We start from the raw sequence: 42,082 nt of genomic DNA, 5'->3' as shown, positions 1-42,082 counted from the left end.
CTCGTGTACCCCGAAGGGCCTTACCGCTCGACTTGCATGTGTTAAGCACGCCGCCAGCGTTCGTCCTGAGCCAGGATCAAACTCTCCGTTGAAGACTCTAGATTGGCCGGCAGAACCGGCAATCAGTCATAGACATCGAGTCAAATCACTAGCAAAAAAACTCAAACTAGCTTAATCAAACACTGACCCCCATCCGACGGAAGAAGGAAGGGAAGCCAGCAAAATACCCACACCACACACACCCCGAAACCCGAAGGCCCCGAAAGCAATTCGTGATGCGGAGTACCAAAAACATTTGGCACTGACATTCATCGACACACTGTTGAGTTCTCAAAGAACACGCGCACACCATCACCACCGAAGTATCAACTTCGGCCGCTCCGGGGCAACCGTTCCATCTTATCCTACCAGCCTCACCGGCGCAAGCCGTGACGCTGATCAAGATCAAACCGGGGTTGAAGCACCACCATACACGGCGGTGAACTTCCGATTTACCAGGCGCCTGCGTCCAACCTCGTGTCCCCCGCCTTCCGGCCGGGGTCGGTGTCCGTGTCGCTCTGACCTGGAATAAGTTACGCGAAGGGAAACAAGAACACCAAATCGCCAGGTCAACGTCGCTAAACCCCGATTCAGGGCACCCAGTACTTGGCCGCCAGCTGCTCGATCACCAGATCGCCCTCCGATGCCTGTTCCAACGCCGCGAGGTCGGAGTCGATGGAAACCAATCGTGGATCGTCCCCCTCCGCCTCCTGGACCGGGTGCCCCCCGTCCTCGGCCAGCTGACGCAACAGCTTCTCGCGCACCCGGTCCTTCAGCGAATCGCTCATATCGAAATCATGGTCGTGCGGCGATGGGTTGTCGAGAGCGCAACGCACTCACTCCTCGGTCTCGTCCGGCGCCTTCACGTTGTCGCTCTTGCCGAAGACTCGCAGCGCGGTCGGAATGAGGACGATCAGCGCGCCCAGGATCGCGATCAGCGAAAAGACCTGCATTGCCATCTGTGAACCGACTCTCTGTTTCGTGCCCGCGGCGACCAGGTGTCAGGCCGGCGCGAGCCAGCTTCCCCAAGATGTGTTCCTGGTGACGGTAAACGCCGCAAGGAGAATGAGCACACCCACTGTCACTCGCGGTCCCACCACGAAGATGGGATCGCGTCGTCCTTGCCAGCGCCGACGTGCCCATCCGATCCACGCGAAAATCATCACCGCGATGAACGGGACGATCAGGACATTGCCGGCGACGGCCGCGCCGAGGTCGAGGTTGGTCAGGTCATGCACCGCCCGCAGCCCGCCACAGGCCGGGCACCACCACCCGGTCAGTGCGTAGACGGGACAGAAACCGTACGAACCCTGCTGATGCGGATCCCGGAAGTGGAGGATGGCGGTCGCGACCACGGCGCCGGCGGCGACAGCGGCAGGTGCTCCGAGTGCGCGCAGACCGCCCGCCCGCGTCGCCGGAGTTCCACTCTGGGTGTCCACCCGTCCAGTCTTCCCGATCTCTCCGGTCTCCGGTGGATCGGACCCGGAGACGACTCTGGCCCTTCCCGACTGATCGGGAAGGGCCAGAGGACCGCTGAGCTGCCTGAGAGAATCGAACTCTCGACCTTTTCATTACGAGTGAAATGCTCTACCGACTGAGCTAAGGCAGCGGTGCCTTTCGGCGGTGGCGAGTCTAGCGCCTCAACCCCGAGTATGCGAAAACGGCTCCCTGAACGCGTCGCCGAGACTGGCCACCATGGCGTCGACAGCCCACTGCGGTTTGACGTTGACGGTGATCGCCTCGCGGCACTCCAGGACGGCTTCGATGCACTTCAGAAGGCCTTCCGGGGTGGTTCGCGACGCGAGATCGGCGGCCCGATCGGCCATGTCCGGGTGGTTCGCGGCGGCGTTCGACTTCCACGCGACGGCGAGCGCGTCGCGGTAGAGACCGGCCAGATCGATCAGTGCGCGGTCGAGTGCGTCGCGGCCCGTGCGGGTGGCCCGGGACTTCTGCCGCTTCTCGAGATCTTTCAGCACACCTGCCGAGCCGCGGAGCGCCCCGGCCGCACCCTTACCGGTACCGCCTGCACCCAGTGCGGTGCGCAACTCTTCGGTCTCCTGCTCGTCCCGAGCGGCGCTCATCTCCTTCGCCTCCGCGTCGGCGGAACGCACCAGTTCTTCCGCAGCGGCGAACGCGGTGGCGGGCCGCAGCGCCGCGACCGCCAGGTCCAGCGCGTCCCTCCGACGCACCTTGGCGTTCAGATCCGTCGCGAGACGCCGCGCCCGCCCGACGTGGCCGCCGCTGATCGAGGCAGCCAATTGCGCATCTTCGGGGTCCAGGCCGTCCCGCTCGCGCAGGACCTTGGCGATGGAGTCGGCCGACGGCGTCACGAGATGGATGTGCCGGCAGCGCGACCGCAGCGTCACGGAGATGTCCTGCGGGTCGACGGACGGCGCGCACAGCAGGAACACGGTGCGGTCCGGTGGCTCCTCCACCACTTTCAGGAGCGCGTTGGCGGCGCCCTCGGTGAGCCGGTCCGCATCCTCGACGACCACGATCTGCCAGCGCCCGGTACTCGGCCGGCGGGCGGCGGTCTGCACGATGGCGCGCATCTCCTTGACGCTGATGCTCAGGCCCTCGGGGACGACCTGCCGGACGTCGCCGTGGGTGCCGGCCATCGCGGTGGTGCAGGCATGGCAGACGCCGCAGCCGGGAATGCCGTCGCTCGTGCACTGCAGGGCGGCGGCGAAACACTGCGCGGCCACCGACCTACCCGAGCCGGGCGGGCCGGTGAACAACCACGAGTGCGTCATCGAGGAGCCCATCTCGCCGACTCCACGACGGGCGGCCGTCGCCGCGGCCGTCAGCTCGGACTCGACGTCCTCCTGGCCCACCAACCGGTCGAATACCGTCACCGCGTCAGCCTAACCGGCACGTGCGACATCCCTACCGGCCCGAGATACCGGCTCACGCCTTCTTGTCCGCGGCCTTCTTCGAGGCAGCCTTCTTCGCCGGCGCCTTCTTGGCGGCAGTCTTCTTGGCCGCCTTCTTGGCTGGTGCCTTCTTCGCAGCGGCCTTCTTCTTGACGGGGCCGCGGGCACGCCGATCCGCGAGCAGTTCCGAAGCGCGGGCGTCGGTGATGGACTCCACCTCGTCGCCCTTGCGGAGGCTGGCGTTGGTTTCACCGTCCGTGACGTACGGACCGAACCGGCCGTCCTTGATCACCATCGGCTTCTCGCTGACCGAGTCGACACCCAGCTCCCGCAGCGGCGGGGTGGCGGCGGCCTGACGTCCGCGGCGTTTGGGCTCCGCGTAGATCTTCAGCGCCTCGTCGAGGGTCACCGTGAACATCTGGTCCTCGGTGGCGAGCGACCGCGAGTCCGTGCCCTTCTTCAGATACGGGCCGTAGCGGCCGTTCTGCGCGGTGATCTCTTCCTTCGACTCCGGATCGATACCCACCACACGCGGCAGCGACAACAGCTTGAGAGCGTCGTCGAGGGTTACCGTCGCCAGGTCCATCGACTTGAGCAGCGAGCCCGTCCGTGGCTTCGGGCCGGTGGCCTTCTTCGCCGCCTTCTTCGCGGGCGCCTTCTTGGCGGCAGCCGTCTTCGTCTTGGTCGTCCCGTCGGCCGATTCGTCGGTCACCGGCACCACGGCCGGTTCGGGCTCCGGTTCCGGCCCGGGCAGGATCTCGGTGACGTACGGACCGAAGCGGCCCTCCTTCGCGACGATCTCGTGCCCGGTCAGCGGGTCGACGCCCAGCTTGCGACCCTCCTGCGGCGTCGAAAACAGCTTCTCCGCGTACTCCGGCGTCAGCTCGTCCGGCGGGAGGTCGTCGGGCAGGTTGGCACGCTGCGAGATGAGGTCGCCCTCGGGATCGTCCGGGTTCTGGACCATCCGTTCGAGATACGGACCGAACCGTCCGACGCGGACGTGCACTTCCCGTCCCTCGGCATCGTCGAAGAGCCTGATCGAGTTGACCTCGCGGGCGTCGATCTCCTCGAGGTTGACGCCGACCATCTTCTTCAGGCCGCCCTCACGGGCCACCGAACCCTCGGCTCCGTGGTCGCCGCCGAAGTAGAAACTGCTGAGCCAGTTGCCGCGCTGTTCGCGGCCACCGGCGATCGCGTCGAGGTCGTCTTCCATGCCGGCGGTGAAGTCGAAGTCGACCAACCGTCCGAAGTGCATCTCGAGAAGGCCGATGACGGCGAACGCCACCCAGGACGGGACCAGCGCGCTACCGCGTTTGTAGACGTATCCGCGATCGAGGATGGTCTTGATGATCGACGAATACGTGGACGGACGGCCGATGCCCAGCTCTTCCAGGGTCTTGATCAGGCTCGCTTCGGTGTACCGGGCGGGCGGGTTGGTGGTGTGGCCGTCGGGGTCGAGTTTGGTGGCGGTGACCGCCTGGCCCTCGACGAGCACCGGCAGACGGGACTCGGCGTCGTCGGACTGGCCGCCCGCCTCCTCGTCGACGCTCTCCACATAGGCCTTCAGGAAGCCCGCGAAAGTGATGGTGCGGCCCGACGACGAGAAGGTGCACTCCTCGCCGGTGCCCGCCGTTCCGGTGATCCGCAGGGTCAGCGTCGTGCCCCGCGCGTCGGCCATCTGCGACGCGACGGTGCGCTGCCAGATCAGCTCGTACAGACGAAACTCGTCGGTGTCGAGACGTGAATGCAGCTGACCGGGGGTCTGGAACACGTCGCCGGCGGGGCGGATCGCCTCGTGCGCCTCCTGCGCGTTCTTGACTTTGCGGGTGTACTGCCGCGGAGTGTCGTGCACGTACTCGGCGCCGTACAACTCGGTGGCCTGCGCCCGGGCGGCAGCGATCGCCGACGACGACAGCGTCGTCGAGTCGGTACGCATGTAGGTGATGTAGCCGTTCTCGTACAGCCGCTGCGCGATGCGCATGGTCCGCTCGGACGTGAACCGCAGCTTGCGGCCCGCCTCCTGCTGCAGCGTCGACGTCATGAACGGCGCGTACGGCTTGCGGGTGTACGGCTTGCTCTCCGCGGAGGAGACGGTGAGATCGACACCCGCGAGGGACTCGGCCAGACGCTGCGCCCGCGCCTCGTCCAGCACCGTCACGGTGCTCGTCTTCAACTGGCCGTCCGAACCGAAGTCGCGGCCGGACGCCACCCGGGACCCGTCGACGGTCACCAGACGCGCCCCGAAACTGCGGGGGCTGGCTTCCGCGCCGGCATCGAGAGTGGCGGAGATGTCCCAGTAGGAGGCCGAGCGGAACGCCATCCGCTCGCGTTCCCGCTGCACGATGACGCGGGTGGCGACGGACTGCACGCGGCCTGCCGACAACCTCGGCATGACCTTCTTCCACAGCACGGGGCTGACCTCGTAGCCGTACAGACGGTCGAGGATGCGGCGGGTCTCCTGCGCGTCGACCAGGTCGTTGTCGAGCTCGCGGGTGTCCTCGGCCGCGGCGCGGATGGCCGGCTCGGTGATCTCGTGGAAGACCATCCGGCGAACCGGGATCTTCGGCTTGAGCGTTTCGAGGAGGTGCCAGGCGATCGCTTCGCCCTCGCGGTCGGGGTCGGTGGCGAGGAAGAGTTCATCGGCGTCCTTGAGGAGGCTCTTCAGCTCCGTGACCTTGGACTTCTTCTCCGGGCTGACCACGTAGAGCGGTTCGAAGTCCTGGTCGACGTTGACGCCGAGCCGCGCCCACGGCTCACCCTTGTACTTGGCCGGGACGTCGGCGGCTCCTCGCGGAAGGTCGCGGATGTGGCCGACCGACGCCTCGACGACATAGTTCTTCCCGAGGTACGGGGCGATCTTGCGGGCCTTGGTCGGCGACTCGACGATCACGAGGCGGCGAGGCTGGCCGGACGCTCCCGCCGCACCCTGTGCACTGCCGTTGTCCCCTTTAGCCACCTGAAGCCCGAGCCTTCCTGAAGTCGATCGCTGCCACTCGACAGTTGTGCAGACAAACCCTTTTATACCCGGTTCGCCTATTACTAGAGTGACATACCCGGAACCCATCCTCGCAGATCAGTACCGTCTACACGGCCCTACACGTGGGGCCAACCGGTACGGTCGTCCACATTTCCGGGAGCCTCGCCGATGCTCTCGACGAGTCTGCCGAGCCTACGCCGACCCGAGATCCGGAGCCCCGGACCGGACCCACGGGTGCCGATCAGCGTCGGCGCGATGCCCGCCCGCATCAACGCCTGGGCCAACGGCGCGTGGGTATCCGGGGCGTGCGGATCGAGTCCGAGGACGAACCGTTCACCCTCCGCTTCACCCCTGCCCGACGCCAGCGCCCACACCCTCAGCTGACGCCCCGACGGCACCCAGCCGGAGGGCACCGCCTTGACCGCTCCCCTCGTCCACTGGTCCGCGAGAGGCCGCAGGTCGACGACGGACGCGGTGCGGACCAGGGGGCTGCCCTCGTCGCTGCGCGTGATCTCGACCTCGAGTCCGGCCTGCCCGATCAGCTCCGCGATCGCCTCCGCCCGCCACTGCGCGTCGACCACGATCGAGATGCGCGCCCGCCCGCCGGACGTGACCACCTGGCCCGTCGCCGCGAGAAGACCGCACAGATCGGTGACAGCCGGCGGCATCGCCTCCGCGGAGAAGAAGGAGAGCTGACTCACGGAAGTACCCCCTTTTGCCACGGCACCGTTGCCGTGAAAACGACTCGTCCCCCACCGCCTCAGGCGATGGGGGACGAATCAGACGCGGCCACGAGGACCCCGCCTATCTGATTTACGTGTTCACGAACGTGAACGGCAGAATCAGACTGCGCGAACGCCGGTTGCCTGGGGACCCTTGGTGCCCTGGCCGACCTCGAACTCCACGCGCTGGTTCTCCTCGAGGGTGCGGAAGCCGCTGCCCTGGATCTCGGAGTAGTGAACGAAGACGTCAGCGGAGCCGTCTTCGGGTGCGATGAAGCCGAAGCCCTTTTCCGCGTTGAACCACTTCACAGTGCCCTGTGCCATGCTTTTCCTTCTCTTTCTAACCACCGGATTCGGCGGACAGCACATACAGTCCGCCGGGCCGGTTCCGACCGCTGTACTTCTAGATTTCCCCCTCAGGAAAAGCAGAGCACCGCGTTCGCAACATCGATCCTGCGAACGTTCACTCTTTCAAGCCTACGAACACAGAAGCTGCGACCAGTTGTAGTCAACCATGAACTCCGGGAACGCAACAGTCGAAATCCGAACAATTCACACAAAAAGTTGATCTTGTAGCGAACAGGCCCGGAACTGAACATTGGCGACGGACTCGCGACACCCCGGGCGACAGGCCGTCCGAGGCACTCGTTATCATCAAATGCGCAGGTCGTGGCGGTGTGGAAGCTACTCGCCCGTCCCTACGACAGCCCGGAGACTTCAGTGAGCACACCGTTTTCACCCCGTGACGACAGTGGAAATACGGGCGAAACATACGGCCGAACACTGCTGAACCGAGTGCTCGAGGGCGTTCCCCGGGACGAAAACCCGCTCACTTTCGCCGCAGAAATGCCTGCGCGGACTTCTCAACTGTCGGAATGGCCCGCCTGGGCGCACCCCAGCGTCGTCCGGGCCATGCAGGAGAACGGGATCGCCCGTCCCTGGACTCATCAGGCCGCCGCCGCCGACCTGGCGCATCACGGGACGAACGTCGTGGTGTCCACCGGAACCGCGTCGGGCAAATCCCTCGCCTACCAGCTTCCGGTACTCACCACTCTGGCAACGGATCCGCGGGCGACCGCCCTCTACCTCTCGCCGACCAAGGCGCTGGGAGCGGACCAGCTCCGGGCGGTGACGGCACTCATCGACTCCGATGTCATGGACGCCGGGGACGACCTGCGGAGCGCGTGCCCATGTGTGTTCGACGGCGACACCCCACTCGAGGTGCGGCACTGGGCCCGGGAGAACTCGCGGTGGCTCTTCACGAACCCCGACATGCTGCACATCTCGCTCCTGCGGACCCACCAGCGATGGGCGCACTTCTTCCGCAATCTGGCGTACGTGGTGATCGACGAATGCCACTCCTACCGTGGCGTCTTCGGCTCGAATGTCGCGCTCGTGCTGCGGCGGCTCCGGCGCATCGCGGCGCGGTACGGCGCCGACCCCGTCTTCGTCCTCGCGTCCGCCACCACCGCAGACCCCGGGGCGGCGGCGTCGAGGTTGATCGGGGCGCCCTGTGCCGAGATCGTGGAAGACGGTTCGCCGCACGGTCCCCGGACCGTCGCGCTGTGGGAACCCCCGCTCATGCGGGAGGTCACCGGGGAGAACGGAAGCCCCGTCCGGCGGCCCGCCGGGTCCGAGGCCGCACGCATCATGGCCTCTCTGATGGTCGAAGGCGCCCGCACGCTGACCTTCGTGCGCTCCCGCCGGGGCGCCGAACTGACCGCGATGGCGACCAAACGCCTACTCGGGGAGATCGATCCCGAACTCGCGTCGCGCGTCGCGTCGTACCGGGCCGGCTACCTCGCCGAGGACCGGCGTGAACTCGAAACTGCCCTCGCCGATGGCACCCTGCTCGGGGCGGCAACGACGAATGCGCTGGAACTGGGCGTCGACATCGCCGGCCTCGACGCCGTCGTCGTCGCCGGGTTCCCCGGCACGGTGGCGTCGTTCTGGCAGCAGGGCGGCCGGTCCGGCAGGCGCGGCGAAGGTTCGCTCGTGGTGCTGGTCGCGCGGGACGACCCGCTCGACACCTACCTCGTCCACCATCCGTCCGCGCTGCTCGACAAACCCGTCGAGGCCACCGTCACCGACCCGAGCAATCCGTACGTCCTCGGCCCGCAGTTGCTCTGCGCGGCAATGGAACTACCACTGTCCGACGCGGAGGCCGAAGCGTTCGGGGCGGTCGACGTGCTCGGGAAGCTGTCGGAACAGGGCCTGATCCGCCGGCGCGCACACGGCTGGTTCGTCACCGCCGGCACAAATCCTCATGGGGCAGTGGATATCCGGGGTGGAATCGGAACCCAGGTGGCGATTGTCGTGTCGGAATCCGGACGCATGCTCGGAACGGTCGACACCGGCCGCGCTCCCGCCACGGCGCACCCCGGCGCCGTCCACATCCATCAGGGTGAGTCGTACGTCGTCGACGAACTCGACCTCGACCAGGGCCTCGCCCTGGTGCACGCGGAGGACCCCGACTGGACGACGTCGGCCCGCGAAACCACCGAGATCACCGTCACCTCGGTACTCGAGCAGAAGCAGTTCGGCGACGTCGAGGTCGCGCTCGTCGAGGTCGAGGTGACCCATCAGGTGATCGGGTACCTGCGGCGACTGCCGTCCGGCGAGATCCTCGACGCCGTCGAACTGGACATGCCGAAACACACCCTCCCCACCCGCGCGGTGATGTACACGATCACCCCGGAACTTCTGCTGCAGGCCGGTGTTCCGGCGGAACGCGTGCCCGGGGCACTCCACGCCGCGGAACACGCGGCGATCGGGCTCCTACCCCTCGTCGCGGTGTGCGATCGAGGCGACATCGGCGGCGTCTCGACGGCGTTGCACGCCGACACCGGGCTGCCCACCGTGTTCGTCTACGACGGTCACGCCGGCGGCGCCGGATTCGCCGACCGGGGGCACGCCGAACTCACCCGCTGGCTCGGCGCGACCCGCGAAGCGATCCGATCGTGCGACTGCACGTCCGGGTGCCCGTCCTGCGTGTACTCGCCGAAGTGTGGAAACGGCAACGATCCCCTCGACAAGGACGGGGCGATCCGGATCCTCTCCGCGGTGCTCGACTCGCTCGGCTGAGATACCGGCGTTCCGATCAGCGCAGATATAACCGCACCGTGTCGATCACGTCGCGGAGCAGGTGAATCTCCTCGCCGGTCGGCGGCGCGGTGACCGTGACATCGTCCGCGACCTTCAATTCCCAGCCGGTCTGCGCCCGCACGTCGTCGACGGTGACCCCCTCGTGCACGCTGACCAACTCGAGTTCGTCGAACGGCCCCTGCCGCGACAGCACGCCGAGGTTCGTGAACACCTTCGTCACCCCGCGGCCACGAGGGGCGATCCCGTCGCCCGCCGCCCGGGCCCGGACCGGGCTCGGCGACGTGCAGAAGTCGAGTTCCGCGGGGAAGGCGCTCGGATCGTGGCGCCGCATCACCACGAAGATCTCGCCGGCGTTGGGCATGATTTCCGCGGCACCACCGGCTCCGGGCAACCGGACCGTCGGCTTGTCCCAGTCGCCGATGATGCTGGTGTTGAGACTGCCGTACCTGTCGATCTGGGCCGCGCCGAGGAACCCGACGTCCACGTTGCCGCCCTGCAGCACGTACCCGAACAACGCCTGCATCGACACCACCGACTCCGCGCCCGACACGACCACCGAGTCGGCGATGCCCTCGGCCATCGCGCTGGGATGGGCGCCGCACACACCCGATTCGTAGATCAGTTCGACGTCCGGGTTGCTGGTCCGCTTCGCCAGGTCGACGGCGAGCGTCGGCAGGCCGACCCCGGCGAAGACACGCCTCTTGCCGGCGAGTTCGCGGGCGGCGACGGACACGATGACCTCGGTCGCCGAGATCCCTCCGACTCGTGCTGTGGTCATTTTCTGCTCCCGTAGTCGACCGGTTCGGAGAATCGCGGCGCGACGGCGAGGTCGTCCCAGTAGTCGCCGCCGAGTTTGTCCAGGTATTCCTCGTGATTCGCGGTGCCGTGCACCCATTCCTTCAGCCACGCCTGCAGGAGTCCCGAGTCCTTGCTGATCGCGGTCCAGCGTCGGTAGAACGCGCAGTCCCGGTCGTAATAGCCCTGCACATACGAAGGATGCGCCCCGCGCGGACAGACGACGACGGCATCGACCGCATGGGACGGGATCAGCGTGCGGTTGGGATCGGAGCGGACGACGTCGTCGTCGACGATCTCCTCGACGACCACGATCGCCTTCCCCGCGGCATACACCGCCTCCTGCTGAACCCCGGAGATCCCCCAGATCTGCACATTGCCGTGACGGTCGGCGCGCTGCGCGTGAACGATGGTCACGTCCGGGTTCAGCGGCGGCACGACGTAGACAGTGCCCTCCCCGTAGGGGTCGTCGACCAGGCGAATTCTGGGGTTGAGCCGCGGAAGGTCGCTTCCGGCGTACGACCGCAGCGGAAAGAACGGCAACCCGGCGGCGCCCGCCTGATAGCGGCAGACCATTCCGTAGTGGCTGTACTCCTCGACCTCGAGCGGCGCCGGATCGTGACGCTCGATGCGACGGCGCAACTCGTGCAGGGACCCGGCCGAGCCGCTCGCAAAGAATGAGGCCACGAGCTTGGTGACACAACCGGCGGCCACGAGTTGATCCGACACGATGTCCGGCGTCATCCGGCACAGCGTCAGATTCTGGCGCTGCTGCCGGATGATCTCGTGCGCAGCCGCGAACGAGATGAGATGCGAGAAACCCTCGAGACACACGGTCATGCCGTCTTCGACGTACGTCTCGATGGCCTCCGCCATGCTGACCACTTTGCTCATTGCCATGCCCTTCTCCGGAACCGCCGGGAGCCGCTTCTGGACCCTTCCCACCGGATTACCGCCGTCTCGCTCAATAGTGTTGACAGGTCTATTGCTCGAACTGCAATAGTTCTGGTGTGGAGATTTCTCAGATCACTGCCTTTCTCGCCGTCGCCGAGGAGTTGCATTTCGGCCGGGCCGCACAACGCCTGCACTCGGCTCAGCCGCCGCTGAGCAGAACCATTCGGCAACTGGAGAAACAACTCGGGGCAACCCTGTTCGACCGGAACACCCGGAACGTCCGCCTCACCTCCGCCGGCGAGGCACTGCTCGGCCCGGCGCGCGAGATCCTGGACGCCTGCCGGCTCGCGGAGATCGCCGTCGCCGCCGCCGGGCGCGGCCAGGTCGGCCGGGTGCGCATCGGCTTCTCCGGCGTCTCGTCCCATCTGCTCATCGGACGGTGGGCGAAACTCGTCCGGCACACTCATCCGGGAATCGAATTCGTTTTGAACAGTTCCGCTTTCGCGAGCGAGGCACTGAACAAGCTCCTCGACGGAACCCTCGACATCGGCCTGGGCCGGTGGATCTTCACCCCACCGGGCATCGCGTCCCGCGTCATCCTCAACGAGGACTTCGTGGTGGCCGTGACCGTCGACCACCCGCTCGCGGGCAGGGACGGCGTCCGGATCGAGGAGTTGGCGACCGAGCCCTGGGTGGCGCTGCCCGCCGATCCCGGATCGGCGCTGCGCGACTCCCTGCAGCGGGCGGCCCACGACGCCGGCTTCACGCCCCGGATCGTGCAGAGCGCGCCGGACTCGATGTCGTTGATGGCGTTGGTGTCCGCGGAGGTCGGCTGCGCGTTGACCGTCTCCTCCGTCGTCGAGAACGTCAACAACCCGGATGTCGTGTTTCTCCCGCTGGTCGGAGGTCCCAGCACCCTGCAGTTGCGGATCGCGTGGCGCGCGGACGACGACAGCGCCGCGTTGCGGGAAGTGCTCAGGCTGTCCGAGGAAGCGCTGCCCACTCCGGAATGACTGTCCCCTCCGGGATGAAACTGCGCGGTCAGGAGTGGGCTGTCGCACGTGGCTGCCCTGCGCTCGGAGTGCCGTCGATCGCGCCGTCTTCCTCGACGTCGAGTTGCAGTTCGTCGGCGTCGGACTGCTCCGCCGTCGACAACCGGCGCGCGTCGAATCCGGTCCGGTTCAGGAGCAGCAGCGTGCAGACCAGCGACACGGCGGCGTAGCCGGCCGACACGAAGGCGACACCGACGATGTTGCCGGACGAGTTGAGCATCCACTGCGCCAGCACCGGGGTGCCGCCGCCGACGATCAGCGAACACAGCTGGTAGGCCGCCGACAGGCCGGTGTAGCGAATGTTGGCGGGGAAGGCACGGGCGAGCACACCGGCGATCGCGCCGTAGAACATCGAGTGCGGAATGGTCGCGAGGCACATCATGACCACGGCGACGGCGAAGTTCTCGGTCCGGATCGCGAAGAACATCGCCGGCATCAAGACGAACTCGGGAATCACCATGATGCACATGGCTTTCCGCATGTCGATCCGAGACACCAGGACGGCGCCGAACGGCTGCACGATGAACTGCACGACGAGGGCGATCGCGATGGCACCGAGGAACGTGCCGCGGTCGTAGCCGAGTTCGCTGGTGGCCCAGGACAACGCGAAGGTGTTCTTGAAATACGTCACCTGCGCCAGGGGCAGCGCGCCCGCACCGAGCAGGACGAGGACCCAGTGCTTGCGCAGGACCTCACCGATCGGCAGTGCGACGGTCTTCTTGCGCTTCAGCACGGTCTTCATGGCGTCCGACTCTTCGAGTTTGAGGCGGATGATCATGCCGACGATCACCAGGACCGCGGAGATCAGGAACGGGATACGCCAGCCGTACAGCACGAATTCCGGGGTGGGCATCGCGGAGAGCAGGAAGAACGCCATCGTGGCCAGGAGGTTTCCGGCGGGGGACCCCTGCTGCGCGAACGCCGAGTACAGAATCCCCTTTCCCTTGGGTGCGTTCTCACTGGCGATCAGGACGGCCCCGCCCCACTCGCCACCCACGGCCACGCCCTGAACGACGCGGAGGAAAACCAGCGCAACGGGCGCCCACACCCCGATCTGCGCGTAGGACGGCAGGAGGCCGATCCCGACCGTGGCGGTCCCCATCATCATGAGCGTGATGACCAGGGTGGTCTTCCGGCCGATCTTGTCGCCGAGATGCCCGAAGACGATGCCGCCGATCGGGCGAGCGAGGAACCCGGCCCACAGCGTGACGAACGCCAGCAGGGTGCCCATGCCCGCAGGCAGGGTGTCGGAGAAGAACACCTGACCGAAGACCAGGGCGGACGCGGTGCCGTAGATGTAGAAGTCGTACCACTCGATCGTGGTGCCGATGAACGAGGCGATGCCCGCTCTCCGTGCTTTCGTCTCGGCCTCGGTCCTCTTCGGTGGTGCCGTGGTCATGTAGTGCCCTCTCTCGCCAAGGGAAGTGGTCTGAATGGAAACCAGCTCGCTTCAGTGAGACTCGCATCACAGGATCAATGCCGTCCAATACTGTTCCGACCGGGGATTATTACCGATCTGATCATAATCCGGGAAACCCCGCGCACGCTGGAGCGATGGGCGTCGCCGGCACCGTCCTGCCGTCGACGTCACTCCGCGGGGCCCGATGTCACTCCGCCGGGCCCGCCCGCGCCACCGCCCGCGCGTCCCGGACACCCGGCACGGACAGGATCACGTGCGCGGTGACCGCGACCTCCACGTCCCAGTCGTCGACCTCACAGGACACGACCTCGGTGCGCATCCGCCCCGCGACCTCCCGCGCCGCGTCGCACGCCGCGTCGGTGCCGCGGTCCAGACCGACGGCCGCGGCAAGAGCGGCCAGATCCGCCGCCGACTGCGCGCGGTGCCGCACCGCCACCGCCGAACCGACGTGCACCAGCATCGCCGTGACCACCACCAAGGCCGCGAGCGCGCAACACGCCAGCACCGTCGCGGCACCGCGGTCGTCGGAGATCCCCGAGTTCATCGGCCTCCCCCGCTCCACCCCGGCACCGTGGGTTCGAGCGCAGCTACCGCCTCCGCGGAGATGTTCACGAGCGGAAGAAGCGGACTGTGTGCCCGCACGGTCGCGACGACGAACTCCCCCTCGGTCCGGACCGATACGTCGGCGCCGTCCGGGGCCACTCTCTGCGCCGCGGAGATCGCCGACTCGTGATCTCCGCGGGCGGTGAGCCGGGCGGCCTCACGGGCCGAATCGACACACCGGACGTGCAGCGTCACCGCGGTGATCGCGCCGACACACAGCACGACCACCGCGACGATCGACGCGATCGCTATCGCCGCCTCCACCGTGACGCCGCCCGCCTCCGACCGGCGCAGGTTCTCGGCGGACCTCATCACACCGCGGTGTTCAGCGCTTTGTCGATGATGTTCGTCAATGCCGTGACGATACTGTCGCCGGTGACGACCGAATACAGGACGGCCCCGAACGCCGCGGCCGCGATCGTGCCGATGGCGTACTCGGCGGTCGACATGCCGTCCTCGTCCGTCGCGAGCAGCATCAGGTGTGCCGTCAGTGCCCGCACTGCCGCCACCGACCGGATTCCGTGTTTCATGGTGTTCCCCCTTCAGAGTGTCCGGCGCAGAGGTCCTGAGCCGGAAGTGTCTGCGTGTCACAGCAACCCGCCGTCCAGCACGCGCGAGGCCAGCCCGACGACGACCGGGATGATCCCGAGACAGATGAACGCCGGCAGGAAGCACAACCCGAGCGGACCGCTGATGAGCACGCCCGCTCGTTCGGCCGATGCCGCCGCCAGGTGCTCGACCTGAGTTCGGCCCTCGGCGGCGAGTTCCGTCATCGAACCGGCAAGCGACGAACCCGACGCCGCGGACCGTCGTGCCATCCGGGCGAGCGATTCGGTGGCCGGGTCCGACGCCGCCGCCTCCCATGCGGTCGCCGCGTCGGCCCCCAGCGCGAGCAGGTCTGCGGCGCGGCGGAGCGATTCCGACAGCGGCGCCGGTGCCGACCGTGACACGGCCTGTGCTGCGGTCGCGACCGGCAACCCTGCACGCAGGCACGCTGCCAGCAGGTCGAAGGCGGCGGCGGTCGCGAGCGGGTCCTCGCGGCGCGTGGGGTCGTCCGTCGTGGCCTCTGTCTCGCCCGCACCGCCGGCGTCGCCGCGCAGTCGCTGCACCGGCGATCTGGGCGCGGGGAGAACCAGCACGGCGCACGCGAGGAGAAGTACCGCGCCCCAGATCATCCCGTCACCCGTCCGGTGATCCGGTCGGTCCACAGCAGACCGGCGCACACCAGCCCCGCACCGAGCAGCAGCAGGATGCCGCCCAGCCCGCCGCCGAACAGCACCGTCAGCGGGGACGCCCCCATCATCTGGCCGAGACCGACACCCAGGAGCGGCAGCCCGGCCAGTACGGTCGCCGTCGCCCTCGCCCCGGCGAGCGACGCCTCGGTTCGCTGACGGAAGCGGCTGCGCCCCAACAGGTCCGTCCGCGCCGCCTCGAGCAGTTCCGCCAGCGCGAGACCGTGCGCGTCGGCCACCGCCCAGATGTCGGCGATTCGCCCCAACTCGGTGCCGACTCGGGAGTCTGCGATGCGGAACCCGTCGGCGGCGGATCCCCCGAGCCGCGAGCGCGCCGACGCGGCCCGGAAGGCCGCCGACACACTGCCCACCGATTCGTCGGCCGCCGTCTGACAGGCCGCGGCTGGGTGCGCGCCCACCCGGAGTTCCGCCGTCACAACCTCGAGGCCCGCCAGCACGACACGCAGATCGGCGTCCTTCGCTTTCGCGGACCGGCGTCGCATCGACCTGAACCGTACTGTCGCACAGACGATCACCGAGGCCAGAACCGCGCAGACCCCGCCCAGTTCGTACACGACCGGAGCGCAGACGAGCGCCGCCGGAACCGCCCAGGGCAAACGCATCCGCCGGGAACCTCCCCGTCCGGTCACCGCGAGCAAGCGCGGACGCGACCGCGCGGACGGCACCGCCAGCACCGCGCACGCCAGCACCACCAGACCTACTATCACGACGCCTCCCCACCAGACACGGCCGGTTCCCGCCGAGAACACCAGTGGCGGAGCCGGTCCACCGCCGGCCCCTCCCCTGTGTCGCGACTCCAGGCGGGAACGATCGTGACGCGTCCGTGCTCGTCGCGAGTGACGACACCGATCTGCGTCAACTGCCGCACCCCGCTCGACGACCGGTGGACGTGCAGGATCACCTGCACGGCCGCGGCCAGCTGACTGTGCAGCGCCGCGCGGTCCATTCCGCCCAGTGCCGCAAGCGCTTCGAGCCGGGCGGGCACCTCCTCGGGGGAGTTGGCGTGCACCGTTCCGGCACCGCCGTCGTGACCCGTGTTGAGCGCTGTAAGCAAATCGACTACTTCGGCGCCGCGCACCTCGCCCACGACGATCCGGTCGGGTCGCATACGGAGGGACTGCCGGACGAGGTCCCGGACGGTCACCTCGCCCACACCCTCGACGTTCGGTGCCCGGGCCACGAGCCGGACCACGTGCGGGTGCGTCGGCGCCAATTCCGCGGCGTCCTCGACGCACACGATCCGTTCGGCCGGATCCACCGCCCCCAGCAACGCGGCCAGCAGCGTGGTCTTCCCGGCCCCGGTGCCGCCGGTGACCAGGAAGGCGAGGCGTGCGCGCACGATCTTCACCAGCAGATCGTGAGCCGCCGCGGTGACGGCGCCGCCCGCGACGAGCGCGCCCAGCCCCTGGGTGGCCGGGCGCAGCACCCGCAGCGACAGGCAGGTGCCGCCCTGGGCGACGGGCGCGAGGACGGCATGCAGCCGTACACCGAACGAGCCGTTTCCGACGTCCCGCAGCCTTCCGTCGACCCACGGCTGAGCGTCGTCGAGGCGGCGTCCGGCGGACAGCGCCAGCCGCTGGGCGAGTCGGCGCACCGCCGCCTCGTCGGTGAACCGGACCGCTGCGCGTTCGAGTCCGCGGCCACGATCCACCCATACCCGGTCCGGCGCCGTGACGAGCACGTCCGCAACACCGGGTTCGGTCAGCAGCGACTCGAGCGGGCCTGCGCCGGTGAGTTCGGTCATGAGCACCCGCAACGCACCGAGCAGGTCGGTGTCGCCGAGCACGCCGCCGGACTCGGTCCGGATGGCCGCGGCGACCGTCGCCGGTGTCGGCTCGCCGGACGTGTGCGCGAGGCGTTCGCGCACCCGGTCGAGGAGGTCGGGGGTGACGAGGGAACTCATGCCGCCCACTCCCGCGTCCGCGGTCGGCTGCCGACGGTGTCGAGGACCGCCTCGGTCGCGGCGCCCAGCGGAGAGCGCCGCCCCGGCCGCAGACCGCCGTGTTCGAGCATTCCGGTGAGCGCGCGCTCGGCGCGCATCGACGCGATCAGCGGCAGATCGAGGACCTCCGCCACGTCGGCGCCGCGAAGCCCACCGGGTGCCGGGCCGCGGACCACCAGTCCCTGATTGGGGTTCCGTTCGGTGATCCAGTGCGACACCTTGCCCGCGGCGATGCAGGCCCGGACGGTCGCCGGCACGACGAGGACCACGAGGTCGGCGAGTTCGAGGACGGCCTCGGTGACCGGGCCGGGGAACCGCGACACGTCGCACACGACCAGGTCACCGGCCTGTCGCCCGGCGTCGGTCACGGCGCGGATCGCGGCCGCCGTCGGTCCCGCGCCGTGCCCGGTCCTGCTGCAGGCGAGGACCCTCAGGTGCTCGCCGCGGGCCGGCAGCGCGTCCCGGAGCGCGCCCGAGGAGATCCGGCCGCCCTCGATCGACAGTCCCGACCACCGCAGTCCGGGCACGTCCTCGATGCCCAGCAGCACGTCGAGCCCGGATCCCCACGAGTCGGTGTCGAGCAGCAGTGTGGGCTGCGGCCGCGTCGCCGCGGTGAGGGCTGTCGCGGCCGCCAGGGTGGAGGCGCCGGCGCCGCCGCATCCGCCGACCACGGCGACGACGGTTCCGTCCGCGTCGGGCCGCTGGGGTTGCTCGCCGAGAACGGCGACCAGAGCCGACTCGTCGTCGGGCACGGCCAGCACGTGCTCGGCACCGACCGCGGTCGCGATCCGCCACTCGTCGATGCCCGGCGGCCCGTCACACAGCAGTACGACCCGGCGCCGGCGTGGGAGCCGGTTGCGGCACGCGGCGGCGGCGCTCGGGTCGAGCACGACGATCGGCGCGCTGCCCCAGGTGTGCCGGGCGTCGGCGACCTCGGCCTCGTTCAGCGTCCGGTCGGCCGCAGCCGCCACGCGCCTGATGCTGTGCAGCAGCGCCGGATCGTCGACCAAAACCAGCACTTCGCCACCGTCTCGTGCGTCCATGCAGCGAGCGTGCCCGCTGCCCGATACCGCGGAAAGAGGCCCGGTTCGAATTGTGGACAACTTCGGGGTTGGGGATAAAAACTGGTACCGCCGCACCAATTTTTAGAGAGCAGAAAGCGAAGGGTGGCAGACCGGCCACAAACAGAGGACGACCCTCGCCAGGGGGGGAGGAGGCGAGGGTCGTCAGTGTTCAGCCCCGGGGGGTCGGGCTGAACATCGTCCGGATCAAATCCGGACGTCAGCAATACTACACCTCACCAGATCAGTATTTGCAAGTTCAACTGTTCAAATGTTTTACGGTGTCGGAGATACCGAACGCCCCTGTTCCGAGCGGTCACACGGAACACGCACCCTGAGCCGAAGTCCGCATATCCTTGGAAATTGTGACCGCGAAGCCACAGAGAAGTGCCAAGACAGGTCGACACACCGAGACGGGTCGGGTTGCCGCATTCTTCGACCTCGACAAGACGATCATCGCGAAATCCAGCACCCTCGCGTTCAGCAGACCGTTCTTCGACCAGGGCCTGATCAATCGACGGTCCGTCCTCAAGAGCAGTTACGCGCAGTTCCTGTTCCTGCTGTCGGGCGCGGACCACGATCAGATGGAGCGGATGCGCGCCTACCTCACGAGCATGTGCGCGGGCTGGAACGTGGAGCAGGTCCGGTCCGTCGTCGCCGAGACCCTGCACGACATCGTGGACCCCCTGGTGTTCGCGGAGGCCGCCGACCTCATCGCGGACCACAAGTTGCGGGGTCACGACGTCATCGTAGTCTCGGCGTCGGGCGAGGAAGTGGTGACGCCGATCGCCGAAGCACTCGGAGCGACACGCAGCATGGCCACCCGCATGGCGGTCGCGGACGGGCTCTACACGGGCGAGGTGGAGTTCTACTGCTACGGCGAGGGCAAGGTCGAGGCGATGCGGCAACTGGCCGACGAATACCACTACGACCTGTCGGCATGCTACGCCTACTCCGACTCCGTGACCGACCTGCCGATGCTGTCCGCAGTCGGCCACCCGACGGCCGTCAACCCGGACCGGGCGCTCCGGAAGGCCGCGGCCGGAAACGGTTGGCCCATATTGACTTTCTCGAATCCGGTCTCCCTCAGAGCGCGGCTCCAGGCGCCGTCCGCCACCACCGTGGCGACCACCGCCGCGGTGAGCGTCGGGGCCCTGGTCGCGGGCGCATTCACCTACGGAGTGTTGCGCCGCAAGCGCTGACCGCCGCAACCCGCGACACGGTCACAAACCTGATTTGATACTTGCTGTGAGGGGGGTCACGGGGTACAAAGGAGTTACGGAAGAACGGAAGGCCAAGGTCGACCCAGAAGAGAAGGATCGATCTCCCGACCAGGATTCCCAGCACGGGCACTAGGTACCCACGCGAAGCATAAGCCACTATAAGGGCAAAAGCGTTGTGGGCCTGCGAGACTCGAGTCTTCACCGGCAAGGACCCTGCACAGGTTGCAAGGACGACCCGACGATATTCGGACTCTCGCCGAGGCCACCTACACAACCCACCATTGCACGCTTGGTAACCGGTTGTCCGTGCTAACGGGCGGCGAAGTCGACACCAGTCGGCAGCGCCGCCCGTTTCACATGTCCGGGAACATGTTGCAGCGCAACCGCTTCGAGCTAACTCGCCGCCGCTTCCGCGATCGACGTGGCCTCGCGGGCTCCGGCCTCCAGCGCACCGCAGCAGAGGACGACCCAACTCCCGACCCCCTCCGGTTCGCCCGAGGCGAAGGCGGCTGCCCCGTTGCGGTACGCCTGCTGCCGTCGCAGCCAGCTGACCTCCGGAACCCCGAGATTGTGGGGATCGAGCCCGCTCGACACCGAGACCAGACGGGACGCAGCGCGGGCGACGATGCCGTCGCCCACCCCGAACGGCCTCAGCGTCAACAATTCCCCGTGCACCACCGCCGCCAGCACCGGCGCGGGTGCGGCCGTCCCCCCCGTCACGAGCTGAGCCAGACCGTCCAGCCGCTCCGCGACACCGGACCCGGCCCGAGGCCTGCCGAGCAATTCCTGATCCTCCACGAGGTCGGCCGCGGCCAGCAGGTGCAGCCGCGCGAGGGCTTGCAGTGGCGCACGCTGCCACGTGGACTGCAGAAGCGTGAGGGCGTCACCGTCGAGAGCCTGCCCGACGCGCAGGGCACCCGACAGGATGGGGTCGCCGGCCTCGCCGGGGGCGGGCAGTTCGGTGCTGCCACCGTCCAGCGACGCCGAGGCGCGGGCGGCACGAACCGCCGCCTCGGCCGCCGTGGTCGGCCAGCCGCGCCGGTTGGTCTTGTGGCGGTGAACCGCGCCGAGCGCGTCGCGCGCACGGTCTGCGGCTTCGCGGACACCGGGAAGGTCGACGAGGGGCTGCAACGGGTCGCTCACGTACCGGAACGCTACCCGGCGCCGCCGCGGGTCAGGCGCCGAGCCGGATCGATCCGCCGGGAATCGCGTCCAGCAGCTTCCGGGTGTACTCCTCCTTCGGGGACGTGAAGACCTCGTCGGTGGTGGCTTTCTCCACGATCGCGCCTGCGGACATGACGAGTACGTCGTCGGCGATCTGCCGCACCACCGCCAGGTCGTGGGTGATGAACAGGTACGTCAGCCCCAGCTCCGCCTGCAGGTCGTTCAGCAGCGTGAGGATCTGATCCTGGACCAGCACGTCGAGCGCCGACACCGCCTCGTCGCACACCACCATCTCGGGCTGCAGCGCCAGCGCCCGGGCGATCGCCACCCGCTGCCGCTGGCCACCCGACAACTCGTTCGGGAACCTCCGCATCACCGAAGCCGGCAACGCCACCTTGTCCAGCAGATCGCGCACCCGCGCTTCCCGCTCCGCCTTCGTCCCCACCTTGTGGGTGCGCAGGGGCTCCTCGACGGTGCGGAAGATCGAGTACATCGGGTCGAGCGTGCCGTACGGATTCTGGAAGATCGGCTGCACCCGCCGACGAAACGCGAGCGTCTCCCTGCGGTCCAGCGTCGCGACCTCCTTGCCGTCGAACACCACATTCCCCGACGTCGGAGCGAGAAGTCCGAGCACCATCTGCGCGACCGTCGACTTGCCCGACCCGGACTCGCCGACGATGGCCGTGGTCGTCCCGCGCCGGACCGCGAACGAGACGTCGTCGACGGCGGTGAAGTCGGTGGACTTCCGTAGCCCGTGGCGGATCTTGAACACCTTGGTCAGCCCGGTGGCGACGACCACGTCGTCGGTGGCCTTGCCGAATTCGACGCCGATCTGGCCGTGCTGCTCGGCCTCGCCCACCACTTCGAGCGCGTGCTCCCGGATGTCCGCCCGGGCCAGCGAAGAACTCCGGCGTTGCGATGCCAGCGACGGCGCCGCGGCCACCAGTTTCCGGGTGTACGGGTGACGCGGCCGCTGCAGGATCTCCAGCGCAGGCCCCGCCTCGACGACCCGCCCCTTGCTCATCACGATCAGGTGTTCGGCCCGCTCCGCGGCCAGACCGAGGTCGTGGGTGATGAGCAGGACCGCGGTGCCGAGTTCGTCGGTGAGACCGTCCAGGTGGTCGAGGATCTGACGTTGGACCGTGACGTCGAGGGCGGACGTGGGCTCGTCCGCGATCAGCAGTTGCGGGCGCGCCGACAGCCCGATGGCGATGAGCGCGCGCTGACGCATGCCGCCGGAGAATTCGTGCGGATACTGGCCCAGCCGGTCCTCGGCGTCGGCGAGGCCGGCCTCCTCGAGGAGTTCGGCGGCACGCGCCTTCGCGGCCTTGCCCTTCGCGATCCCGTTGGCCTCCAACGCCTCCTCGATCTGGAATCCGACCTTCCACACCGGGTTGAGGTTGGACATCGGGTCTTGCGGGACGAGGCCGATCTTCTTCCCGCGCAGTGCGACGAACTCGCGCTCGGACGCTTCCGCCAGGTCCTGCCCCTCGAACAGGATCCGACCACCGGTCACCTTTCCCGTTCCGGGTAGCAGGTTGATGATCGCGTGAGCGGTGGTGGATTTGCCCGAACCGGACTCACCGACGATCGCCACCGTCTGCCCCGGATACACCGTGAGGCTGACACGACGCACCGCGGGCACGAGCCCGGAGTGGGACTGGAACGACACCTCCAGGTCCCGGATCTCGAGCAACGGCACCTCGTCGGCCGAATCCTGCGGTCCCGCCGAATCGTTCGCGGTCATCGCGCTCATCTCTTCCGTGCCTTGGGATCGAGCGCGTCCCGGAGAGCGTCGCCCATCATGATGAAACCCAGGACCGTGATCGCCAGCGCGGTCGCCGGATAGAACAGGATCGGCGAACCCTGACGCAGCGTGACCTGGGCGGTGCTGATGTCTCCGCCCCACGAGATCTCGGTGGACGGCAACCCGATGCCGAGGAACGACAGCGTCGCCTCGGCCACGATGTAGATGCCGAGGGAGATGGTCGCGATCACGATGATCGGGGCCAGGGAGTTCGGCAGCACGTGCCGGACGAGGGTGCGCACGTTCGAGACGCCGAGCGCCCGCGACGCCATCACATAGTCGTTGCTCTTCGCCGAGATCACCGCGCCACGAGCGATTCTCGCCATCTGCGGCCACCCGAACAGGGCGAGGACGACGATCAGCGTCCAGATGGTGCGGTTGGTGAACAGCTGCATCAGGACGATCGCGGCGAGGATCAGCGGGATGCCGAAGAAGATGTCGGCGACCCGGGACAGCAGCGAGTCCACCGCGCCGCCGTAGAACCCGGCGACCGATCCGAACACCACCCCCACCACGAGCACGATCGATGTGACACCGACGCCCACCAGCACCGACGCCCGCGCCCCGTGGATCGTGCGGGAGTAGATGTCGCAGCCCTGCTTGTCGAATCCGAACCAGTGGCCCGCCGACGGCCCCTGCATGCTGAACGCGAGATCGCAGAACCGGGGATCGGTGCTGGTGAACAGGTCCGGAAACGCCGCCACGGCGATCACCACGACGATGATCACCGATGCGACGAGGAACAGCGGGCGCTTACGTAGATCGCGCCATGCATCCGACCACATGCTCGTCGGTGGCTGGTCGATGTGGACGGCGTCGGTCTCCCCCGGCGCCGCCACTTCCTCGGGCGCCACGAAATGAGCCTGACGGGTCTTCCGGTCGCCCGTTCCGGCCGACTGACTCTCCACTTTCTCAGACATAGCGAATCCTCGGGTCGAGCGCGGCGTACAGGAGGTCGACGATCAGGTTGGCGAGCAGATAGATGACGATCAGCACCGTCACGAAGGACACCACCGTTGGCGCCTCGCCGCGGGTGACCGCCTGATAGATCGTGCCGCCGACGCCGTTGATGTTGAAGATGCCCTCGGTGACGATCGCGCCGCCCATCAGGGTGGCGAGATCGGCGCCGAGGAAGGTGACCACCGGGATCAGCGAGTTCCGCAGCACGTGCACCTGCACCACCCGGCGTCGTGAAAGACCCTTGGCCGTTGCGGTTCTCACGTAGTCGGCGGTGAGATTCTCGGCGACCGACGTCCGCGTGAGCCGGAGCACGTACGCGAACGACACCGACCCGAGGACGAAGGCGGGCAGCAGGAGATTCTTGAAACTGGTGTTGCCCCCGACCGTCGGCGGCACCAGTCCCCACTTCACACCGATGAAGAACTGGGCGAGGAAACCGATGACGAAGATCGGGATCGCGATGATCACCAGGCTGACGAGGAGGACGGAACTGTCGAAGATGCCGCCCTTGCGGAGCCCGGCGAACAGGCCGAAACCGATCCCGAAGATCCCTTCGATCGCGAGCGCCATCAGAGACAACTTGATGGTGATCGGAAAGGCCTGAGCCAGAACCTCGCTGACGGGACGACCGGAGAAGGACGTACCGAAGTCGAGCGTGAAGATACCCTTCAGATACAGGAAGTACTGCATCAGGAACGGTTGGTCGAGGTGGTACCGGGCGCGGAGCTGCGCCGCCACCGCGGGGCTGAGGGCCTTGTCGCCCGCCAACGCCGCGATCGGGTCTCCGGGCAGCAGGAACACCATCGCGTAGATCAGGAACGTGGCCCCGAGGAACACGGGAATCATCTGAAGCAAACGGCGACCGACGTACCAGAGCATCGGATCACCTCCTATTCGTCGGGGGCCGTGACGTCAGGAATCCAGAGCCTCGGCCAGTACTCCCGAACGGGGCCGCGAACTGACAGCTCGCGGCCCCACCCGTCGGAGAAAACTCCCGTGCGTCAGTTCTTCTCGATGTCCGAGTACATCGGGATGCCCTTCCAGTCGATGACCACGTTCGACACGTTCTCGGACCAGCCGCTCGCCGCGTTGCGGTACCACGTCGGGACCGCGGGCAGGTCGTGCAGGAGAACCTCCTGCGCCTGGTTCAGCAGGTCCTGTGCCTTGTCGGGATCGACCTCACCCGCGGAGGCGCGCAGCAGCCGGTCGAACTCGGGGTTCGAGTAGTCGCCGTCGTTGGAGCTGCCGCCGGTCTGGTAGTTCTGCGCGAGGAAGCCGTACTGCTGCGGGTAGTCGCCCTGCCACCCCGAACGGAACGCGCTGGGGATGGTCCGGTTGGTGGCCTCCGTGCGGATCTGCGCGAACGTCGGATACTCCTTGCCCTTCGCGTCGATACCGAGCGTGTTGCGGATGTTGTTCGCGGTGGCGTCGACCCACTCCTTGTGGCCGCCGTCGCCGTTGTATGCGATCTCGAAACTGCCCGACCACGGGGCGATGGCGTCGGCCTGGGCCCACAGCTTCTTCGCCGCTTCCGGGTCGTACTTCAGGTTGCCGTTGCCCACCAGCGAATCCGACCAGCCCTCGATGGCGGGGCTGGTGAAGTCGAGCGCGGGGGTACGGGTGTTGTTGTAGATCTGCTGGGTGATCTGGTCGCGGTTGATCGCCATCGAGATGGCCTGCCGGCGCAGCGTGCCCTCCTCACCGCTGAAGTGCGGCAGGCGGCCCGGGATCGTGAACGTCTCGATGGTCGCGGACGGCTGGTTCACGGTGCGCCCCGGCAGGTCGGTCTCGAACGTGGTGACCGCGCTCGGCGGCACCTGGTCGAGGACGTCGACGTTGCCCGCGAGCAGATCCGTGTACGCCGTGTCGAGGCTGTTGTACATGACGAAGTCGACGCCGGCGTTCTTCGGCTTGCGGTTGCCGTTGTAGTCGGGGTTCACGACGGTGTCGATCCGCACGTTGTGCTGCCACGCCCCGGGACCCGACATCATGTACGGACCGTTGCCGACGGGATTCTCCCCGAACGCGGCCATGTCCTGGTACGCCACCGCGGGCAGCGGGTAGTACGCGGCGAACCCGAGACGGTCCGGGAAGGCGGACTCGGGTTGCTTGAGTTCGATCGTGAACGTCGAATCGTCGACCACCTTCAGTCCCGACATGGTCTGCGCCGTGGGGTTCTCCGCAGCCACCTCGTCGTAGCCCTGGATCGGGTCGAAGAAGGACGCCTGGAGCTGCGCGTTCGTCGACAGCGCGCCGTAGTTCCAGGCGTCGACGAACGAGGCCGCGGTGACCGGCGTGCCGTCCGTGAACGTCCAGCCGTCCTTCAGCTTCACAGTGAAGGTCTTGCCGTCGGTCGTCTCGATGGACTCGGCGACCTCGTTGTTCACACCACCGTCGGAGTCGTAGGAGACGAGTCCCGCGAACAGCGCATCGACGACGCGGCCACCCTGATTCTCGCTGGTATTGGTGGGAATCAACGGATTCTGCGGTTCACCCGCCCAGGCGTTGACGATGCCGCTGCCACCCCCGCCCGACGAGTCACCGGACGAGCAGGCAGACAGCATCCCTGCTGCCAGGCCGACCGCCAGAACGACGGTTGCCACACGTGTGATGCGCAAGACGTTCCTCCCAGATCTGCATGGTTCCGGGCAGCGGTGCCGGGCGCAGCCCGAACGATGGGATGACGATAAGTCAAGGTTTCAATCTGTGTGGCCACGACGGGTGAAACTCGTGGAATCGGCATCCGATCGAAACATCGTCTGCGCCGGGGTCGCCGCTCGTCGCCCGAGCGTGCCGTCCGTCGCGCCCATTCGACCGATCGTCGCAGAATATGGGCTTGCAACCCTGTGCAACGGTGCGCTCGGGAGCCCTTGTGACTACCCTCACACGTGCTAGAAGTGCCGAAGTCGAGACTGGAAAGAAGGCCGGCCCACAATGACCAGTGCAGCACAGGCGAGCGGAGCGACGGGGAATTCCACACAGGCGAGCGGAGCGACGGAGAAGTCGGACCATTCCGATGCCGCCCCGCAGGTGTATCCGCCGAGCCCCGAGTTCACCGCCACTGCGAACGCCGGACCCGAACTCCAGGCTGCCGCAGACGAGGACCGACTCGCATTCTGGGCCACCCAGGCCGAGCGCCTGCACTGGCACACGCCGTTCTCCGAGGTACTCGACTGGTCGGACGCGCCCGTCGCGAAATGGTTCGTCGGCGGACAACTCAACGTCGCCTTCAACTGCGTCGACCGCCACGTCCTCGCCGGTAACGGCGACCGCGTCGCCATCCACTTCGAAGGCGAACCGGGCGACACCCGCGACCTGACCTACAACGACCTTCTCACCGAAGTCAGCAAGGCCGCCAACACCTTCACCGACCTCGGACTCGTCGCCGGCGACCGCGTCGCGATCTACATGCCGATGATCCCCGAGGCCATCGTCACCATGCTCGCCTGCGCCCGCCTGGGCCTGACCCACTCCGTGGTCTTCGCCGGCTTCTCCGCCAGCGCCCTGCGCTCGCGCATCGACGACGCCGAAGCCAAACTCGTCGTCACCGTCGACGGGCAGTGGCGCCGCGGCCAGGCCGCACCCCTCAAGCCCGCCGTCGACGAGGCGGTCGACGGGGCCGCGTCCGTCGAGCACGTCCTCGTCGTCAAGCGCACCGGCATCGACGTCGCGGTCGCCGACGGCCGGGACCTGTGGTGGCACGAGACCGTCGAGAAGGCGTCCGACACCCACGAGGCCCAGCCGTTCGACGCCGAGCACCCGCTGTTCATCCTCTACACCTCCGGCACCACCGGAAAGCCCAAGGGCATCATCCACACCTCCGGCGGTTACCTCACCCAGGCGTCGTACACCCACCACAACGTGTTCGACCACAAGGCCGGCCAGGACGTGTACTGGTGCACCGCCGACATCGGCTGGGTCACCGGCCACAGCTATATCGTCTACGGACCGCTGTCCAACGGTGTCACCCAGGTGGTCTACGAGGGCACCCCGAACTCCCCCGACGAGCACCGCCACTTCCAGATCATCGAGAAGTACGGCGTCAGCATCTACTACACCGCCCCCACGCTGGTGCGCACGTTCATGAAGTGGGGCAGGGACATTCCCGACGCCCACGACCTGTCCTCGATCCGGCTCCTCGGCTCCGTCGGCGAACCGATCAACCCCGAGGCGTGGAAGTGGTTCCGCGAGGTGATCGGCGGGAACCAGGCCCCCATCGTCGACACGTGGTGGCAGACCGAGACCGGCGCCATCATGATCTCCCCGCTGCCCGGGATCACCGCGACCAAACCCGGCTCCGCGATGGCGCCGCTGCCCGGGATCTCCGCGAAGATCGTCGACGACGACGCGAAGGAACTCGGCGCCGGCGGCTCCGGCTACCTCGTCCTCGACAAGCCGTGGCCGGCGATGCTCCGCGGCATCTGGGGCGACATGGACCGCTACCGCGAAACCTACTGGTCCCGGTACCCCGAGCAGGGCTGGTACTTCGCCGGTGACGGCGCCAAGTACGACGACGACGGCGCCCTGTGGGTCCTCGGCCGCGTCGACGACGTCATGAACGTCTCCGGCCATCGCATCTCCACCTCCGAGGTCGAATCCGCCCTCGTCGGCCACCACGGTGTCGCCGAAGCTGCCGTCGTCGGCGCCGCCGACGAGACCACCGGCCAGGGCATCGTCGCGTTCGTCATCCTCCGCGAAGGCGTCGAGAACACCGGCGACACCCTCATCGCCGAACTCAAGGCCGAAGTGTCCCGGGAGATCAGCCCGATCGCCAAGCCCCGCCAGATCACCATCGTCCCCGAACTCCCCAAGACCCGCTCCGGCAAGATCATGCGGCGACTGCTCAAGGACATCGCGGAGGGCCGCGACCTCGGCGACACCTCCACCCTCGTCGACCCCAAGGTCTTCGACGCCATCCGCGGCAAGTAGGGCGCTCCACGCCCCGTGAGTGGTTGACGAGTCCCTGCACTCCTCGACCACTCACGGGCGGCGAAGCCGCCACAGCGTCTGCTCCTCGCCGATCCCCTTCAGCCCGGTGGTGAAGACGTCGCACCGGTAGCCGGACGTCGCGAGCAGCGGCGCCACCTCCGGGTCGTCGTGAACGGCCCGGGACAGAACGATGTCGCCGCCCGCAGCACAGCCCTGTACCCGGGCCGCCAGGTTGACCGTCGCACCGAAGTAGTCGATCCGGCCGTCGTTGTCGATCATCACGGCAGGCCCCTGGTGCAACCCGACTTTCAACGACACCGAGTCGTCGTCGCCGAGGTGCCTGCGACGGAACTCGTCCCAGCCGCTCTGCATCGACGCCGCCGCCGACCAGGCCTCCCTCGCGTCGGCGAACGTCGCCATGACCGCGTCACCCATCTGCTTCACGACGCTGCCGTTCTCGCTCACCACCGCGTCACGCAGGTAGCGGAAATGGCTCTGCACGAACGCGAACGCCCGGACGTCGCCGATACGCTCGTACAGTGCGGTCGAACCGCTCAGATCCGTGAACAGCACCGCCAGGTTCGCGATCCCGATCTCGTCGCCCGGCGCCACCCCCTGATCCGGGAACAGGTCCTGAAAACCGTCGAGCGACGTCACGAGCGCACCGGTCGCCGCGGCGTCCTTCCACCGCTCCCGCTCGACCACCACCAGAGCCTCACCGGGAAGCCGGTTCGCGACCTCCAGCAGGCACGCGCCGTCGGTGCCGGGCGCATCCCGCACCCGGAGTTCACCGGGCCCGCAGTCGACCCGCAGCGTGCCACCGGCAGGACCGACCTCGCAGACCACCGGGGTACCCACCTGATAACACCGGAGCCGCAACCACCCCGGGTCGAGTTCGAGCCGCTCGCAGCGCCGCTCCCCCGGCCCGAGCCGCAACTGAGCCATCGCCGACGGTGAATTCGCCGGACCACCGATGCAGTACCTGGCCCGCTCCGCCCGGCGGACGGCCGGGTTGACGTCGAAACGGATCTCCACCGACCGCGCGAGGTCCGTGTCGAACGCGATGTCGCAGGTGTCGCAGTGGACGCGACTCGGCAACTGTCGAATCCGGTCGGCGTCCTCGCGGGCGGTCCGGCAGACCGGGCACAGGACGCTCCAGCTCAGGTCCAGCAGACCGCAGTCCGCTGCGTGGAGGAAGACGTACAGCAGCTGCATCCGGTCGGCACCCCAGCGGTCCGCCAGCTCGAACGGGCGCATGCCCGTCACCTCCAGGTCGGACGCGGTCCGTAAGTGGGACTCCAAGCGCCCGATCAAGTTCGGGGCGTCGTGCGATCGCGACAGCTGCGCCGTGCGGAGTTCCAGCCGGCCGGCGTCGAGTTGCTCCGGCGGCGGCAGGGCGGGAACGGCGTGCGTCTGCGGGTCGCGGACGTGTCGCTCCAGCGCGTGGGCGAGCGCCACCGTCTTCCGTATGCCCGTGCGCGCCAACAGCGTTCGCGCGGCAATCGCGCCGAACCGGGTGCGAGGGACGATCCGGGCGAACACCTCGACATCGGTCCCGTCGGCGGCCGGGTGGAGCCGGACACCCGTGGACACCTCCGCGAGCGGACCGCGGGAGAAGCGGCGAAGGACCTGATAGAACCGGCCCTCGACCCATTCGAACGGGAACTCCTCGTACCGCACCCGCCGTCCGTACGAACGGGTCTCCGCCGAATAGTGCCCCTTGCGGCGACGGTCCAGCATCGGAGCGAAACGCACCGGCGACAGATCGATGTTGCGATTGAGCCGATCGGTATCGGCAAGGAACGACCACAGATCCTGCTTCGGCAGCCGGATCCGGGCCGTCCTGGACAGCAGCACGGCTTTCGCCATGCAAGAACTATAGGCGCTCCGCGCCCGTGCGCCTTTCTGGTTGCTCCTGCTACCAGAAAGGCGCACAGGGGCTAGGCCCCTACGTCGTCGAGGGACTCGTTCTTCGTCTCCTTCATCACCAGCAGCGCGACGAACGTGAGCGCGGCGGCGATGAGCAGGTAGATGCCCACCCAGCCGACGCCGTACGACGTGGCGAGCCAGGTGGCGATGAACGGTGCGACGGCGGCACCGAGGATGCTGGCGGTGTTGTAGGCGATCCCCGAACCCGTGTAGCGCACGTTGGTCGGGAACAGCTCGGGCAGAACGGCACTCATCGGACCGAACGTCATGCCCATCAACAACATTCCGATTGCCAGGAAGACGAGCATGCGGGCGTTGCCCATGCCGTCCTGGTTCAGCATGACACCGAACGTGAGCCCGAACAGCATGATGAACCCGGTGATGGTGAGCAGCGTGATGCGGCGACCGTAGCGGTCGGCCAGCCACCCCGACACGGGAACCGCGGCGGCGAAGAACAGGACCGCGATCAGCTGGAGGACCAGGAAGTCGGTGTAGTGGAACCCGGCTCCCGTGCCGCCCTGGGCGGGGGTCTTGCCGGTGCCGTAGCTCAGCACCCACGTGGTCATGATGTAGAAGAGCGTGTACGTGGCGAGCATGACGAACGTGCCGATGATCAGCTGACGCCAGCTGGTCTTGAACACCTCGGCGATCGGGGTCTTCACCTTCTCGCCGCGCGCGACGGCACGGGCGAACACGGGCGTCTCCTCCAGCTTGAGCCGCACGTACAGACCGATCATCACCATGATCGCGCTGAGCAGGAACGGGATCCGCCAGCCCCAGGTGAGGAACGCGCCGTCCAGGTCGGGGCTGCTGTTGTCGTGGTCCATGAACAGCGTGATGATCAGGAACAGACCATTGGCGAGGAAGAAGCCGATCGGCGCACCCAGCTGCGGCCACATGGCCGCCCAGGCGCGCTTGCCCTTCTGCGCGGTCTCGGTCGCGAGCAGTGCCGCGCCGCTCCACTCACCGCCCAGTCCGAGGCCCTGGCAGAAGCGCATCAACGCCAGCAGCGCGGGCGCGACGATGCCGATCTGGTGGTAGGTCGGCAGCAGACCGATCACGAACGTGGCGATGCCCATGGTGAGGAGTGAGCCGACGAGCGTCGTCTTGCGTCCGATGCGGTCGCCGAAGTGGCCGAACAGGATCGAACCGAGCGGCCGGGCGACGAACGCGAGTCCGAACGTGGCGAGTGACGCCAGCAGCGCGGTGGTGCCGTTTCCCTTGGGGAAGAACAGGTGCGGGAACACGGACACGGCCGCGGTCGCATAGATGTAGAAGTCGTAGAACTCGATGGACGTTCCCACCATGCTCGCGACGACGATCCGGCTTCTGGGTACGCCGGCGACGGTGGCCCCGCCGTCCGGATCTGGTTTCGACGTATCGACGGCACTGCTCACTCGAATTACTCCTGCACGACGTTATTTCAACTATTGGGACGAGAGTCCATTCCTTAGGAATTGAACACCTCGTGTCTTTCGCTTGGCAAATTGGATAAGCTCTTCTCGGTGCGCCGGGAAGTCTGGTCGGCAGAGCAATTGCCGTACCCGGACCACATCGAAAGCGAGCGCCCCCTGGTGACCCAGCCCATCCGCTCCGAACTCTCCCGCTACCTCCGCACCGAGACGGTCGGCGGTTCGATCCTGCTGGCCGCCGCCGCGGTGGCCCTCCTGTGGGCGAACTCTCCCGTCTCGGATTCCTACTTCGCGTTGCGCGACTGGACGATCGGCCCGGAGGCGCTCCACCTGAACCTGACGGTCGGGACGTGGGCGCAGGACGGGCTGCTGGCGGTCTTCTTCTTCGTCGCAGGCCTGGAACTGAAACGGGAACTGGTGGTGGGCGAACTCGCCGACCGCAAACGTGCCCTTCTCCCGATCATCGCGGCCTGCGGCGGCGTGGTGGTACCCGCGATCATCGCCGCCACGATCGGCGCCGGAACACCCGGCATGGACCGGGGCTGGGCCATTCCCGTCGCCACCGACATCGCGTTCGCACTGGGTGTGCTGGCGCTGACCGGGTCCCGCATCCCGGCGAGCGCCCGCGTGTTCCTGCTCAGCCTGGCCGTCGTCGACGACCTCCTCGCGATCGTGCTCATCGCCGTCCTGTTCACCAGTTCGATCGCCATGCTGTGGCTGCTCGGCGCCGCCGTGTGCCTGGTCGCCTACGCCGTCGCCCAGCACCGGCGCATCACCACCCCATGGCTCTACGTTCCGCTCGCTCTGTTCACCTGGTACTGCATGCACCAAGCCGGAATCCACGCCACGCTGGCCGGCGTCGCTCTCGGTCTCCTCACCCGGGTGCGGCGCGACCCCGGCGAACACGAATCCCCGGGCTCCCGCCTCGAGCACCGCATCCAGCCGTTTTCGGCGGGCCTCTGTGTCCCGGTGTTCGCCCTGTTCGCGTCCGGGGTCGCCCTCAGCAGCGAACTCCTCGGGCAGCTGTTCACCAACCCCATCTCGCAGTCCGTGATCGCCGGACTCCTCGTCGGCAAGACCGTCGGCATCTTCGGCATCTCCTGGCTCGCGATCCGCCTGGGTATCGCGAAGAAACCGCGTGCACTCGGGTTCCGGGACATGTTTGCCCTCTCAGTGCTCGGTGCGATCGGGTTCACCGTTAGCCTTCTCGTAGCGGATCTCGCGCTTGCGGGAATCGGTGACGGCAGCGAGGCCGAAATAGCTAAGGTCGCGGTGCTCGTGACATCGTTGACAGCGTCGCTGATCGGATCAGCGTTACTGTGGCGACGCGGTCGGGCCCATGCGGCCCGGCAGGATGACTCGGACGTGCAAGAGCTACCTGGAGGGGTCGACAAGTGAGCATCACTCACGGCAAGGGAGACAGCCCGCGTTACACGGGAGACGGGGTGCCGAACACGGTGTCGTCGATCCCGCTCACGGATGTGGACGCTCAGACACCCGGCGAGGCGAGCCTCGGCACGCTGGTCAAGCATGCGACCGCGCAGGTGTCCACCCTGGTCCGCGCCGAGGTCGAGCTCGCGAAGGCCGAGGTCACCGGTGAGGTCAAGAAGGGCCTGCAGGGCAGCCTGTTCTTCATCCTCGCATTCACCGTGCTGCTGTTCAGCTCGTTCTTCTTCTTCTTCTTCCTCGCCGAACTCCTCGACGTGTGGATCGCCCGTTGGCTGGCGTTCCTGATCGTCTTCCTGATCATGGTCGTGGTGACGGCGATACTCGCCCTGCTCGGTTATCTGCGGGTACGCAAACTCCGCGCGCCCGAGAAGACCATCGACTCCCTGAGGCAGGCCAAGACCGTGCTGCCCACGTCGTACTCGGATGCGGAAGCCCATCTCGCATCGTCCACCGGACGTCACGCGCGGTAACTCGCTCCTGTGGCACCACCCGATCCGTCCACCGTCCGTTTCGACGGCCCCTGGATTCATCGCGACATCCATGCCAACGGAATCCGATTCCACACCGTCGAGGTCGGCGCATCCGCACCGGATGCGCCGCTCGTCGTCCTGCTGCACGGGTTCGCGGACTTCTGGTGGTCGTGGCGCCACCAGCTGACGGCGCTGTCCGCGGAGGGGTACCGGGCCGTCGCCGTCGACCTCCGCGGCTACGGCGATTCCGACAAGCCGCCGCGCGGCTACGACGGGTGGACGCTGGCCGGCGACATCGCCGGCCTGATCCGGGCGATGGGCTACGGCGAGGCCACACTCGTCGGGCACGCCGACGGCGGCCTGGTCTGCTGGGCCACGGCAGTCCTGCACGCTCGTCTCGTCCGGTCGATCGCACTGGTCAGCTCGCCGCATCCCGTCGCGCTCAAGCAGGCCGTCCTCCACGACCGCTACCAGCGCAAAGCCCTGCTGCCCTCGTTCGTCTCCTGCCAGGTGCCGTGGCGTCCCGAACGTCGCCTCACCCGGGACGACGGGTCGGAGGTCGAGCGGTTGATCCGCGAACGCTCCGGACCCGGCTGGACGGAGAACCCGGAATTCGACGTCGTGGTGTCACGGATGCGGTCGGCGATCCAGATCCCCGGCACCGCGCACTGCACCCTGGAGTACCAGCGGTGGGCGTTCCGCAGTCAGTTCCGGCCGGACGGCAGCCGGTTCATGGCGTCGATGGATCAGACGCTGCGGATCCCCGTCCTGCACCTCCACGGAGACCTCGACCCGTACGTGCTCGCGGACACGGTGCGTCGCAGCCACCGCTTCGCACCCACCCAGCAGATGCACACCGTGCCCGGGGTCGGCCACTACGCGCACTGGGAGGCCCCGGAACGCGTCAACGCCGCCCTGCTCGACCTCGTCGCACCCCGCACGGTCTGACCGTCAGAGAATGCACGCCCCGGTGTCCACGGCGACCGACGCTCCGGACGCCGCCTGCAACTGACGCGACACCTCGGCGGCGGTGAGCACGAACCCGGTGTCGCTGTTGTCGACGGCGGCGCCGAACACCACCCCGAGCACCCGGCCGTCACTGTCGACGAGCGGTCCGCCCGAGTTGCCCTGCCGGATGGAACCGCGGACCGTATACACCTCACGCTGGACGGTTCCCGCCCGGTAGATGTCGGGACCGCTGAGGTCCAGGATCTCCCGGACCCGCGCGGCGCTGGCCGTGTACGGCCCGCCGCCCGGGTAGCCGAGCACCAGCGCGTTGTCGCCGGTCTGCGCGGGCTCGGGCGCGAAGTTCAGGACGGGAGCGTCCAGTCCGGGCACCTCGAGAACCGCGACATCGGCGGACGGGTCGAACAGCACGACCTCGGCGTCCATCGGCCCGTTCGCGGTGTCGACGACGATGCCCGCCGTACCCGCGACCACGTGCGCGTTGGTCATCACCCGGTCGGGTGCCACGACGAAGCCCGATCCCTCCAGCGCCCGCTGGCAACTCGGGGCGACACCCCGGATCCTCAGCACGCTCGACTGCAGCGAGGACGCGACGGGGCTCTCCAGAACACTGGCGTCCGGCGGGTCGACGGTCGTGATGGGGGTGCGCCCGAACGGCCCGATGACGTCGGGAAGCCCGGACGTGTCGAGCAGGGCGGTGAACTCGGTGGGCAGTTGCCGCATCCAGGCGGGCGCGATGTTGTCGACCGTTTCGAGGACGCTCGATCCGCGGACCGCCGCCGCCAGTTGAGGCTGGGACGAGGACGTGAGCGGGATCGCCAGCAGCCACGCCGCGATGAACACCGCGACGGCCTGCACGCAGGCGCCGATCACGCTGTCGACGGAACGCGCGACCGGACTGTGCATGCTTCCCCGCGCGGCCCGGCCGAGGACCATGCCCGCGACCTCGCCGACGATCACCAGCACCACGATCAGGGCGATGCCGACCAGCACGCGACCGCGTCCCTCGTCCACGTGCACCAGCACGTGCGGGGCGATCAGGATGCCCGCGACCGCACCCAGCACCACGCCGATGAAGGCGAGTACCGATGCCACGGCGCCCTGGCGCCAGCCCGACGTCGCGGCGACGAAGGCGATCAGGACGATGGCGAGGTCGATCCAGTGCGACCCGGTCATCGCTCGGCCGCCGGGCGGCCGTGACCGTGGGTCAGGTGGTCGTCGTCGAGGTCGTTGTCGAGTTCGGCGAGGACGGTGTCGAGGTCGCGGATGTCGCGGCGGTCCCACTCCTGTTCCCAGCCGGAGACGGCGAACAGGGCGGCGAGGATGCCTGCGGTGAAACCCCACACGAGCATGCCGTCGGCGGCGAACGCGGGGCCCTGGTACCCGGCCGGGTGGCGCACCTGGAACCGGTTCCGCGGATCGATCAGGGTGTGCACGGGAACCCGGGCGACGCGTTCCGCTTCCGCGGGATCGACCACGCCGACCTCGCTGGGCTTCTCCCAGTACGCGAGGACCGGGGTGACGTCGAAACCGGACGGTGGGATGAAGATCTCCTCGAGCACGGCGAGCGGGCGGACACCGGACGGGTCGAGTCCCGTCTCCTCCTGGGCCTCCCGCAACGCGGTCGCGATGGGTCCCTCGTCGCCGGGGTCGCTGGCGCCGCCGGGGAAGGCCACCTGACCACTGTGCTGGCGCATCGTGGACGCACGCTGGGTGAGCAGGACGTCGGCGCCGGCGGGCAGGCCGCCCGACATCAGCGGGTCCGCCTCGACGGGGCCGCCGAACAGCACGAGCACCGCCGCCTCCCGGGTGGTCGCCCCGGTGGGTGCGCGCCGGTCGAGGACGGGGTTGATCCGGTGCGGGTCGGCGGGCGTGCGGTGCACGACTCGGCGCAGCCAGGGCGGAACGGCGACGCCGTCCACGGAAGACGTCATGCCGCCACCCCCAGGTTCTGTTCGACGGCGTCCGCGATCTCGTCGACGCTGCGGAACGGCTGCGGCAGGACCTTCGCCACCGTGCCGTCGGGCCGGATCAGCACCGAGACCGGGAGGACGGGCGGGGCCCCGACCGCGACGCGGACGCGACCGTCGCCGTCCTGCACACCGGGCAGGGTGACGGAGTAATCGATGAGCCGCGACAGCGCGCTGGACTCGTTGGGATCGGTGTGCACCGTAAGCACGGTAACCGCGTCACGCGCACGATCCGAAAACTGCTGCATATAGGGCAACTCCTCGGCGCAGGGGCCACACCAGTACGCCCACAGGTTCAGCAGCGCCGGTTTACCACCGAGCGCGGCCGCCAGATCCACCTGACTGCCGTCGCCCACGCATTCCAGTGTGATGCCGGACAGCACGGGATCCGCCGAAGACCCGGACGCGACCGCCGGAGCGGGGCACGGAGCCAGGCCCGCCTGCGTCCTCAGTGCCGCGAGGGCGTCGGGATCGGCGCTCACCGACGTCGAGGCGGCGCCACCCGCACCGAACCGGTCCTCGTACGACGGCGTTCCCGCGTCGTCGCCCCGCGGCCAGATCGCGACGACGAGCGCCACCACGACCACGAGGGCGGCCAGACTCCACCGCGCTGCGCTAGACACTCGTATCGACCCTCACCTGCCGGCCAGACGCAGCAGATGCTCCGTCTCCGGTCCACGAACCAGTCCCGCAGCGACGTCGGGGTCGATCGGGCCGAGGCCGTACGACGGACAGTCGCCTGCGAGCACACACACCCCGCAGGCGGGCTTGCGGGCGTGGCAGACGCGTCTGCCGTGGAAGATCACCCGGTGCGAGAGCAGCGTCCACTCCTTGCGCTCGATCAGGGCGCCGATGGCGTGCTCGACCTTGACCGGATCTTCCTCCTCCGTCCACTTCCACCGCCGCACGAGCCGCCCGAAGTGGGTGTCGACGGTGATTCCGGGCACATCGAACGCGTTGCCGAGGATCACGTTGGCCGTCTTCCGGCCGATCCCGGGCAGCGTCACGAGATCCTTCAGATTGCCGGGGACCTCGCCGTCGAATCGCTCGAGCAGGGCCTGCCCGAGCCCGATCAGAGAGTTCGTCTTGTTTCGGTAGAAACCTGTGGACCGGATGTACTCCTCGAGTTCGGTGCGTTCGGCCTCCGCGTACGCCTTCGCGTCGGGGTAGCGGGCGAACAGCGCCGGCGTCACCATGTTCACCCGCACGTCAGTGCACTGTGCAGACAGGATCGTCGCGACGGCGAGGTCCAGGGGTGTGGTGAAGTCGAGTTCGCAGTAGACGTGAGGGAAGGCCTCGGCGAGCCTGCGGTTCATCCGCCGGGCGCGCCGGACGAGTCCGAGCCGGGTTTCTTCCTGCTTCGCGGCCCGCGAACGGGTACGTCCACGCACTTCGGAGCCGTCGCTGGGGGTCGCATGCACGGGATCAACTCTACGGACACCCGACCGATCCGAATTGCTGCTGTGTCGCTTCTGAGACCTTTGCAGTGTTTACTTCCCGGTATGCAAGGTCTCGCTGTGGTCCTCTTCCCAGTGCTGCTGATGCTGTTTGCGCTGGCAATGGAGCGGGTGGAGTTCAGACTCCGCCGGCTCACGGTTCGTCAGCAAGAGGTGGAAGAGTTCCTCGACCAGGCAAGTCACGACGAAGTGGCCACCCTGGCCCACGAAGGTTTCCCCCACGCATTGGCACGCTTCCATCGACGTCGCAAGGGGCGGTCGGGCTTCGAATCCGACGACGCCGACATCACCGAAGTGGGCTCGCGGCGCGCCAGCTGACCCCTGGACAACCCCCGGCAAGACGCACCACCGGACGCATCATCCGGTTAACTTTTGCGACTTCCGTGGTATCGGTCACTCAGACCGAGCCGTCTCAACGTAGACTTCAGAGCCGTACCTGTTGCACAGCGACACGCCGCGGATCACCGGGGCATCGTCGACATGCAGCAAATCGCGCACAATATGCATACAGACGAACAATATTCCCAAGGAGCGCACGTGGACGACGTCCTGGCAAGAGCCGGCATCTTCCAAGGAGTCGAGCCCTCAGCGGTAGCGGCGCTGACCAAGCAGCTGCAGCCTGTCGACTTCCCCCGCGGACATGTCATCTTCAACGAAGGTGAGCCCGGTGACCGCCTGTACATCATCGTTTCCGGCAAGGTGAAGATCGGCCGCCGCTCGCCGGACGGCCGTGAGAACCTGCTGACGATCATGGGCCCGTCCGACATGTTCGGTGAGCTGTCCATCTTCGACCCGGGTCCGCGTACGTCCACCGCGACCACGGTCACCGAGGTCCGTGCGGTCAGCATGGACCGCGAAGCGCTCAAGGCGTGGATCGACCACCGCCCCGAGATCGCCGAGCAGCTGCTGCGGGTTCTCGCGCGCCGTCTGCGTCGTACCAACAACAACCTGGCCGACCTCATCTTCACCGACGTCCCCGGTCGTGTCGCCAAGGCGCTGCTGCAGCTCGCACAGCGGTTCGGCACCCAGGAGGCGGGCTCGCTGCGCGTCACCCACGACCTCACGCAGGAAGAGATCGCCCAGCTAGTCGGCGCTTCCCGCGAGACGGTCAACAAGGCGCTCGCCGACTTCGCGCACCGCGGATGGCTGCGCCTCGAAGGCAAGAGCGTGCTGATCTCCGACTCCGAGCGCCTGGCACGTCGCGCACGGTAGTCCCCGCATCCACGACGTCGGCCACCCCCTCACGGCGAGGGGGTGGCCGACGTCGTTGTGCGGTCAGTCGAGGCTGCGCAGGTACGCGAGCTGCACGTTGACGGACTTCTCCGCCACCGGCCACAACTTCGGGTCGACGTCCGAGTAGACGTGCTCGACCACCTCGCGGACCGTGGGGGCGCCGCCGAGCGCACCGAGCGCGGCCCGCACCTGGTCGAGTCGCTCCTCGCGGTGCTCGAGGTACTGCTGCGCCACGACGTTCAGGTCGGGCAGTTCCGGTCCGTGGCCGGGCATCACCCGGTGTCCGGTGCCGAGGTCCAGCAGCCGGCGCAGCGACGACAGGTAGTCGCCGAGGTCGCCGTCCGAGTCGTCGAGCACCGTGGTGCCGCGGCCGAGGATCGTGTCGCCGGTGAGGACGGTGCCCTCACCTTCCACGGTGAAGGACACGGAGTCCTTCGTGTGCCCGGGCGTGGCGATCACTGTGAGGGTGAGCCCTGCGACGTCGATGGTCTCGCCGTCCACGAGGGGTTCGCCGCCGCCGCGGAGGAACTCGGGGTCCACCGAACGCACGGGCGCGCCGGTGAGTTCGAAGAACCGCTGCACGCCCCCGGTGTGGTCGAAGTGACGGTGGGTGATCAGCGTCAGCGCGACCGGTCCGAGTGCGGCGACGCGGGCGAGGTGCTCCTCGTCGGCGTCACCCGGGTCGACCACCACACACTTGTCCCGGCCCGGCGCACGCAGAATCCACGTGTTGGTGCCGTCGAGCGTCATCATGCCGGGATTGTCCTCGAGCATCACCGAGACGATCGGGGTGACCTCCCGCACCTGGGCGTAGGCCGGATGGGCAAGAGTCATGGCACTACGACTCCGGTTGCACTTCGGCGATGAGTTCCACCTCGACGGGGGCGCCGAGCGGCAGTTCCGCGACACCGACCGCCGACCGGGCGTGGGCGCCCGCGTCCCCGAACACCTCGCCGAGGAACTCGGAGGCACCGTTCACGACGCCGGGCTGTCCGGTGAATCCCTCGGCGGAGGCGACGAATCCGACGACCTTGACGATCCGCACCACCGAGTCGATGCCGACGAGGGCGTCCACCGCCGCCAGCGCGTTCAGAGCGCACGCCCGGGCCGCGGCCTTGGCGTCCTCGTCCGACACGCCGGCGCCGAGCTTGCCCGCGATCGTCAGCTTGCCCTCGACGATCGGCAGCTGCCCGGACGTGTAGACGTAGTTGCCGGTGCGCACGGCGGGCACGTAGGCGGCCACCGGCGGGACAACGGACGGCAGCGTGATGCCGAGTTCGGTCAGGCGGGCGGACCAGTTCTGTGTCTGCGCCACGGCCGTCAGCCCTTCGGACGCTTCAGGTACGCGACGTGCTGCTCACCGGTGGGTCCGGGCAGAACCGTCACCAGTTCCCAGCCGTCGGTGCCCCACTGGTCGAGGATCTGCTTGGTCGCATGTGTGAGCAGCGGAACGGTGGCGTACTCCCAGGAAGTCAATTCACTCATGCCGGTGAGCCTATCCCCCGCACATCCCGGCTCCCAGACTTATAGGCTCGACCCCGTGGTTGCATCCCCAGACCAGCTCACCCCGACGTGGCCCGAGAAGGCCGCGCGGGCCCGGCTGCACTTCGTGTCCGGAAAGGGCGGCACCGGAAAGTCCACGGTGGCCGCCGCGTTGGCGCTCGCCCTGGCCGAGGGTGGGCGCCGCGTGCTACTGGTGGAAGTCGAGGGCAGACAGGGGATCGCTCAGCTCTTCGACGTGCCCCCGCTGCCGCCGCAGGAGACGAAGGTCGCGGCCGCCGAGGGTGGCGGGGAGGTCATGGCGCTGGCCATCGACATCGAGACCGCGTTCCTCGAATACCTCGAGATGTTCTACAACCTCGGGTTCGCGGGCCGCGCGATGCGCAAGTTCGGCGCCATCGAGTTCGCCACCACCATCGCACCGGGCCTCCGGGACGTGCTGCTGACCGGCAAGATCAAGGAATGCGTGGTGCGCTCCGACAAGTCGGGTAAGCGGGTGTACGACGCCGTCGTCGTCGACGCCCCGCCGACCGGGCGGATCGGCAACTTCCTCGACGTGACGAAGGCGATGGCCGACCTCGCGAAGGGCGGGCCGGTGCGCTCGCAGAGCGAGGGCGTGGTGCGCCTGCTGCACTCCGACGAGACCGTCGTCCACCTCGTGACCCTGCTCGAGGCGCTGCCCGTGCAGGAGACCACCGACGCCGCAGAGGAACTGGCCCGCGCCGACCTGCGGCTGGGCACCGTCGTCGTCAACCGCACCAGCCCGCAGTTCCTGCCCGCCGACACCCTCGCCGACGTCGCGAAGGGCCGCATCGACGCCGAGGCCGTCCGGGCCGGACTGCAGAAGACCGGGATCACCCTGGACGAAGAGAATTTC

At 68.0% G+C, this 42,082-nt stretch carries 41 protein-coding genes, 1 tRNA gene and 1 rRNA gene (1 of these 43 cut by a window edge); 10 read left to right on the top strand and 33 right to left on the bottom strand.

Features of this window, described 5'->3' with window-relative positions; all coding sequences use genetic code 11:
- From CA951_RS13370 to CA951_RS13335, 9 genes are all read right to left on the bottom strand, one after another.
- A 16S ribosomal RNA gene (locus CA951_RS13370) occupies nucleotides 1–92 on the bottom strand; the annotation flags it as partial.
- Nucleotides 93–629: 537 nt separating this feature from the next.
- Nucleotides 630–827 (bottom strand): hypothetical protein, encoded by a 198-nt coding sequence (locus CA951_RS13365; protein ID WP_087557290.1) that lies wholly within the window; start codon nucleotides 825–827, stop codon nucleotides 630–632.
- Nucleotides 828–875: 48 nt separating this feature from the next.
- A complete protein-coding gene (locus CA951_RS44140) occupies nucleotides 876–998 on the bottom strand; it encodes a hypothetical protein (protein ID WP_005248443.1) in 123 nt (40 codons plus the stop codon).
- 42 nt (nucleotides 999–1,040) lie between these two features.
- A complete protein-coding gene (locus CA951_RS13360) occupies nucleotides 1,041–1,478 on the bottom strand; it encodes a DUF2752 domain-containing protein (RefSeq protein WP_087557289.1) in 438 nt (145 codons plus the stop codon).
- A 97-nt stretch (nucleotides 1,479–1,575) separates the two neighbouring features.
- A tRNA-Thr gene (locus tag CA951_RS13355) sits at nucleotides 1,576–1,648 on the bottom strand.
- A gap of 31 nt (nucleotides 1,649–1,679) precedes the next feature.
- A complete protein-coding gene (locus CA951_RS13350; RefSeq protein ID WP_087557288.1) occupies nucleotides 1,680–2,894 on the bottom strand; it encodes a DNA polymerase III subunit delta' in 1,215 nt (404 codons plus the stop codon).
- A 52-nt stretch (nucleotides 2,895–2,946) separates the two neighbouring features.
- Nucleotides 2,947–5,868 (bottom strand): type I DNA topoisomerase, encoded by a 2,922-nt coding sequence (topA, locus tag CA951_RS13345; RefSeq protein WP_087557287.1) that lies wholly within the window; start codon nucleotides 5,866–5,868, stop codon nucleotides 2,947–2,949.
- Between the two features lie 137 nt (nucleotides 5,869–6,005).
- Nucleotides 6,006–6,590, bottom strand: coding sequence for a hypothetical protein (locus CA951_RS13340; RefSeq protein ID WP_087557286.1), 585 nt, complete (start codon nucleotides 6,588–6,590; stop codon nucleotides 6,006–6,008).
- Between the two features lie 141 nt (nucleotides 6,591–6,731).
- Nucleotides 6,732–6,935, bottom strand: coding sequence for a cold-shock protein (locus CA951_RS13335; protein WP_005248460.1), 204 nt, complete (start codon nucleotides 6,933–6,935; stop codon nucleotides 6,732–6,734).
- Between the two features lie 396 nt (nucleotides 6,936–7,331).
- Between CA951_RS13335 and CA951_RS13330 the strand changes: the two genes are divergently transcribed.
- Entirely contained in the window at nucleotides 7,332–9,695 is a 2,364-nt protein-coding gene (locus CA951_RS13330) for a DEAD/DEAH box helicase (protein ID WP_087557285.1), read from the top strand.
- Between the two features lie 16 nt (nucleotides 9,696–9,711).
- On the opposite strand, the gene CA951_RS13325 is transcribed toward CA951_RS13330, so the two are convergent.
- Both CA951_RS13325 and CA951_RS13320 read right to left on the bottom strand, forming a co-directional pair.
- Nucleotides 9,712–10,494, bottom strand: coding sequence for a CoA-transferase subunit beta (locus tag CA951_RS13325; RefSeq protein WP_087557284.1), 783 nt, complete (start codon nucleotides 10,492–10,494; stop codon nucleotides 9,712–9,714).
- On the bottom strand, nucleotides 10,491–11,411 hold the full coding sequence (locus CA951_RS13320; RefSeq protein ID WP_087557283.1) for a CoA transferase subunit A: 921 nt from the start codon (nucleotides 11,409–11,411) through the stop codon (nucleotides 10,491–10,493). Before CA951_RS13320 ends, CA951_RS13325 begins: the two co-directional genes overlap by 4 nt.
- A gap of 110 nt (nucleotides 11,412–11,521) precedes the next feature.
- Here CA951_RS13320 and CA951_RS13315 point away from each other — a divergent pair, with 110 nt between their 5' ends.
- Nucleotides 11,522–12,418 (top strand): LysR family transcriptional regulator, encoded by an 897-nt coding sequence (locus CA951_RS13315; protein WP_087557282.1) that lies wholly within the window; start codon nucleotides 11,522–11,524, stop codon nucleotides 12,416–12,418.
- A gap of 28 nt (nucleotides 12,419–12,446) precedes the next feature.
- On the opposite strand, the gene CA951_RS13310 is transcribed toward CA951_RS13315, so the two are convergent.
- From CA951_RS13310 to ssd, 8 genes are all read right to left on the bottom strand, one after another.
- Nucleotides 12,447–13,856, bottom strand: coding sequence for an MFS transporter (locus tag CA951_RS13310; protein WP_087557281.1), 1,410 nt, complete (start codon nucleotides 13,854–13,856; stop codon nucleotides 12,447–12,449).
- A 208-nt stretch (nucleotides 13,857–14,064) separates the two neighbouring features.
- Entirely contained in the window at nucleotides 14,065–14,421 is a 357-nt protein-coding gene (locus tag CA951_RS13305) for an Rv3654c family TadE-like protein (RefSeq protein WP_087557280.1), read from the bottom strand.
- The gene (locus tag CA951_RS13300) at nucleotides 14,418–14,792 is read right to left on the bottom strand and encodes a TadE family type IV pilus minor pilin (RefSeq protein ID WP_087557279.1); all 375 of its coding nucleotides are present in this window, start codon (nucleotides 14,790–14,792) and stop codon (nucleotides 14,418–14,420) included. Before CA951_RS13300 ends, CA951_RS13305 begins: the two co-directional genes overlap by 4 nt.
- Nucleotides 14,792–15,010 carry a DUF4244 domain-containing protein gene (locus CA951_RS13295; RefSeq protein ID WP_087557278.1) on the bottom strand — a complete coding sequence of 73 codons (219 nt, stop codon included), beginning with the start codon at nucleotides 15,008–15,010 and terminating at the stop codon, nucleotides 14,792–14,794. Before CA951_RS13295 ends, CA951_RS13300 begins: the two co-directional genes overlap by 1 nt.
- Nucleotides 15,011–15,067: 57 nt before the next feature.
- Nucleotides 15,068–15,655 carry a type II secretion system F family protein gene (locus tag CA951_RS13290; RefSeq protein ID WP_087557277.1) on the bottom strand — a complete coding sequence of 196 codons (588 nt, stop codon included), beginning with the start codon at nucleotides 15,653–15,655 and terminating at the stop codon, nucleotides 15,068–15,070.
- Complete coding sequence (locus CA951_RS13285) at nucleotides 15,652–16,440, bottom strand: type II secretion system F family protein (protein ID WP_087557307.1); 789 nt, start codon at nucleotides 16,438–16,440, stop codon at nucleotides 15,652–15,654. The genes CA951_RS13290 and CA951_RS13285 overlap by 4 nt, the downstream gene beginning before the upstream one ends.
- Nucleotides 16,437–17,636 (bottom strand): TadA family conjugal transfer-associated ATPase, encoded by a 1,200-nt coding sequence (locus CA951_RS13280; protein WP_087557306.1) that lies wholly within the window; start codon nucleotides 17,634–17,636, stop codon nucleotides 16,437–16,439. The genes CA951_RS13285 and CA951_RS13280 overlap by 4 nt, the downstream gene beginning before the upstream one ends.
- The gene (gene ssd, locus CA951_RS13275; protein ID WP_087557276.1) at nucleotides 17,633–18,718 is read right to left on the bottom strand and encodes a septum site-determining protein Ssd; all 1,086 of its coding nucleotides are present in this window, start codon (nucleotides 18,716–18,718) and stop codon (nucleotides 17,633–17,635) included. Before ssd ends, CA951_RS13280 begins: the two co-directional genes overlap by 4 nt.
- 383 nt (nucleotides 18,719–19,101) lie before the next feature.
- Here ssd and CA951_RS13270 point away from each other — a divergent pair, with 383 nt between their 5' ends.
- Nucleotides 19,102–19,938 (top strand): HAD-IB family hydrolase, encoded by an 837-nt coding sequence (locus CA951_RS13270; protein ID WP_087557275.1) that lies wholly within the window; start codon nucleotides 19,102–19,104, stop codon nucleotides 19,936–19,938.
- A gap of 414 nt (nucleotides 19,939–20,352) precedes the next feature.
- Here the strand turns inward: CA951_RS13270 and CA951_RS13265 are convergent, their stop codons facing one another.
- The 5 genes from CA951_RS13265 to CA951_RS13245 form a co-directional block, all read right to left on the bottom strand.
- Nucleotides 20,353–21,102 carry a hypothetical protein gene (locus tag CA951_RS13265; RefSeq protein WP_012691424.1) on the bottom strand — a complete coding sequence of 250 codons (750 nt, stop codon included), beginning with the start codon at nucleotides 21,100–21,102 and terminating at the stop codon, nucleotides 20,353–20,355.
- Between the two features lie 31 nt (nucleotides 21,103–21,133).
- A complete protein-coding gene (locus tag CA951_RS13260) occupies nucleotides 21,134–22,870 on the bottom strand; it encodes a dipeptide ABC transporter ATP-binding protein (protein ID WP_373413772.1) in 1,737 nt (578 codons plus the stop codon).
- Nucleotides 22,871–22,875: 5 nt separating this feature from the next.
- A complete protein-coding gene (locus CA951_RS13255) occupies nucleotides 22,876–23,850 on the bottom strand; it encodes an ABC transporter permease (RefSeq protein ID WP_087557273.1) in 975 nt (324 codons plus the stop codon).
- Nucleotides 23,843–24,769: an ABC transporter permease gene (locus tag CA951_RS13250; RefSeq protein ID WP_012691421.1), complete on the bottom strand. Its 927-nt coding sequence runs from the start codon at nucleotides 24,767–24,769 to the stop codon at nucleotides 23,843–23,845. Before CA951_RS13250 ends, CA951_RS13255 begins: the two co-directional genes overlap by 8 nt.
- A 122-nt stretch (nucleotides 24,770–24,891) precedes the next feature.
- Entirely contained in the window at nucleotides 24,892–26,508 is a 1,617-nt protein-coding gene (locus CA951_RS13245) for an ABC transporter substrate-binding protein (protein WP_087557272.1), read from the bottom strand.
- Nucleotides 26,509–26,824: 316 nt separating this feature from the next.
- Here CA951_RS13245 and acs point away from each other — a divergent pair, with 316 nt between their 5' ends.
- Nucleotides 26,825–28,819, top strand: a complete 1,995-nt coding sequence (gene acs, locus CA951_RS13240) for an acetate--CoA ligase (protein ID WP_087557271.1) — start codon at nucleotides 26,825–26,827, stop codon at nucleotides 28,817–28,819.
- Between the two features lie 51 nt (nucleotides 28,820–28,870).
- On the opposite strand, the gene CA951_RS13235 is transcribed toward acs, so the two are convergent.
- Both CA951_RS13235 and CA951_RS13230 read right to left on the bottom strand, forming a co-directional pair.
- Nucleotides 28,871–30,688 (bottom strand): adenylate/guanylate cyclase domain-containing protein, encoded by a 1,818-nt coding sequence (locus tag CA951_RS13235; protein ID WP_087557270.1) that lies wholly within the window; start codon nucleotides 30,686–30,688, stop codon nucleotides 28,871–28,873.
- Between the two features lie 71 nt (nucleotides 30,689–30,759).
- Nucleotides 30,760–32,145 (bottom strand): MFS transporter, encoded by a 1,386-nt coding sequence (locus tag CA951_RS13230; protein ID WP_087557269.1) that lies wholly within the window; start codon nucleotides 32,143–32,145, stop codon nucleotides 30,760–30,762.
- A 177-nt stretch (nucleotides 32,146–32,322) separates the two neighbouring features.
- Here CA951_RS13230 and nhaA point away from each other — a divergent pair, with 177 nt between their 5' ends.
- Genes nhaA through CA951_RS13215 form a run of 3 tightly spaced genes read left to right on the top strand, consistent with a single transcriptional unit; the run spans nucleotide 32,323 to nucleotide 35,027 of the window.
- The gene (gene nhaA, locus CA951_RS13225) at nucleotides 32,323–33,558 is read left to right on the top strand and encodes a Na+/H+ antiporter NhaA (protein WP_087557305.1); all 1,236 of its coding nucleotides are present in this window, start codon (nucleotides 32,323–32,325) and stop codon (nucleotides 33,556–33,558) included.
- Nucleotides 33,555–34,079 (top strand): phage holin family protein, encoded by a 525-nt coding sequence (locus CA951_RS13220; protein WP_087557268.1) that lies wholly within the window; start codon nucleotides 33,555–33,557, stop codon nucleotides 34,077–34,079. Before nhaA ends, CA951_RS13220 begins: the two co-directional genes overlap by 4 nt.
- A 9-nt stretch (nucleotides 34,080–34,088) precedes the next feature.
- Complete coding sequence (locus tag CA951_RS13215) at nucleotides 34,089–35,027, top strand: alpha/beta fold hydrolase (protein ID WP_087557267.1); 939 nt, start codon at nucleotides 34,089–34,091, stop codon at nucleotides 35,025–35,027.
- Between the two features lie 3 nt (nucleotides 35,028–35,030).
- On the opposite strand, the gene marP is transcribed toward CA951_RS13215, so the two are convergent.
- Genes marP through nth form a run of 4 tightly spaced genes read right to left on the bottom strand, consistent with a single transcriptional unit; the run spans nucleotide 35,031 to nucleotide 38,436 of the window.
- A complete protein-coding gene (gene marP, locus CA951_RS13210) occupies nucleotides 35,031–36,221 on the bottom strand; it encodes an acid resistance serine protease MarP (RefSeq protein ID WP_087557266.1) in 1,191 nt (396 codons plus the stop codon).
- A complete protein-coding gene (locus CA951_RS13205; protein WP_087557265.1) occupies nucleotides 36,218–36,979 on the bottom strand; it encodes a CoA pyrophosphatase in 762 nt (253 codons plus the stop codon). Before CA951_RS13205 ends, marP begins: the two co-directional genes overlap by 4 nt.
- On the bottom strand, nucleotides 36,976–37,638 hold the full coding sequence (locus CA951_RS13200; protein ID WP_087557264.1) for a TlpA disulfide reductase family protein: 663 nt from the start codon (nucleotides 37,636–37,638) through the stop codon (nucleotides 36,976–36,978). The genes CA951_RS13205 and CA951_RS13200 overlap by 4 nt, the downstream gene beginning before the upstream one ends.
- Nucleotides 37,639–37,650: 12 nt before the next feature.
- Nucleotides 37,651–38,436, bottom strand: coding sequence for an endonuclease III (gene nth / locus CA951_RS13195; RefSeq protein WP_087557263.1), 786 nt, complete (start codon nucleotides 38,434–38,436; stop codon nucleotides 37,651–37,653).
- An 81-nt stretch (nucleotides 38,437–38,517) separates the two neighbouring features.
- Between nth and CA951_RS13190 the strand changes: the two genes are divergently transcribed.
- Nucleotides 38,518–38,790, top strand: a complete 273-nt coding sequence (locus CA951_RS13190) for a hypothetical protein (protein WP_012691409.1) — start codon at nucleotides 38,518–38,520, stop codon at nucleotides 38,788–38,790.
- Between the two features lie 219 nt (nucleotides 38,791–39,009).
- On the top strand, nucleotides 39,010–39,684 hold the full coding sequence (locus CA951_RS13185; RefSeq protein WP_005256089.1) for a Crp/Fnr family transcriptional regulator: 675 nt from the start codon (nucleotides 39,010–39,012) through the stop codon (nucleotides 39,682–39,684).
- Nucleotides 39,685–39,747: 63 nt separating this feature from the next.
- On the opposite strand, the gene CA951_RS13180 is transcribed toward CA951_RS13185, so the two are convergent.
- The 3 genes from CA951_RS13180 to CA951_RS13170 are packed head-to-tail and all read right to left on the bottom strand — an operon-like array spanning nucleotide 39,748 to nucleotide 41,190.
- On the bottom strand, nucleotides 39,748–40,539 hold the full coding sequence (locus CA951_RS13180; protein ID WP_087557262.1) for an MBL fold metallo-hydrolase: 792 nt from the start codon (nucleotides 40,537–40,539) through the stop codon (nucleotides 39,748–39,750).
- A gap of 4 nt (nucleotides 40,540–40,543) precedes the next feature.
- Nucleotides 40,544–41,020 carry a RidA family protein gene (locus tag CA951_RS13175; RefSeq protein WP_087557261.1) on the bottom strand — a complete coding sequence of 159 codons (477 nt, stop codon included), beginning with the start codon at nucleotides 41,018–41,020 and terminating at the stop codon, nucleotides 40,544–40,546.
- Between the two features lie 5 nt (nucleotides 41,021–41,025).
- A complete protein-coding gene (locus tag CA951_RS13170) occupies nucleotides 41,026–41,190 on the bottom strand; it encodes a DUF4177 domain-containing protein (RefSeq protein ID WP_005248493.1) in 165 nt (54 codons plus the stop codon).
- A gap of 55 nt (nucleotides 41,191–41,245) precedes the next feature.
- Between CA951_RS13170 and CA951_RS13165 the strand changes: the two genes are divergently transcribed.
- Nucleotides 41,246–42,082: the 5' portion of an ArsA-related P-loop ATPase gene (locus tag CA951_RS13165; protein WP_087557260.1), read on the top strand. 180 nt of this gene lie beyond the right edge of the window; the window shows 837 of its 1,017 coding nt (coding positions 1–837); the start codon lies at nucleotides 41,246–41,248; the stop codon falls past the right edge of the window.

Source organism: Rhodococcus sp. NCIMB 12038, assembly GCF_002165735.1.
Taxonomy (GTDB): domain Bacteria; phylum Actinomycetota; class Actinomycetes; order Mycobacteriales; family Mycobacteriaceae; genus Rhodococcus_F.
Note: the sequence above shows the minus strand (reverse complement) of the source record. Positions and strands in the feature narration are given on the sequence as shown.

Excerpts from the sequence above, each read along its gene's own strand:
- CA951_RS13365 (WP_087557290.1), bottom strand. The coding sequence starts at position 827 with ATGAGCGATTCGCTGAAGGACCGGGTGCGCGAGAAGCTGTTGCGTCAG.
- CA951_RS44140 (WP_005248443.1), bottom strand. The coding sequence starts at position 998 with ATGGCAATGCAGGTCTTTTCGCTGATCGCGATCCTGGGCGCGCTGATC.
- CA951_RS13335 (WP_005248460.1), bottom strand. The coding sequence starts at position 6,935 with ATGGCACAGGGCACTGTGAAGTGGTTCAACGCGGAAAAGGGCTTCGGC.
- CA951_RS13325 (WP_087557284.1), bottom strand. The coding sequence starts at position 10,494 with ATGACCACAGCACGAGTCGGAGGGATCTCGGCGACCGAGGTCATCGTG.
- CA951_RS13320 (WP_087557283.1), bottom strand. The coding sequence starts at position 11,411 with ATGGCAATGAGCAAAGTGGTCAGCATGGCGGAGGCCATCGAGACGTAC.
- CA951_RS13310 (WP_087557281.1), bottom strand. The coding sequence starts at position 13,856 with ATGACCACGGCACCACCGAAGAGGACCGAGGCCGAGACGAAAGCACGG.
- CA951_RS13305 (WP_087557280.1), bottom strand. The coding sequence starts at position 14,421 with ATGAACTCGGGGATCTCCGACGACCGCGGTGCCGCGACGGTGCTGGCG.
- CA951_RS13300 (WP_087557279.1), bottom strand. The coding sequence starts at position 14,792 with ATGAGGTCCGCCGAGAACCTGCGCCGGTCGGAGGCGGGCGGCGTCACG.
- CA951_RS13295 (WP_087557278.1), bottom strand. The coding sequence starts at position 15,010 with ATGAAACACGGAATCCGGTCGGTGGCGGCAGTGCGGGCACTGACGGCA.
- CA951_RS13290 (WP_087557277.1), bottom strand. The coding sequence starts at position 15,655 with ATGATCTGGGGCGCGGTACTTCTCCTCGCGTGCGCCGTGCTGGTTCTC.
- CA951_RS13280 (WP_087557306.1), bottom strand. The coding sequence starts at position 17,636 with ATGAGTTCCCTCGTCACCCCCGACCTCCTCGACCGGGTGCGCGAACGC.
- ssd (WP_087557276.1), bottom strand. The coding sequence starts at position 18,718 with ATGGACGCACGAGACGGTGGCGAAGTGCTGGTTTTGGTCGACGATCCG.
- CA951_RS13260 (WP_373413772.1), bottom strand. The coding sequence starts at position 22,870 with ATGACCGCGAACGATTCGGCGGGACCGCAGGATTCGGCCGACGAGGTG.
- CA951_RS13255 (WP_087557273.1), bottom strand. The coding sequence starts at position 23,850 with ATGTCTGAGAAAGTGGAGAGTCAGTCGGCCGGAACGGGCGACCGGAAG.
- CA951_RS13250 (WP_012691421.1), bottom strand. The coding sequence starts at position 24,769 with ATGCTCTGGTACGTCGGTCGCCGTTTGCTTCAGATGATTCCCGTGTTC.
- acs (WP_087557271.1), top strand. The coding sequence starts at position 26,825 with ATGACCAGTGCAGCACAGGCGAGCGGAGCGACGGGGAATTCCACACAG.
- CA951_RS13235 (WP_087557270.1), bottom strand. The coding sequence starts at position 30,688 with ATGGCGAAAGCCGTGCTGCTGTCCAGGACGGCCCGGATCCGGCTGCCG.
- marP (WP_087557266.1), bottom strand. The coding sequence starts at position 36,221 with ATGACCGGGTCGCACTGGATCGACCTCGCCATCGTCCTGATCGCCTTC.
- CA951_RS13205 (WP_087557265.1), bottom strand. The coding sequence starts at position 36,979 with ATGACGTCTTCCGTGGACGGCGTCGCCGTTCCGCCCTGGCTGCGCCGA.
- CA951_RS13190 (WP_012691409.1), top strand. The coding sequence starts at position 38,518 with ATGCAAGGTCTCGCTGTGGTCCTCTTCCCAGTGCTGCTGATGCTGTTT.
- CA951_RS13180 (WP_087557262.1), bottom strand. The coding sequence starts at position 40,539 with ATGACTCTTGCCCATCCGGCCTACGCCCAGGTGCGGGAGGTCACCCCG.
- CA951_RS13170 (WP_005248493.1), bottom strand. The coding sequence starts at position 41,190 with ATGAGTGAATTGACTTCCTGGGAGTACGCCACCGTTCCGCTGCTCACA.